The organism is Mycolicibacterium frederiksbergense, assembly GCF_012223425.1.
In the GTDB taxonomy this organism is placed as follows: domain Bacteria; phylum Actinomycetota; class Actinomycetes; order Mycobacteriales; family Mycobacteriaceae; genus Mycobacterium; species Mycobacterium frederiksbergense.
On the sequence record NZ_CP038799.1, the window covers coordinates 3,320,439 to 3,375,600 of the forward strand.

A 55,162-nucleotide genomic window follows, 5' to 3' on the forward strand; every position below is an offset into this window, starting at 1 on the left:
GTGAGAAAGCCGCCACCGTTCTCCTTGGCGAAAATCCCGGTGTATCCCCAGCCCTGACCGGCCACCGGTCCGGTCTGTTGAGGTACCGGGCCGACGTCGAGGATATCGACGACCAGCAGGTCGCCGGGCTGTGCGCCCTCGACCGCAAAGGGACCTGAGAGTTGGTGCACCATCGACAGATCGCAGTCGCGGATATCGTTGGCATCGTCGGTGTTGACGATGGTGCCGTCGAACCATTCCTTGGACTCGACACGGAAGCTGTCGCCGGATTTGACCGTCGCCACGGCCGGGATATCGGGATGCCATCGGTTGTGGCCCACCAGTGCCTGCTCGCGGAACGGTTTGCTCTGGTCGACGGGAAAGATCACTTCTGGCATGGGTGACTCCTCTGTATCGGGATATGTGCTGGCGCAGCGGGTTTACGGTGTGGGCAGCATGCGGTGACGCGGGTCCGCATAGCGGCGGGTGGACGGTTGCGCTGCGCCGGCTGTTGTGTGGACGACGCCGGGTGCCGACTGGGACTGCGCATGCAGATCGAGGATGCGCTCGCCGACCGGGTCGGATGTCAGCATCCCGCCCAGGGAGTACACCCGAGTGCTTCTGCCACAACATGTTTCGCACTCCACCGAGGTGGGGGCGCTACCCATGGCGAAGTGCAGGTCGAACGGACCGTCAGTGGCGCAGCGATAGCGATAACGTGGCATGGAATCCTCCACCGATCGTTCGAATGTTCCCATTTGGGAATAATGTCGAACCTACACCCGCGGGGCGCAACGTCAAGGGACAACGTGCCACGCGTTCGGGCAGCGAGCGATTGTTCACAGGGTTGTCACGTCTGCCGCCGATCGGCGTGTACACCTGGCGCGACGGATTTACAATGGCGCAACACGCACGTCCTAGATTGGCGTGGGGTCACTGTCCTTGAGGAAAACCATTGGGGTGATTGCTGACTCCGCGGTTCGAAGGAGTTCGGCACCATGCGACGACGCTCGCAAAGTGGTTCGGCGGCGGTCCTGCTGCGACACGGTGCGGTAGACGGCGCCGAGTTCGACCAGCGCATCGACGATGCGTGTCGCGGAGGTGGACGGCACTGCCAGTGCGTCGACGATATCCGACATCGAGCATCCCGGATTCTGGTGCACGACGTGCAGCGCGCGCCAGCGGTCCACGGTGAGGTCGGTACCGGCGAGCGCGCCGTCGATCCCGGCGGCGACGACGGCGGCACGCCTGAGCAACGTGAGTGCCTCGACGAGGTCGTCCATGACTTGCCTTCTGGATCGGGAATCCACAGCATGCCAGATGCCGCGGCCCGGACGGAACGACCTCGTTCGCACCGCAACGAGTTCCGGGTCGCCCTGGCCCTGCCGCGTCGCGGTCCGGCCGGGATCTTCGGGCTGGAATGCCGCGCGGCGGCAGAACTGGCCGCGGCGGAGATCGACGCCGCCGGTGGCGTCGCAGGACGTTCGGTGCAGTTTGTGCACGTGGACGCCGGCGGCGATCCGGCCGCGGTGGCCGGCAGCATCAGGGATCTGGTGGACGCCGGCTCGGTCGACGCCGTCACCGGGTGGCATCTGTCCAATGCCCGGCAGGCCATCGCCAAGGTGGTCGGCGGCCGGATTCCCTACGTGTACGCCGCGGCGTACGAGGGCGGCGAGCGCAGCGACGGCGTGCTGTGCAGCGGTGAGGTGCCCGGCGACCAGATCATCGCCTCCCTGCGCTGGCTGCGCACCGAACTGCGACTGCGCCGGTGGTTCATCGTCGGCAACGACTATGTGTGGCCGCGCGGCTCGGCGGCGGCCACCCGGGCCGGGCTGGAGGGCACTGACATCTCGATCCTGGGTGAGCGGTTCGTGCCGTTGGGTGTCGATGATCCCCAGGGCTGGGACCGGGTGCTGGCCGATATCGTGGCGGCCGATCCGGACGGGGTCGTCACCCTGCTGGTGGGGTCCGACGCCGTGCGTTTCAACAGGGCCTTCGCCGAGTCCGGCCTGGACGCAACGGTCACCCGATTCAGCCCGTTCACCGACGAAACCGTGGTGCTCGCCAGCGGAAGCCCCGCGACCAGGAACCTGTTCATCTCGGCGGGCTGGTTCGCCGGGTTGGCTTCGGCATCGGCCGCGGAATTCAGTGCCGGGTTCAGCCGGGCCTTCGACCTGGTCAACGGGACCGGCCCGATCGGTGAGTCGGCCGCACCGCAGCCCGGGACCATGGCCGAAACGACGTACTCCGGTCTGCATCTGCTCGCCGGGATCGCCACCACATCGGTGCCCACCGTCGAAGACGCCCGCCGCGCGTTCGACGGATGGGGCTGGGATTCGCCGCACGGGCCGGTCGACCTCGAACGGGGGGCGGCCCGTCACCCGGTGCACCTCGCGGTGGCGCGCGGCGTCGAACTCGACGTCATCGCCAGGGTCCACTGACCGGGAGGTCACACCCGACCGGCACGATGGGGCCATGGACACCAACCCGTCGCTCCGCTCGTCTGTGCCGGCCACTCGCACCGCGGCGCAGGCCATTCTCGAACAGCTCGCCGGGCCTTCTGCGGTTCTGCGCGACGACCAGTGGATCGCGATCGAGGCGCTCGTGGTGCAGCGCAGACGGGCGCTGGTGGTGCAGCGCACCGGCTGGGGCAAGTCCGCGGTGTACTTCATCGCCGCCAAGCTGTTGCGCGCCGAGGGCCGCGGCCCGACGGTCATCGTGTCCCCGCTGCTCGCGCTGATGCGCAACCAGGTGGCCGCGGCGGAGCGGGCCGGCGTCAAGGCCGCCACGATCAACTCCAGCAATGTCACCGAATGGGACACCGTGCACGAGCGGGTGAATGCCGGCGAGCTCGACGTCCTGCTCGTCAGCCCGGAACGCTTGAACAATCCCGACTTCCGGGACGCCGTGCTGCCTGCGCTGGCCGCCGACGCCGGCCTGGTGGTGGTCGACGAGGCACACTGCGTCTCCGACTGGGGCCACGATTTCCGGCCGGACTACCGGCGCATCCGCACGTTGATCGCCGAGTTGGGCTCCGATGTCCCGGTGCTGGCCACCACAGCCACGGCCAACGACCGGGTGGTCGCCGATGTCGCCGCGCAGCTGGGCGTCGGCGGTGGGGACACGCTGGTGCTACGCGGCGGGCTGGACCGGGAATCGTTGAGATTGTCGGTGGTGCAGGCGGGCGGGCCGGCTCAGCGCGCGGCATGGTTGGCAGCACATATTGATTCGTTGCCCGGCTCGGGCATCGTGTACACACTGACCGTCGCACAGGCCCACGATGTCGCGACCCTGTTGCGCGACCAGGGGCACGCCGTGGCCGCGTACACGGGCGCCACCGAAGCCGCCGAACGCGAGCAACTCGAGGCCGATCTGTTGAACAACAACGTCAAGGCGCTGATCGCCACCTCGGCGCTGGGGATGGGTTTCGACAAGCCCGATCTCGGCTTCGTCGTCCATCTGGGCGCCCCGTCCTCGCCGATCGCCTACTACCAGCAGGTGGGCCGCGCCGGTCGTTCGACCGCCAGCGCCGAAGTGATCCTGTTGCCCGGGCGTGAGGACGCCGATGTGTGGCGCTATTTCGCGTCGGTGGCCTTCCCGTCGGAAGCCATGGTGCGACACGTGATCGACGCGCTGGAACCGGACCGGGCGCTGTCCACTGCCGCGCTGGAACCATTGGTGGACCTCAACAGGTCCCGGCTGGAGATGGTGCTCAAGGTGCTCGACGTCGACGGTGCGGTGCGCCGGGTGAAGGGTGGTTGGATCGGCACCGGGCAACCCTGGGAGTACGACGAACCCCGCTACCGCCACCTCGATGAGGCACGCAAACGCGAACAGCAGGCGATGCTCGACTATCAGAGCACCGCGGATTGTCGGATGTCCTTCCTGCGCAAGCAACTCGACGATCCGGAACTCGGCCCACAGCCGTGCGGTCGGTGCGATAACTGCGCCGGGTCGTCCTTTCACGCCGATGTGGACGCCGCTGCCGCCGCGGCCACCCGCGAACAGCTGATGCGCCCCGGCGTCGAGATCACCCCACGCAAGCAGTGGCCCACCGGACTGGGCAAGCTCGGCATCGAGCAGTCCGGAAAGATCAACGATGGTCCCGCCGCCGGCCGCGTCATCGGCAGGCTCACCGACCTGGGCTGGGGTGCCCGGCTGCGCAAGCTGCTCGACGCCCCCGATGCGGAGGTGCCCGACGAGATGATCACCGCCGCCGTCGCCGTGCTCAAGTCGTGGAACTGGGCTCAGCGGCCGACCGCGGTGCTGGCGCTGGACTCGGTCAGTCACCCGGTGCTGATCGCCACCCTGGCAGCACGGCTGGCCGAGGTGGGGCGGCTGAATAACCTAGGTGTGCTGCAGTATTCGCCCGAACACCGGCCGGTGGCCGCCGCCAACTCCGCTTATCGGGTGGCCGCGCTGCACGGCGCGTGGATGCCGCCGCCCACGATCGACGGCGACATCGTGCTGTTGGTCGACGACGTCACCGACACGGGGTGGACGCTGACGATGGCGGCCCGGTCGGTGCGGGCGGCCGGCGCGGCCGACGTGCTGCCCTTCGCGCTGGCCTCCGTCAGCTGACTAACGGGCCGGGAAGGCGATGAAGATGTCGCCGAGCCACACTCCGAAACCGTTGTTGCCCGGGTTCCACACCACCGGCAGCGGGCCGCCGGGAACCGGGTAGCCCGCGGGCAGCAGATCCACCGGTGGGAGCCAGAACGGCGGCAGGCCGGCCCGGACAGGATCGCCCCAGTGCCCGGGAGGGACGCCGTAGAACGGCCCCGGTGCCTTCTTCACCTGCCCAGGCGGACCGAAGGGGTTCTGCCCGGGCGGATCGCCGGGCAGCCAGATGTCGTCGTTGCCCGGATCGGCGCCCGCGGCCCCGGCGGAGGCGAACGCTCCGAGGCTCAGTGCCACTGCTGTGGCCAGACCCGCTGCCACTGTCTTGATCTCCACGATGAACTCCTCAGATTCGGATTTCTCGAAGACCCCCAGACGCCGTCGAGGTTACCCGCCGCTCCGCCAACCGAAACCGGTCTACCAGTGCGCCTTGGAGCCACTCAGGGACCGGGTGACCGCATCCGCTGTCTTGACCAGGGCCGACGCCCGGTCGGTGATCTCGTCGTCGGTGATCGCGTGCCCGATCTGCATCGTGGCCACCATCACCTGGCGTTGATGATGGTCGTAGACCGGGGCGGCGATGACGCTGATGTCATGCCGGGCCTCAGGTCCGTCCTCGCCGCGCAGGTAGACCCGCTCGCCGATATCGGAGACCAATTCGCCCAGCAGGGCCCGCAATTCGTCGGGCAGGGTGTTCGACATGCCCGCCATCAAGGCGTACAGCCGCCGTCCGCCGGGGGTGAGTCGTTCCACCAGGTACCCCGCGGCGCGACACTCGGCGATCACCCGTTCGAAGCGGTCGGTATCGGTGCGCAGCGGAATCGTCGGTTCCTTGTGCAGCCAGTCGCGGACCGCGCGTTCGTCCCACAGCACGAACATCAGTCCCACCGGCGGAGCGAACGGATAGCTCTGTCCGACCCGCACGGTGGCCGGCGAGCCGGACGGTGCCACCAGTTCGAGCAGCGTGATCCGGTCGTCGACCACCCCGGACAGCGCGGCGGTGGCGCCGTAGGTCTGCGACAGCAGGCGCAGTTCATCGCGGGCAGACGGGCTGACCCGCAGCGATTCCTGCGCGAGATGGCCGAGGGTGATCAGCGCCGGCCCCAGGCGGTAGGTCTTGTCCCGGCCGGTCTCGCCCGCGTCGCGCACCAGATAGCCGGCCTCGGTGAGCGAGGTCAGGATGCCCAGGCAGGTCGGCTTGCTCAGTTCGACGCGCCGCGACAGCTCGGAGAGCCCGAAACGGTCATGCGGATGGCGGGCCAGAAACGCCAACACGGCGATCACCCGCTCGGTGGGCGGTGACGCCCGGCCGGGTGGTTCGGGGACCGACATGCTGCGCTCACCTCTGGACGTTGACTCGAATTAGAACGCGTTCTAGTCTCGGAACGGAAACTCTACCACTTCGGTCCAATATTGGACCGAGAGAAATGGAAGCCGATGTATTCACAGCCATTGGTGGAAGCCATCGCCGAGGCCGAGCGTCTGGTCGCCGAGGCGCCCTTCATCGAGTCCGAGGCCGACCTGCTGGAAGGTCTGCAATATCTCGCCGGCTGCATCGCGGCCTGCACACATGTCGCCTTCGACTACGACCGCGATCACCCCTTCCTGCACAGCGGAACCGGGCCCTTCACCAAGATGGGCCTGGACAATCCCGACACGATGTACTTCGGCACCCGGGTGCAGCCCGGCCATGAATATGTCGTCACCGGCCGGCGCGGGACCACCACCGATGTCAGCTTCCAGCTGATCGGCGGCGAGTACACCGATGAGGTGGTGCCCGACAGCGAGACCGCGTTCGACGACCGCAAGCTCGACATCGCCGTCGACGGCACCTTCGAGTGGCGATTCACCCCGGACAAGCCCGCGCAACTGGTGATCCGGGAGGTCTACAACGACTGGTCGGCCCAACGCGGCACCTTCGCGATCGCGCGGACCGACACCACGGGCACCGCGCCGGCGGCGCTGACCAAGGAACTCATCGAGAAGCGCTACACCGTCGCGGGAAAGCAGCTCATCCAGCGGGTGAAGACCTGGCTGCAGTTCCCCAAATGGTTCTACGACAACCTGCCGGTCAACACGCTGACCGCGCCGCGGCTGACCCCCGGCGGACTGGCCACCCAGTACTCCTCGGTCGGACACTTCGATCTCGCGCCGCAGCAGGCGATCGTCATCACGCTGCCGGTCACCGACGCGCCCTACATCGGCTTCCAGCTGGGCAGCCTCTGGTACATCTCGCTGGACTACATCAACCATCAGACCTCGCTGAACGGTACTCAGGCGCAGGCCGATCCGGACGGCAAGATCCGCATCGTGGTGTCCGATGCCAATCCCGGCGTGACGAACTGGTGCGAGACGCTCGGGCATACCAAGGGCTATCTGCAGTTCCGCTGGCAGCGGGTGTCGCGGGAGTTGACCGAGGCCGACGGGCCTACCCTGCAGGTCGTCGACGTGGCCGAGGTCCCCGATGTGCTGCCGTACTACGCATCGAACAAGATCTCGGATGAGGACTGGCGGCAGCGGATCGCCCTGCGCCAGAAGCTGATCGGCGAAAGAATGGTGGGTTGACCATGGCGGGTTTGTTGCAGGACAAGGTTGTCGTCATCAGTGGCGTGGGTCCGGCACTGGGCACCACGCTGGCCCGCCGATGCGCCGAGGAGGGCGCCGACCTCATCCTGGCCGCCCGCACCGTCGAGCGGCTCGAGGATGTCGCCGGTCAGGTCACCGCGCTGGGCCGGCGTGCCCTGGCGGTCGGCACCGACATCACCGACGAGGCGCAGGTCGCCAATCTGGTGTCCACCGCGATCGCAGAGTTCGGCAAGGTCGACGTGCTGATCAACAACGCGTTCCGGGTGCCGTCGATGAAACCGTTCGCCAAGACCAGTTTCGACCACATCCGCGACACGATCGAGCTCACCGTGCTCGGCGCGCTGCGGCTGATCCAGGGTTTCACCCCCGCACTCACCGAGGCGAAGGGTTCGGTGGTCAACGTCAACTCGATGGTGGTCCGGCACTCCGACCCCAAACAGGGTGCGTACAAGATGGCCAAGTCGGCGCTGCTGGCCATGTCGCAGTCGCTGGCCAGTGAACTCGGTGAGGCCGGTATCAGGGTGAACTCCGTGCTGCCCGGTTACATCTGGGGTGGCACCTTGAAGAGTTACTTCGAGCACCAGGCCGGCAAGTACGGCACCACGGTCGACGAGATCTACAAGGCGGCGGCCGCCAACAGCGATCTGAAAAAGCTACCGACCGAAGACGAGGTGGCCTCGGCCATCCTGTTCATGGCCAGCGACCTTTCCAGCGGTATCACCGGGCAGACGCTGGATGTCAACTGCGGGGAGTACCACTACTGATGAGCACATCTCGTACCAATGTCGGCACCGTCGAAGACCTGCACGCATCGGCCGTAAAGGCTTGCGGACTCGATGATTTCGGTGACGATAGTGACAACTACCGGGAGGCGTTGAGCGTGCTGCTCGAGGCCTATCAGCGCGACGCAGATCTGACCGAGCTCGGCAGCAAGATGCAGCGGTTCTTCGTGCGGAATGCCCTCGTCGCTCGACTTGTCTCCGAGGCGGCGTTCAAGCAGTACCCGCAGCACGCCGACGTGCCCATCGAGCGGCCCATCTTCGTGACCGGGCTGCCACGGACCGGCACGACCGTGATCCACCGTCTGCTCACCGCAGATCCGCGGCACCAGGGTCTGGAACTGTGGCTGGCCGAGTTCCCGCAGCCGCGCCCCCCGCGTGAAACCTGGTCGCAGAATCCGGTTTTCCAGCAGCTCGACGCGCAGTTCAGCAAGGCGCATGAGGAGAACCCGGATTACACCGGTCTGCATTACATGACCGCCGACGAGGTCGAGGAATGCTGGCAACTGTTGCGTCAGTCGCTGCATTCGGTGTCCTATGAGACGCTGGCGCACATCCCCACCTATTCGCGGTGGCTGGCGAAACAGGACTGGACCAAGTCGTATCAGCGCCACCGCCGCAATTTGCAGCTGATCGGGCTGAACGAACCCGAGAAGCGTTGGGTGCTCAAGAATCCCAGCCATCTTTTCGCGCTGGACGCGCTGTTCGCGACCTACCCGGATGCGTTGGTGGTGCAGTGTCACCGACCCGCGGAGACCATCATGGCCTCGATGTGCTCACTGGCCCAGCACACCACCGAGGGATGGTCGAACAGCTTCTCCGGCAAAGTGATCGGCGAAGACTCGCTGGAGACCTGGTCGCGTGGCCTTGAGCTGTTCGATACCGAACGGGCCAAGCACGATCCGGCCCAGTTCTGCGATGTCGACTACTTCGAGTTCATCAAGGACCCGGTCGGCGCCGTCGAGGGCATCTACCGTACTTTCGGCATCGACTTCACCGACGATGCGCGGCAGGCGATCTCGGACAGCCACGAGGAAAGCAAGAAGGGGCCGCGCGCGCCGAAGCACACCTACTCGTTGAGTGACTACGGGTTGACCGACGAGCAGGTCAGGGAGCGCTTCAAAGGACTGTAGCGAGTCAGCCGTCGCCGGGGGACGGAGCGCTGGAGATCTCTTCCAGGCAACCCTCGGCGATGGCGTGCCTGATGCTGTCGGTGAGCCGGTGACATGACTTGGCGCGTGCGGAATCACCACCGGCCGAACGGATCTCATCGAACACCGCACAGCGTTTGGCGGCCTGTCCGTTCCACTGCACCGTGGTGTGTTCGGGGCCAAGCTTTTTCACCTGAACGGTCGCGTGACAGAACCGGCAGTCCACCGAGGCCAGCCCCGAGGTCAGATACCGTTCTTTGTCGCGCGCGGTGGCCTCGTGCACCGCTGCGGCGCGCTGCGGATCGGAACCGAAATCCGGTGCCTTGGACCAATTTCCGGTACCGGGGCGAGGATCGGGATGTCCGTGGTCGTCATCGTCGTCATGCCCGGCCAGTAGCAGCATCGAGCGGGCCAGACGATCGACGTCGGGCGTCTGGGCCTGCTCGTTGCCGGCGGTCATCAGCTCGACTGCTCCGCCGATTCCTTCTGTTCTGCCTGCTTGAGGTTCTCCTGCTGCTGCAGATTCTCCTGAACCTCGACGGCCCACTTCTCGTTCGCGGCGGTGGTGTCGACCTCCATCTCGAACCGGTCGGTCATCTCCGGGGTGACATCGGCGACGTCGACATAGAACTGCTGGTACCAACGGCGCATCTGGTAGACGGCACCGTCCTCCTCGACCAGCAGCGGATTGTCGATGCGGGTCTTGTGCTTCCAGATCTCCACGTCCTGCAGGAAGCCCTTGGACACACCCTCGGTGAACACCCGGGCCAGCTTGTCGGTGGTCTTCTCGTCGAGCCCCTTGGGCTTTTCGACGATGACGCCCCACTGCAACATGAACGAGTTCTGGCTGACCGGGTAGTGGCAGTTGATCAGGATGGACTCGGCCTTGAAACCGCCGTAGTTGTTGTGCAGCCAGTTGATCATGAACGACGGTCCGAAGTACGAGGCCTCCGAATCCAGGTGTGCCTCACCGTAGGTGGTGCCCAGATCGCTGATATCCGCGCGCCCCACATTGTGCAGGTACTGGCTGGCGATGTGGCCTTCGAAGACGTTCTTGAAGTACGTCGGCAGCCCGTAGTGGATGTAGAAGAAGTGCGCCATATCGGTGACGTTGTCGATGATCTCGCGGCAGTTGGAGCCCTCGATGAGCATCGTGTTCCAGCGCCACTCGGTCCACTGGTCGTCGGCGGCCTCGGGGATCTCGGGGATGCGGACCTCGGGTTGCGGCGGGTTGCCCTCGGCGTCGTGCCAGACGAACAGCAGCCCGCCGCGCACGTCGGTCTCCCAGGAGCGGGTGCGGGCCAGTCGCGGTGTGCGCTTGGCGTAGGGCACCAGCTTGCACTTGCCGTCCCCGCCCCAGCGCCAGTCGTGGAACGGGCAGGCCACGGTGTCGCCCTTGATGGTGCCCTGGGCAAGGTTGCCGCCCATGTGGCGGCAGTAGCCGTCGAGCACCTTCAGGTTGCCCTCGGAGTCGGCGAACACCACCAGCATGGTGCCGAAGATCTCGACGCCGTGTGGCTCGCCGTCCAGGAAATCCTTCACCGGTCCTAGGCAGTGCCACCCGCGGGCGTAGCGGTCGGGCAAGTCGCCGGTGTCGATTTCACGAATGCCGGCAGTCTCGGTAGTCACGGTGGGCCTCCCGTATCTGGTCTCTCTAACTAGAACACGTTACAGTTTTGTGCCGCCTTTGCGCAACGTAACCACTGCTACCTGCAAGGACCACGCGGTATATGTAGACGATGCCGGTTTATTCGTTCGAAGGCCGTATACCCAGAATCGATCCGGAGGCATTCGTGGCGCCCACCGCGACCCTGATCGGCGATGTCACGGTCGAAGCGGGCGCCTCGGTCTGGTTCAACACGGTGCTGCGCGGGGACCTCGCACCGATCGTCATCCGCGCCGATGCCAATGTGCAGGACGGATCGGTGCTGCACGCGCCGCCGGGGATTCCGGTGGACGTGGGGCCGGGAGCCACCATCGGGCACGCCTGTGTGGTGCACGGCGCCCATATCGGTGCCGACGCCGTGATCGCGAACCACGCCACTGTCCTCGACGGGGTGATCATCGGCGCCCGCAGCCTGGTGGCCGCGCATGCGCTGGTGGTTCCCGGCACCAAGATCCCCGATGAAGTGGTGGTGGCCGGGGCGCCGGCCAAGATCCGCGGTCCGGTCGCGGGTACCGGCGCCGAGCGGTGGGTGAAGACCAGCTCCGAGATCTACCGCGAGCTGGCCCTGCGCTACCGCGCCGGGCTCAAGGAGCTGTGAGCGCTACTGCTCATTGTCGGCGAGGCCGACCCGCAGCGCGATCTGCTGCATCTTGCCGATGCTGGTGACGAACGGGTCGGTGGTGACGTCTCCGTCGGCACTCTGGAACTCGAGTCGGACCAGCGCGGGGCCCTCGGTGAACAGCAGCAGGGTGACCGCCTTGTCCTCATCCGGTCGGGTGCCCCGGATCACGACACCGCCCTGGCCGACACCCGTCGGCTGCGGATCGCCGGACACCTTCTTGGTGCTGACCGCCTGCTGCAGCGCGGCCGCAGCGGCCGCGTCGTCGGGGTAGATCAGCACGGTGTCGATGATGGCGCGGGTGTCCTCCTCGTTGACGAAGAAGGCGGTCGCACCGGGGTGCCCGTCCGGTGCGGGCTCCCGGGATCGCTGCACGAAGGTGTCATCGGCGTCGGTGAGATCGCCGGCCGTGAGCAGCAGATCGCGGTAGTCGGCGACCGCGGGCGCAGCGCTGGCCGAGGTGGTGGTGGAGCTGGCGGTGAACGCCGGCAGCGTCGGTGCCGGCGCGCTGGTGGCGCCACCCGGTTCGGTGGGCGCACAGGCGCTGACGGTGACGACGAGCAGGGCGGCGGCGGCAAAGTGTGATCGGGACAACATGTATGGGAAACTCAACAGCTCTTTTGGGTGTGCGGAATGAAATCGCCTACCACGGTACGCGACTCGGTCTGTCACACCGGCTGCGCGCTGGCTGCCGCCTTCTCCAACTCCCAGTACGCCCGCAGTGCCGCGATCTTGCCGTCGGCGTCCACCCGGTAGGTGAACACGCCCTCGGCGATCACTCGGTAGCCGCTCGAGACGATCACGATGTGTCCCGTGTTGGCTTCCTCGTCGCCGCACACGTAGGTCTTGTCGAAGTGGAACTCCAGCCGACTCGGTGCGATCGCCATGTCGAAGAACTTCGCGATCGCCTCCTTGCCGCGGTGCCCCTTGCCCTCCGGGTCGAAATGCGACGGGCCGATCGGGTCCTCGACGACCGCGTCCTCGGCGAACAGGTCGAGCCAGGCCTGCTTGTCGCGGGCGACGGCCGCTTCCCTCGACCGTCGGCCCGCCAGGGTCACCGGGGCGGTCATCAGGACTTGGCGGCCGGTTTGTCGCTGGAGACGACCCACATCGAGTAGTACTGTGCGCCACCGCCGTAGGCGTGGCCGAGGGCCTTGCGTGCGCCGGGGACCTGGTGGTCACCGGCCTTGCCCATCACCTGGATGGCCGACTCGGCGAAGCGGATCATGCCGGAGGCGCCGATCGGGTTCGAGGACAGCACGCCACCGGAGGCGTTGAACGGAATCCGCCCGCCGATCGCGGTCTCACCGGCCTCGGTGAGTTTCCAGCCCTCGCCCTCGGCGGCGAAACCGAGGCTCTCCAGCCACATCGGCTCATACCAGGAGAACGGGACGTAGACCTCGGCGGCGTCGATCTCGTCGATGGGTGAGGTGATCCCGGCGTCCCGCCACAGCGCGGCCGCGGCATCGCGGCTGGCCTGCGGGTTCACCTGATCGCGACCGGCGTAGGCCAGTGGTTCGGTGCGCAGCGCGGTGGCGTGGATCCAGGCGACCGGGTTCCCGTTGGCCAGATGCGCTTCCGCCGCTTCCTCGTTGCCGATCACCATGGCCGCCGCACCGTCGGACGACGGGCAGGTCTCGTCATAGCGGATCGGATCCCACAGCATGGGGGAGGCCATCACCTTCTCCAGGGTGATGTCCGGCTGGTGCAGATGGGCCAGCGGGTTCTTCGCGCCGTTGAGCCGGTCCTTGACCGCCACGATGGCGCCGATGTGATCGGGGGCGCCGGAGCGCCGGATGTACGCGCGGATGTGCGGAGCGAAGTACCCGCCCGCGCCGGCACCGACCGGTTTGGTGAACGGCACCGGAATGCTCAACGCCCACATGGCATTCGATTCCGACTGCTTCTCCCACGCCATCGTCAGCACGCGCTTGTACTTGCCCGACTGCACCAGGCTGGCCGCCACGATCGCGGTCGAGCCACCCACCGAACCGGCGGTGTGCACCCGGATCAGCGGCTTGTTCGTCGCACCGGTGGCATCGGCCATGAACAGCTCGGGCATCATCACGCCCTCGAAGAAGTCGGGCGCCTTACCGACGACCACGGCGTCGATATCGTCGAATGTCGACCCGGAGTCCGCCAGGGCCCGGTCGATCGCCTCGCGCACGAGGCCGTTCATCGACACGTCATGGCGCTTGGCGACGTACTTGGTCTGCCCGGTTCCCAGAACCGCGGCCAAGTTCTTTTGGGGTGAACCAGCCATTTCGCTACTTCCCTTCCAGCACGGCGACGAGATTTTGTTGCAGCGCAGGGCCGCTGGTGGCGTGCGCCAGTACGCGTTGGGCGGAGCCATCGAAGATGTGCTGTGCGGCGAAGCCGATGCGCTCCAGCCCGGCGGAGAACATCGGGTTGGCGGCCAGTGCGCCACCGGAGGGGTTGACCTTGGTCGATGCCCCCAGCCCGATCGCCTCGGTGAGGATCAGCTGCTGGTGGGTGAACGGCGCATAAATCTCGGCGACGTCGATCGAACCGGTGTCGCCTCCTGCGGCCGCCTTGGCCGACGCCGCCGTCGACGGTGAGGTCGTCAGATCGCGGGCACCCAGGATCGGCGTCTCGATGCGGTGCTCGATTCCGGTGATCCAGGCCGGGTTCTCCCGCAGTGCGCGGGCCCTGTCGCCGGCGGCCAGCACGATCGCGGACGCTCCATCGGTGATCGGCGCGATGTCATGGCGGCGCAGCGGGTCGGCGAAGTAAGGCCGGGACAGCAACTCGTCGATGCTGCCGGTGACCTCTTCCCGGTCGGTGCGGCCGGCGGCGGCATAGGAATCCAGTGCCACCTGAGCCATCTGCTCGGCGGTCCAGGTGCCGGCGTCCAGGCCGGCGCGGGCCTGCAGGCCGGCCATCGACACCGAGTCCGGCCACAGCGGCGCCACGGTGTACGGGTCGGTCTGCATGGCGAGCACGCGGCGCAGGGTGCCCGCCGAGGACTTGCCGAAGCCGTAGACCAGCGCGGTCTCGACCTGGCCGGTCAGCAACTTGATATAGGCCTCATACAGCGCCCAGGCGGCATCCATCTCGACATGCGATTCGTTGATCGGCGGGATTGCACCGATCGAGTCGATGGCCGAGATGAACGAGAAGGCGCGGCCGGCAAGATAATCCGAGGATCCCGAGCACCAGAAGCCGATATCGGTCTGCTTGAGGCCGAGTTCGGTGTAGAGCTGGTGGAAGCACGGCATCAGCATCTCGACGCCGTTGGTGGTGCCGTCGGTGCGGCGGACGTGGGGCGCGTGTGCGAAGCCCACCACTGCGATTTCAGTCATCAGTTCGGGCCCTTTACAGGTGGTGCTTGTAGGTGTCGTAGTCGGCGTCGGGTTCGCCGGTGGGCTTGAAGTAGTCGATGTTGTCGATGCCCAGGCCCCATTCCTCACGCGGCTTCCACACCGCCTGCACCCGCATGCCCATCCGCACATCGGCCGGGTCGATCTCGACGACCAGGTGCAGGAAGGGGATGTCGGCGCCGTCGAGCAACACATAGGCCGCCACATAGGGGGGCTTGATGCGCTGCCCGGGGAACGGGATGTTGATGATCGCGAAGGTGGTGACCGTGCCGACGTCGGGCAGCTCGAGGAACTCGTCGAGCGCCAAACCGGTTGCGGGATCGGCTTCCTTTGGCGGGAAGTAGACCTTGCCGGGCTTGCCGTCGCGCCCGCTCCTGGTGCGGCCGCCGAGTAGCTTGCCCTCCTCGAGCGCCTTCAGGAAGGTGGTCTCGGGCAGCGACGCGGTGTGCTGGATCTCGATGAAGCTGGGTGTCACCTGCACGGTGACCGGGTCGCGGTCATCGGGCTGTCCCTCGGGCTCGGCGTCCTCCCCGGGCACGAACCAGGCGATATCGGTGATCGCGCCGACCGGCTCGTCGACCCAGTGCGCGTGCACCCGGTCGCTGGTCTTGATGGAGCCCTCCGGGGCGTCCACCGCGTGCAGCAACGGGGTGTCCGCCCCGTCGAGTTTGATCAGTGCCCAGGCGAATGGCCGGTCCAGCGGCTGGCCCTCCAGTGGCGCGGGCTGCCAGGTCCAGGACAGCACGGTGCCGACGGCGCTGACGGGCACGACCTCGGTCAGGGCCTCGTAGGTCACCGGGTCATACTCAGCGGGTGGTACGTGCACCCGGCCATCCGAACCGCGCACGCCGACGATGCGTCGCATCCGCAGTGCGGTGAAGAACTGGGATAGGAGTGGTCCGACTGAACGGGTGTAGTCGAATGAGAGTTTCAACGGCGCCGAGAGGGGCCGCTCATGCTCGTCGATCTGCACCGGGCTGCTTTGGCCTGTGGTCACGGCATCGAGTAGAACAGGTTCTAAGAATGGTTTCAAGCCATCGTAGGAATGCCAGAGAGGCGAGGTAAATGAAACTGGGTTTGCAGCTCGGATACTGGGGCGCAAAGCCGCCGACCGACCACGCCGAACTCGTCGCCACGGCTGAGGCCGAGGGCTTCGACACCGTCTTCACCGCGGAGGCGTGGGGCTCGGATGCCTACACGCCGCTGGCCTGGTGGGGACGTGAGACCACGCGCATGCGGCTGGGCACCTCGGTCCTGCAGCTCTCGGCCCGCACGCCCACGGCGCTCGCCATGGCCGCGCTGACGCTCGATCATCTCTCCGGCGGGCGGCACATCGTCGGCCTCGGTGTCTCCGGGCCACAGGTGGTCGAGGGCTGGTACGGCGCGAAGTTCCCCAAGCCGCTGGCCCGCACCCGCGAATACATCGACATCCTGCGCCAGGTCTGGGCCCGCGAGGCGCCGGTGCGCAGCGACGGCCCGCACTATCCGCTGCCGCTGACCGGCGAGGGCACCACCGGACTGGGCAAGAACCTCAAGCCGATCACCCACCCGTTGCGCGCCGACATCCCGGTGATGCTGGGCGCCGAGGGTCCCAAGAACGTGGCGCTGGCCGCCGAGATCGCCGACGGCTGGCTGCCGATCTTCTACTCACCGCGCATCGCCGGCATGTACAACGAGTGGCTCGACGAGGGTTTCGCCCGCCCCGGCGCGCGCCGCACCCGCGAAACCTTCGAGATCTGCGCGACCGCGCAGGTCGTCGTCACCGACGACCGCCCGGCCATCATGGAGCTGATGAAGCCGCACCTGGCGCTCTATATGGGCGGCATGGGCGCCGAGGACACCAACTTCCATGCCGACGTGTACCGCCGGATGGGCTACGCCGAGGTCGTCGACGATGTGACGAAGCTGTTCCGTACCGATCGAAAGGACGAGGCTGCCAAGGTAATCCCCGACGAGCTCGTGGACGACTCGGCGATCGTCGGCAACCTCGACTACGTGAAGGAGCAGATCGTCGCGTGGGAGGCCGCCGGGGTGACGATGATGGTCGTCGGTGCCCGTTCCAGCGAGCAGATCAAGGATCTCGCCGCGCTGGTGTAGCTCGCCGACTAGACACTTCCTTGCAATGTGTCTACTGCGCGCTCTAGATTGGGGCGCGTGACCCACGCCACATCGCAATACGTGATCGCGGGTGAAACCGTGACGATGCCCGTGCAGATCCGCCGGGCCACCCAGCACATGGCCATGTTCTCCGTCGACGCCGATGCCGCGCAGCGGATGATCGACTACAGCGGACTGCAGGTGTGCCGGTACCGGCGCCGGCGCGCCATGGTGATCCTGATGTTGATGCACTACGTCGACGGGGACCTCGGCCCGTACCTGGAGTACGGCACCAACGTGATGGTGAACCCACCGGGATCCACGGCATCGGGTCTGCGCGGGCTGGGGCAGGCGGCGGCGTTCATCCACCACCTGCCGGTGGACGGTGCGTTCACCATGGAGGCGGGCCGCCATATATGGGGCTACCCGAAAGTCATGGCGGACTTCACTGTTCGATCGGGCCATAGCTTCGGCTTCGATGTCAGCGTCGGCGGCCGGCACGCGGTGAGCATGGAGTTCGGCACGGGGCTGGCGGTGCCCGCGGCGTTCACGTCGAAACCGCAGGTGCATCCGACCTACTCACATCTGGACGGCGTCACCCGCGAAACCGCGGGGGAGATGCGGCTTTCGGGTGTGCGCTACCGGCCCGGGGGCGTGTCCGTGCGCCTCGGCGGCCATCCGATCGGACGCGAACTCGCTGCGCTCGGATTGCCCAAACGCGCGCTGGTCTCGAGCTCGGCGGAGAACGTACAGATGACATTCGGCGATGCCAAGGAGATTGCATGACAGGGGTTCTGACGGGTCCGTCCACGAAAGCACGGCCTGATGTGGATCTGGCCGACGGCCGGTTCTACGCCGACGGCACCACCGCGCGCGAGGCCTACCGCTGGATGCGGGCCAACGAACCGGTGTTCCGTGACCGTAATGGGCAGGCCGCCGCGGCCAGTCATGCCGCGCTGCTCGATGCCGAGCGCAATCCCGAGCTGTTCTCCAGCGCCGGTGGGATCCGCCCCGACCAGCCCGGCATGCCGTACATGATCGACATGGACGACCCCGCACATCTGTTGCGGCGCAAGCTGGTCAACGCCGGGTTCACCCGCAAGCGGGTGATGGACAAGCTGCCCTCCATCGGCAACCTGTGCGACACCCTGATCGACGCGGTGTGTGAGAAGGGTGAATGCGATTTCGTCCGCGATATCGCCGCCCCGCTGCCGATGGCGGTGATCGGTGACATGCTCGGGGTGGCACCCCAGGAGCGGGACCTGCTGCTCAAGTGGTCCGACGACCTGGTGTGCGGGCTGAGCTCGCACGTCGATGAGGACACCATCAAGCTGCTGATGGACACCTTTGCCGCCTACACCGCGTTCACCATGGACGTGATCGGCAAGCGGCGCGCCGAACCGACCGACGACCTGTTCTCGATCCTGGTCAACTCCGAGGTCGAGGGCTCCCGGATGGAGGACGCCGAGATCGTCATGGAGACGCTGCTGATCCTCATCGGCGGTGACGAGACGACCCGGCACACGCTCTCCGGTGGCACCGAACAGATTCTGCGCCATCGTGATCAGTGGAATCAGCTCACCGCCGATGCCGAGAAGCTGCCGATGGCGATCGAGGAAATGCTGCGCTGGACCTCGCCGGTGAAGAACATGTGCCGCACCCTCACCGCGGACACCGAATTCCACGGCACCCAGTTGCGCAAGGACGAGAAGATCATGTTGATGTTCGAGGCCGCGAACTTCGACGAGGAGGTGTTCGGTGACCCGGAGAACTTCCGGATCGACCGAAACCCGAACAACCACCTCGCCTTCGGCTTCGGCACGCACTTCTGCATGGGGAACCAGCTGGCGCGCCTGGAGCTGAAGATCATGCTGACCAAGGTGTTGCAGCGGCTGCCGGACCTGCGGCTGGCCGACGAGAACAAGCTGGGGCTACGACCTGCGAACTTCGTCAGCGGGCTGGAGTCCATGCCGGTGGTGTTCACCCCGACGAAACCGGTTCGGGCTTAACAGTTCTCATCCGCGGCACCGGAGCATCCGAGCTCCGGTGACCCGTGGGCGTCGGCAGTGGCCGACGCGGCCCGCTGCAGCAGTCCGTACAACGCGGTCTGTTCCTCGCTGTCCATTTCCGCGAACAGTCGATGCTCCAGGCGGGCCAGCGCGTGCTCGACCTCGGCCAGTCGCTGTGCGCCCGCCGGCGTCAGCACGACGGTGTGGCGCCGGCGGTCCTGCGGTGACCGGCGACGCTCGATCAGCCCGGCCGATTCGAGTTCGTTGAGCAGTGCCACCACATTGGTCGGATCGATGCCGAGGCTCGCGGCGAGTGCGGTCTGGCTGTGTTCGCCGAAGTCGCGCAACAGGGTAAGTCCGATCACGTGGCGGGGGCGCAGATCGAACGCGGCGAGTTCGGACTCAGCGGCACCACGCAACCTGCGGGCGAGCAGGTCCAGTAACGGTCCCAGTAGCCGGTCGTGCACCGGACTGTCACTCATCCGGGCAAGAGTACGGGAATGAACCAATCGATCCCGTAGTATAGATAATTTGTACTTCACAAACTATATGTAAGGGATCAGCCATGCCGCACTTGCTTCACCTCGACTCGTCGGTCCAGGAGGACCGTTCGGTCAGCCGCCGTCTCACCGCACGCGCCGCAGATCGCTGGCGCGCCGCCCACCCGGCCGGAACGGCGACCTACCGTGACCTCTTCGCGGACCCGCTGCCCCACCTGGACCCGCGCACCTCGGCAACCCTGAGCGCGACACTGATCGACGAGGTCAAGGCGGCCGACACCGTCATCCTCGGCCTGCCGCTCTACAACTTCGGCCCGCCGAGCACCGTCAAGGCGTGGGTCGATCACATCGTCGCGGTCGGCCTCTCGGTCGACGAGAACACCGGTGCCGGCCTGCTCGGCGACACCGACCTGGTGGCCATCGAAACCCGCGGCGGCGGTTACGGGCCCGGCACCCCGCGCGAGGGCTGGGATCACGCGCAGTCCTGGCTGACCCACGGCGTGTCCCTCACGGGTTTGCAGCCCCGTTTCGTCGTCGTCGAACTCACCATGGCCGAGACGAATCCTGCGATGGCCGATCTGCGCGGGCCGGCCGCGCAGAGCCTGGCGGACGGGCAGGAACAGATCGACCGGCTCTGGGAGCCGCGGTAGGGCGCGCGGGTGTCGTACCTTGGACCCGATGCGCATCGCGGTGGTGGAGGACGACGACGGCCTCGGCGAGGCGTTGGTCGATGCGCTGGCCGGAGTGGGCCACTCACCGGTGCGGATGCGCCGCGGCTCCGACCTGCTGCTCGGTCACCGCGATGTCGACCTGGTCCTGCTCGACCTCGGTCTGCCCGATGACGATGGGCTGACCATCCTGCGCCGGTTACGGGGAGTCAGCCAGATCCCGGTGGTGGTGTTGACCGCCCGTGACGACGAACGCTCCGTGGTGCGGGCGCTGCGCACAGGTGCCGACGACTACGTGGTGAAGCCCGCACGCCTGGGTGAACTGCGGGCCCGAATCGAGGTGGCCGCCCGCCGCAGGGGCACGTCCACGGCAACGTCGGAACCCGACGTGGTCGAGGCCGGCGATATCGTCGTCGACCTGAGTGCCCGGCGGGTCGAGATCTGCGGTGCCGAGATCGCGCTTGCGCCCAAGGAATTCGAGGTCCTGGCGTATCTCGTGGTCCGCCGCGGCGAAGCGGTCAGCCGGCAGGAGCTGATGGACGCGATCTGGGGTGACGCCTTCGTGGCGATCTCGAGAAGTCTCGACGTCCACATGACATCACTTCGGGCCAAGCTGGGCAGACCGGACGCGATCGCGACCATCCGCGGGTACGGCTACCGGTGGAGTTCGTGACATGTGGCGGCGCGTCCTGCTGGTCCTCGTCGTCTACTCGACCATCGTCGTCGTCGGGCTGGCGGTGCCGCTGGCGGTGACGCTGGGGCGCGAACGGATGCAACGCTTGAATGAGAACCGGATGGCCGCGGCCTCTTATTTCTCTGATCTCGCTGCGCGCGAGCATGATTCGCGCGATCTCGAATTGCAGCAGGTGGTAGATCGCTACCACAGCCTCTACGGCGAGCCGGTGGTCATCGTCGGTAGGGACGGCGCACCCCGCGCCGCGGTCGGTGTGGACGACATCTCCGGTGAGATCGCCGACGCAGTCTCCGAAGCGTTGCGCAATCAGCGCAGCCGCGTCCCTGACACCGTGACGCCCTGGTCGCCGCGCCGGCTGCTGGTGGCAGTCCCGGTCGGTACCGGCACGCAGGTCGACGGCGCCGTGGTGCTGGCCGCCTCGACGGCCGCCGCCCGCGAAGAGGTCATGCGCGTGTGGGCGCTGGTCGCCGCAGGTGCGGTGGCGTTGCTGTGCATCGCGTCGGCCATCGCCGTTGCGCTGTCGCGCTGGACAGTGCGGCCGGTGACCGATCTGGCCGACCGGGCGGCGTCGCTGCGCCGCCGGGTGCGCGACCGGACAGCGGCCGATCCCGGCGCCGGCGTCGACGAACCGCCCCCGGGTCGCTACGCAGGCCCCTACGAGGTGCGCCAACTCGCGGCCGCCTTCGACGCGATGGCCCGCGACGTCGATGCGGCCGCCGACGCGCAACGCCGGCTGGTCGCCGACTCTGCCCACGCCCTGCGCAACCCGCTCGCCGCGCTACGCATGCGGCTCGACATGCTGGGCATGGGGCTTCCCCAATCATCGGTGGCCGCGCACGAGAAGGCGATCGTGGAGGTCGACCGTCTGACGAGCATCGTCACCGACCTGCTCGCCCTGGCCACGGCCGAGAGCCGTCCCGACGCCGACGATGCACCGGTCGCCACCGATGTCGGCGCCGCGATCATCGAACGCGTCGAGTTCTGGTCGGCCGCGCTGGCCGAGGCCGGCGTCACCGTCGTCGCCGATGTCCCCGCCGGCCTCGGCGCGGCCATCCCTGCGCGTGACCTCACCGGGATCCTGGACATCGCGCTGAGCAACACGGCCAAGTACAGCGGTGCGGGCACGCGCGCCGAGGTCGTCGCCCGCCGCGACGGCGATGAGGTGATCCTCTGGGTGCAGGACGACGGCCGCGGCGTATCCGCGCAGGATCTCCCGCTGGTGACGTCCCGTTTCTTCCGGGCCGCCAACACTGTCGGTCAGGGCACCGGTCTCGGTCTGGCCATCGCCCGCGCCCGCACCGAACGCGCCGGTGGATCGTTGCGCGTCAGCGCGGTGCCGACCGGGGGCTTACGTGTCGAGGCGCGATTACCCGGCGTCGGCCGCGCGCAGGATTCGTCCTAAGGGAGTGTTAGGACTGCCGTCGACGCCTTCCGAAGTGGCTGTGACAGCCTTCACAGTGGGGGGCGACGACGACGTCGGCGACGCGGTAGCCCGCCCCGGTGCGTCGCGGATCAGGAGGGAACAGCAATGACCAGTTCGGCCACCCGAGAGCCGACCGGCGGCGGCACCGGATCGGCGGCGCCGTCGTCAGCGGCGGCCACCCGCCGGGCGATCTTCAACACGCTGCGCGGCTCGTCCGGCAACCTCGTCGAGTGGTACGACGTCTACGTCTACACGGTGTTCGCGTCGTACTTCGAGAACCAGTTCTTCGACTCCGCGGACAAGAACTCGACGCTCTACGTCTACGCGATCTTCGCGGTGACGTTCGTGATGCGCCCGGTCGGTTCGTGGTTCTTCGGCCGCTTCGCCGACCGGCGGGGCCGGCGCACGGCACTGACGTTCAGCGTCTCGCTGATGGCAGCGTGCTCGCTGGTGATCGCGTTGACCCCGGGCCGGGAGAGCATCGGCGTGTGGGCAGCCGTGATCCTGGTGCTGTGCCGGCTGGTTCAGGGCTTCGCCACCGGCGGTGAATACGGGACCTCCGCGACCTACATGTCCGAGGCGGCCACCCGGGAGCGGCGCGGCTTCTTCTCGTCCTTCCAGTACGTCACGCTCGTCGGCGGGCACGTGCTCGCGCAGCTGACGCTGCTGATCATGCAGACGTTCCTGGACCGCGAGCAGATTGCGGAATTCGGTTGGCGCATCGCGTTCTTCATCGGTGGGGTGGCTGCTGTGGTGGTCTTCTGGTTGCGCCGCAGCATGGACGAGTCGCTCACCACCGAACAGCTCGACGCCGTGCGACGCGGCGAGGACCACGGTTCGGGGTCGATCCGCGAGCTGGTGACCCGGCACGGGCGGGCGCTGTTGACCTGTTTCCTGGTCACCATCGGCGGCACCATCGCGTTCTACACCTACAGCGTCAACGCGCCGGCGATCGTCAAGTCGGCCTATGAGGACCATGGCATGACGGCGACGTGGATCAACCTGGTCGGTCTGACGTTTCTGATGGTCATCCAGCCGATCGGCGGGATGATCAGCGACAAGGTGGGCCGCAAGCCCGTGCTGGTGTTCTTCGGCGTCGGCGCGCTGGTCTACACCTACGTGCTGATCACCTATCTGCCCCGCACCACGTCGGTGGCAGCCTCCCTCACGCTCGTGTGCGTCGGGTACGTCATCCTGACCGGGTACACCTCGATCAATGCGATCGTGAAAGCCGAGCTGTTCCCGTCGCACATTCGCGCGCTGGGCGTGGGTCTGGGTTACGCGCTGGCCAACTCCGCGTTCGGCGGCACCGCGCCGCTGATCTACCAGGCGGCCAAGGAAGGTGGCCACGTCCCGTGGTTCATCGGCTACGTCACGGTGGTGGTCGCGGTGTCGCTCGTGGTCTACGTGTTCGTGCTGAAGAACAAGTCCGAGACACCGCTGGACCGTGAACAGGGTCGCGCGTTCGTCTGACGTTCTACGCTGAGGTGACTGTGTCGTCTGCGTCGTCGGGGCCCCCGGTGCTGGACCGTCGGTCTGCGCTGCGGGGCATCGCGACGCTGGCGGCCGGCCTGGCGGTTTCGTCGTGCGGTAGCGGTGACCGCCCGCCGGTACGGCTGGCGGCCGGCGAGCCCGGCGGCTTCTTCTGGGAGTTTTCGGGCCTGCTGGCCGCGGCGGCAGACCGCGCCGGGGCGGCCCGGCTGGAGCCATTGCGCACCGGCGGCTCCGCGGAAAACCTGGAGATGCTCCGCTCGGGACGGGCCGACCTGGCGATGAGCCTCAGTGACACTGCGCAGGACCACCCTGCGGCGGCCGACCTCACAGCGGTCGGCCGCGTGTACGAGAACTACTTTCAGGTGGCCGTGCGTCACGATTCCACCGTCACATCGCCGACGGAGCTGGCGGGCCGCGTCGTGAGTGTCGGGGCTCCGGGGTCGGGGGCGACCACCTTGTCCGAGCGGGTGCTCGCTGCCGCCGGCCTGCCGGGCCGGGATGCCGTGCGCCGCGTGCGGCAACCGATGCGTGATGCCGCGGCGGCTCTGGGCGCCGGCACGGTGGATGCGGTCATGTGGGCGGGGGGATTACCCACACCCGCCCTCGCGGAGGCCGCCGTCGACCTCCGACTGCTGGACCTGGCGGCCGCGGTCGATGCGTTGCGGCGGACGTACGGAACGATCTATGAACCGGTGTCGGTGCCCGCGAACGTCTATGGGCGCCACCCCGCGGTGATCACCTTGGGCGTGGCCAACCTGCTCCTGGCCAGCCGGGACCTCGCTGATCCGGTGGTCGCGGCCATGGTGGACCTACTCCTGGACGACCCGTCCGCGCTGGTACCGGCGCAGGCGATCGGAAGCCAGTTCCTCGATGCGCAATCGTTGATCCAGACCGGCACCATCGCGCTTCACCCCGGCGCTGCCGCCGAGTACCGCCGCCGCCACGGCTGAGCGGCCACGATCGCGGCCGGCCGCGGCTATTTCATCTGGAAGTTGGGTGGCCGCTTCTCGGCGAACGCCCGTGGGCCTTCCTTGGCGTCATCGCTGAGGAACACCGGGATGCCGTTGGCGGTATCGGGTTTGAAGGCGTCGAGTTCGTGCATGCCCTCGGTCTCGCGGATGGTCTTGAGGATCGCCTGCACGGCCAGCGGTCCGTTGTTGTTGATGATCTCGGCGATCTCGAGGGCCTTGTCCAGCGCGGTGCCGTCGGGCACCACGTGACCGATCAACCCGTACTCCAGGGCCTGGGCCGCGGTGATGTGGCGGCCGGTCAACAGCATGTCGCAGGCGATGGTGTACGGAATCTGGCGCACCAGGCGCACTGCGGAGCCGCCCATCGGGTACAGGCTCCACTTGGCCTCGGAGATGCCGAACTTCGCGCTCTCGCCGGCGACCCGGATATCGGTGCCCTGCAGGATTTCGGTACCGCCGGCAATGGCGGGCCCCTCCACCGCGGCGATCAACGGCTTGGTCAGACGACGGCCCTTCAGCAGACCGTCGATGCGTGACGGGTCGTAACTACCGTCCTTGAAGGAGTCGCCCGGCGGCTTCTTGGTGGCGCCCTTGAGGTCCATGCCCGCGCAGAAGTAGCCGCCGGCACCGGTCAGGATGCAGGTGCGGATCTCCGGATCGCTGTCCACCCGATCCCAGGCCTCGACCATTATCGAGAGCATCTCGGTGGACAGCGCGTTGCGCGCCTCGGGCCGGTTGAGCGTCACGATGAGGGTGTGTCCGCGCTGCTCGATGAGGGCGTCGGGGGTTCCGTTTGGTTCGCTCATGGGCGTCCGCCTCCTTGCGTTCGTGACCCGGACTTGTCTCGAAATGTAACACGTTCTAGTTTAGTGCCATGGCCCTGAACATCGCCGATCTCGCCGAGCATGCCATCGACGCCGTGCCGGACCGCGTCGCCCTGATATGTGGTGACGAACAACTGACCTACGCCCAGTTGGAGGACAAGGCCAATCGCCTGGCCCACTACCTCCAGGACCAGGGTGTCAAGAAGGACGACAAGGTCGGCCTGTACTGCCGCAACCGGATCGAGATCGTGATCGGGATGCTCGGCATCGTCAAGGCCGGGGCAATCCTGGTCAACGTCAACTTCCGCTATGTCGAAGGCGAACTCAAGTACCTCTTCGACAACTCCGACATGGTCGCGCTCATCCACGAGCGCCGCTATGCGGACCGGGTCGCCAACGTGCTGCCCGAAACACCGAACGTCAAGACCGTGCTGGTCGTCGAGGACGGGTCCGACGACGACTACCAGCGCTACGGCGGCGTCGACTTCGAGGCCGCGCTGGCTCAGGGCTCACCGGAACGCGATTTCGGCCCGCGCAGCGAGGACGACATCTACCTGCTCTACACCGGCGGCACCACCGGCTTCCCCAAGGGCGTGATGTGGCGCCACGAGGACATCTACCGGGTCTTGTTCGGTGGCACCGACTTCGCCACCGGGGAGCCCATCGCCGACGAGTACGACCTGTCCAAGCAGGCCGCTGCCAACGCGCCGATGATCCGGCTGCCCATCCCGCCGATGATCCACGGCGCCACCCAGTCGGCCACCTGGATGGCGCTGTTCTCCGGTCAGACCGTGGTGCTGACACCGGAGTTCGACGCCGATCAGGTGTGGCGTCTGATCCACGACCACAAGGTCAATCTGCTCTTCTTCACCGGCGACGCGATGGCGCGCCCGCTGCTCGACGCCCTGCTCGCGCACCAAGACGAGGGCAACACGTACGACCTGTCGTCGCTGTTCCTGCTGGCCAGCACCGCGGCGCTGTTCTCCACCAGCCTGAAGGAGAAGTTCCTCGAGCTGCTGCCCAACCGGGTCATCACCGACTCCATCGGATCGTCGGAGACCGGTTTCGGCGGGACCAGCATCGTGGCCAAGGGGCAGTCGCACACCGGCGGTCCGCGGGTCACCATCGACAAGAACACCAAGGTGCTCGACGAGGACGGCAATGAGGTCGTGCCGGGTTCGGGTGTACGCGGCATCATCGCCAAGTGCGGTCACATCCCGGTCGGCTACTTCAAGGACGAGAAAAAGACCGCCGAGACGTTCCGCACGTACAACGGTGTGCGGTATGCGATTCCGGGCGACTACGCCGAGGTCGAGGCCGACGGCAGCGTGACGATGCTGGGCCGCGGTTCGGTGTCCATCAACAGTGGCGGCGAGAAGATCTACCCCGAAGAGGTCGAGGCCGCGCTCAAGGGTCATCCCGATGTGTTCGACGCGCTCGTCGTCGGCGTGCCCGACGAACGATTCGGCCAGCACGTCGCGGCCGTCGTGCAGGCGCGCGAGGGGACCCGGCCGACGCTGGCCGACCTGGATGCGTTCGTGCGTAGCGAGATCGCGGGATACAAAGTGCCGCGCAGCCTTTGGTTGGTCGACGAGGTGAAGCGGTCACCCGCGGGCAAGCCGGACTACCGGTGGGCCAAGGACACCACCGAGGAACGCCCGGCCGACGAAGTTCATTCCAAGCATGGACAGGCCAGCCAGGCAGGAGCCACATCATGAGAACTGAACTGTGCGAACGCTTCGGGATCGAATACCCGATCTTCGTCTTCACCCCGTCGGAGAAGGTGGCCGCCGCGGTGAGCAAGGCCGGCGGTCTCGGCGTGCTGGGCTGCGTGCGGTTCAACGATGCCGACGATCTGGAGAACGTCCTGCAGTGGATGGACGCCAATACCGACGGCAAGCCCTACGGCGTCGATATCGTGATGCCGGCCAAGGTGCCCACCGAGGGCACCAGCGTGGACATCAACAAGCTGATCCCGGAGACCCATCGCGATTTCGTGGCCAAGACGCTCGCCGATCTCGGCGTGCCCCCGCTGCCCGAGGATGAGGAGCGCTCCGAGGGCGTGCTGGGCTGGCTGCATTCGGTGGCCCGCAGCCACGTCGATGTGGCCCTCAAGCATCCGATCAAGCTGATCGCCAACGCACTCGGCTCCCCGCCCAAGGACGTCATCGACCAGGCTCATGCCGCCGGCGTGCCGGTGGCCGCACTGGCCGGTAGCGCCAAACACGCTCTGCGCCATGCCGAGAACGGCGTGGACATCGTCGTCGCCCAGGGTCATGAGGCCGGTGGGCACACCGGTGAGATCGGGTCGATGGTGCTGTGGCCCGAGATTGTCGACGCGCTCGACGGCAAGGCCCCGGTGCTCGCGGCCGGCGGTATCGGCACCGGGCGCCAGGTGGCCGCGGCGCTGGCGCTGGGGGCGCAGGGTGTCTGGATGGGGTCGGCGTTCCTGACCTCGGCCGAGTACGACCTCGGCGTGCGGCAGGCCTCCGGGGTCTCGACCATCCAGCAGGCCATGCTCGATGCCACCTCCAGCGATACCGTGCGCCGAAAGATCTACACCGGCAAGCCGGCCCGGCTGCTCAAGAGCCGCTGGACCGACGCCTGGGATGCCGACAACGCACCCGACCCGCTGCCGATGCCGCTGCAGAACATCCTCGTCAGCGAGGCCCATCAGCGGATGAACGAATCGTCGGATCCGACCGCCGTCGCGATGCCGGTCGGTCAGATCGTGGGCCGGATGAACGAGATCCGCCCCGTCGCCGACATCATCGGTGAACTGGTCAGCGGATTCGAGGAGGCCACCAAGCGCCTCGACGGGATCGCCGAAAGCTAGCGCCCGGGCAGCTTCTGCACCAGCTGGATCATCGGGTTCAGCGCCTTCTGCCACAGCGTCTGCGAGATCCCCAGCGGGGCATCGAGGTTGATCACCCGCGCGGTGGAGACGGTCTGGGATTCGGTGTACTTGAGTATTCCGTCCGCGCCATGCCTGCGGCCGACGCCGGAGGCCTTCATCCCGCCCATCGGGGCGGCGGTGCTGCCGAACGCCAGGGCGTACCCCTCGTCGACGTTGACGGTGCCGGCCTGCAGCCGCGCGGCGATCGCCTCGCCCTCGGCCTTGCTGCCCGCCCAGACACTGGCATTCAGCCCGTATTCGGTGTCGTTGGCCCGCTCGATGGCCTCCTCGACATCGGCCACCGGATAGATCGAGACCAGCGGACCGAAGGTCTCGTTGCGCCCGCATTCCATCTCGTCGGTCACCTCGGTCAATACGGTGGGCTCGTAGAACAGCGGGCCGAGGTCGGGCCGGGCATTACCGCCAGCAATCACTTTGGCGCCCTTTACCTTTGCGTCATCGACATGGTTCGACATGGTCTTGACCTGGTCCTCGGACATCAGGCTGCCCATATCGCCGGTGAAGTCGTAGGCCGTGGACAGCCGCATGTTCCGGACCCGGTCACCGAACTTGGCGGTGAATTCGTCGGCGACCTCGCGTTCGACGTAGATGCGTTCGATGGAGATGCAGAGCTGTCCGGCGTTGGAGAAACAGGCCCGGGTGGCGGCCTTGGCGGCCACGTCGATGTTCGCGTCCTTGGTGACGATCATCGGGTTCTTGCCGCCCAGTTCGGCGGAGAAACCGATGAGGCGACGTCCGCACTGTTCGGCCAGGGTGCGGCCGGTGGCCGTGGAACCGGTGAACATCAGGTAATCACAGTGCTCCACGATGGCGGTGCCCACCACCGAGCCCGGCCCGGGTACCACCGCGAACACCTCGCGGGGAACGCCTGCCGCATAGAGTAATTCGGCATTGGCCAACGTGCAGTACGGGGTTTGGCTGTCGGGCTTGACCACCACCGCGTTGCCGGCCAGCAGGGCCGGTATGGAGTCCGAGATCGACAGCGCCATCGGATAGTTCCACGGCGAGATGACACCGATGACACCCTTGGGCCAGTGGTTGACGACGGTCTTGACCAGCCCGGGCAGCAGGCCCTGAACGCGTTTGGGGGACAGGAGCCTGTTCGCCTCACGCGCGTAGTAGCGCGCGTTGAGCATGATGTCGAGGATCTCCTCCTGGGCGGCTGCCCGCGCCTTGCCGGTCTCGGCCTGCGCCACGTCCATCAGGAAGTCGCGGTGCTCGATGACCAGGGTGCGGAACCGCTCCATGATGGCGGCGCGCTCGCGGGCCGGGCGTGCGGCCCAGCCAACCTGTGCCGCCCGGGCCTTCGCGAACGCGGCGGAGACATCCTCGGTGGTGCCGACCGGAATGGTGGTGAGCTCCCTGCCGGTGAAGACCTCGTAGATATGCCGGGATGGGCGGGCGTCGATGTCCTCGATGGCGCACAACGCCCGGAGGCGGGCGAAGTCGGCGGCGGACGGAGCGGGCATGGCAAACTCTCCCTACTGGTGAGTAACTTGCTGGTGGCGCCCAACATACCTGGTACCGGCGGTTCCGGCCAAGGCCGATGCGGTTGAATCTGTGGCATGACGGGACGGCCACGGGACGCCTCCATCGACGAGCGCGTGCTGGCCGTGACGCGGGAACTGCTGGTCGAGGTCGGTTGGGACGATCTGAGCGTGCGGTTAGTGGCCGCCCGCGCCGGGGTCGGGCGGGCCAGCCTGAATCGGCGCTGGTCCTCCAAGGCCGAACTGGTGTTGCACGCGATTCTCGGCGAGACCCCCGACATGTCGCCGTTCTCGGGTACCGACCTGGCGGGGTGGATCGAATGGGTGGTGCGCGGCAGCCACCTGTTGTTCGGTCGCCCCGATGTCAGGGAGGCCGTGCCCGGTCTGTTGCTGGCGCTGCGCGAGGACGATGAGATGCGCAGCGCGCTCTGGGACGGGTTCAGCGGGCCGGCGATCGAGCTCTTCGCCGCGCAGGGCTACGGCGCCGAGGTGGATGCGCGCGCGGCGCTGGCGATGGCCGCGGGGGCGGCGTTGTTCGTCACCACCGTCGCCGTCGACGATGACGCGCCGGTGCTACAGGACCGGCTGGTGCAGATGCTGTGCACCGCCCTGGGCGCCCTACCGCCGGAATGAGTCGATGATCGCGCGCTGTGGTGAACGCCAGCCCGCCAGGCCGAGATCGGTGAGCGTGCGCTCATCGTCGGTCGGGGTCGCCGCGGTCAGCAGCGTCGCCGCCTCGTGGCTGAGGCCGTCACCGAGCGGCACGACCCGGCTGCATTGATCGGCGATCCAGCCGATGCCTCGAAAAAGTCTGGGGGAAAGCGGTATTCGCCGAATACGGTGGCCCGATCCCCGCTCGAGCGCGTCGACCATCGTGTCGAACGTCAGCATGACCCCACCGCACACATAGCGCCGGGGTCCGCGCCCGGGGAGCATCAGCGCGGCGTGCACGTCGGCGACATCGCGCACGTCGATCATCTGCATCCCCCCGGGCATGCGTGGTGCGGCGCCGGCGCGCACCATCGGGCCCCAGCCGCGTTCGGTCACCCCGGCAGCGGTCCAGAAGGCGGGGCCGACGACGCTGGACGGGTAGGTGACGACCACCGGTGCGCCGCGCTCCTGCAGGCGTCGCGCGATCCGGTCGGCATACGCCTTGGTCTGTGCGTACGGGCTGCGCCCCGCAGCGGTGGGCGTGTCGGCGGTGATCACGCCATCCGGTGGTGGGAAGAGTGCGCTGTAGCTGCTCACCGAGACAACCGGATCCAGCCCGGCCTCCACGGCACGGGTCAGCAGCGCCTCGGTGGCGTGGGCGTTGATGTCCCACATCAGGGCTTCGCGCCGGCGGTCGGTGCCGACCACCCCGGCGGCGTGGATGACGGCGTCGCACCTCTCCAACAGGGCTGCGACGGTGCCGGCCGCCCGGATGTCGCCGTCCAGGACGTGCACGTCGCCGAGCGCGGCGAGGCGTGGGATCACCGGGTCTCCGCCGCAACCCGGGGCGACGAGCAGCCGGATCTGATGCCCGGCCTCGAGCAGACGGCGGACGGTGTGGGCGCCCAGATAGCCGGTGCCCCCGGTGATCGCGATGCGCAATGTGATCCTCCTGCTATATTTCGATGCCAATGGTATCGAAAACATTCGCGCCGGGCGCCCTGGGTCCGCTGTCGCTGAAGAACAGGTTCATCAAAGCCGCGACCTTCGAGGGTGTGATGGCCCGTGGCCAGGTCAGCGACGCACTGATCGAGTTCCACGCCGATGTGGCGCGCGGAGGTGCGGCGATGACCACCGTTGCCTATCTGGCGATCTCACCGGGAGGCCGGGTGCACCGCGACACCATCGTGCTGGATGCCGCCCAGGTGCCGGCGCTGCGTCGACTGACCGACGTGGTGCACGCCGAAGGTGCTTTGGCATGTGCTCAGATCGGGCACGCCGGGCTGGTCGCCAATACGCTGTCCAACCGCACCCCGTCGCTGGCGCCGAGCGCCCGCTTCAGCGCTCCCGCGATGGGCCGGGTCAAGGCCGCCACCGCCGCCCAGCTCGACGCCGTGGTCGAGGAGTTCGGTGCCGCGGCCCGCCATGCGGTCGAGGCCGGGTTCGATGCCGTCGAGATCCACATGGGTCACGGCTATCTCCTCAGTTCGTTCTTGAGCCCGAACCTCAATCGCCGCACCGACGAATTCGGCGGGGACACTTCCCGGCGCGCCGAACTGGCCCGTCGGGTGGCCGAGCGGGTCCGCGCCTGTGCGGGCGAATCCGTGGCCGTGACAGCCAAATTCAACATGGACGACGGTGTGCGCGGGGGCCTCTGGCTCGGCGACAGCGTGCCGACCGCCCGGCTTCTGCAGTCCGACGGACACCTCGACGCGCTGCAACTCACCGGGGGCAGTTCGCTGCTCAACCCGATGTACTACTTCCGCGGACCGGTACCCATGGCCGAGTTCATCGCCTCCCAACCGGCGCCGGTCGGGCTCGGGCTACGGGTCATCGGCAGGCGACTGTTCCGCGAGTACCCGTTCGAGGAGGCCTTCTTCCTGCCGCTGGCCCGCCAGTTCCGCGAGGCACTCGACATGCCGCTGATCCTGTTGGGCGGTATCAACGAGCTGGACACCGTGCACGGTGCCCTGGCGGAGGGCTTCGGCTTCGTGGCGATGGCCCGTGCGCTGCTGCGGGATCCCGGACTGGTCAACCGGTTCCGGGACGAGACCGCGACCGCCGGCCTGTGCGTGCACTGCATGAAATGCATGCCGACGGTCTATAGCGGAACCCGCTGCGTCATCCGATAATCACCGGATGGCCGAACGGATCGTTGTGGTGCGGTGGACCCCCGCGCTGGCCGCGGGCATCCTGGCGGTGACCGCCACGTTGTGGATGGTCCCGCTGGCCTATCTGCTCGGCGGGTCCTATCGGGGGACGGACCTCGCGCTGCGCTGGGCAGGGGTGGCGGTACTGGCCGTGCCGTTCCTCTGGGTGGCCTGGCGGGTCCCGAAGACGGTGCGCGGCATGGGCCTGACGGTGGATGCCGCCGGTATCCACCCCTTCGACGGCGGCACGACGGACACCATCGGATGGCATGAGATCGCCGCTGTCGGATTCGGATCGTACGCGGGAACCTACCGTGGTCTGCAGACCACAACGATTGCGGGACTGGAGATCTACCTGACCGATGCGACCGACGCCGCACGGCATCCGCGGCTACGCGGTGACTGGCAGGAGATCCCCGCCCCCGCACCCGGTCTGTCGGCGGGCTGCTTCCGCTACACGGTGTCCCCGTACAGCGATGCCGGCGCCCGCGTGGAAGCTGCGGTGCGCCGGCATCGTCCACAGTTGTGGCTCGGGCCGTTCCTGCATGGGCCGGACTAGGGCGTGATGACGGTCTCGGAGTCGATGATATCGGTTGCCGTGCCCACGATATCGGCCTGATCCTCGGTGCCGTCTGCGTTGAGTTGCAGGACGTAGAGCCCGTCGGCGCCCGGGATCACGACCGTCTTCTGCGCCACGATCTTGGTCAGACCGTCCTGGATCCAGGTGCCACCGAGCTGGTAGGCCGGATACTCACCGAGGGTGCTGACCGCACCCTCGTTCCAGCCCTCGTAGTCCGGCAGGTTCTGCAACTCGCCACCGGCAAGATCGATGATCCGCTGCGGATCGACATTTCCGGTCAGCTTGGAGACGATCGCGACGATGCTCGGCGTGTACTCGGCGGCCTCGGGTCCGGTGTAGACGATTGCGCCATAGGCCCATTCGGGCGTATCGGAACCGGCATCCTCCCACCCGTCGGGGAAGGGCAGGTCGATGGTCGGCGACCCCGGATCGCCACGCTGGACCGGGGTCTCCTGGATGCCGTTCTCCTGGATGTAGCTGGCGATCGTTTCGTTCGGCCCGGATCCCTCGGTGACCTCGTCGCGCGGGGCGACCTTGGGCTTCGTTGTCTCCGGTGCGGATTCGCTCGTCGATTCCTCCGAGGATTCCGCGGCGCTGGCCTTGGCGGACCCCTCGGTGGTCTTGGTGTCCGATCCGCAACCGGACAGGATCAAGCCCAATGTGGTGGCTATTGCGGCAACACCGGCAACTGCAGATGTCTTCATCATGAACCCCTCGTCGTGAAAGTCTTATTCATGGCAAACACTTGCCATGATCATTCGTCCGGAAGCGTAGCCCAGAAATTGCCTCTACATGGTAGGTAGAAGTACTCAAAAATGCGCCCGGACAGGTATCGGCGGCGACAGCAAATTCGGCCGGGATGTTCTTACCCGGGCCCGAGCACGTACTGGCCGGACTCCGGGTGCCGGTACCAGCCACCGGCGGCGTGCGTCCCGCCGTCGACATGAATCGTCTGGCCGGTCACGTAACCGGACAGATCCGAGGCCAGGAACACCGCGGCACCGGCCATCTCATCGACGTGACCGCCACGCCCCATCGGGACCATCCGCTCCGCATCCCGCAGACGTTGCGGCCCGGTCATCGCGGCGAGCCCCTCGGTCACGGTGAAATCCGGGGCCAGACCGTTGACCCGGATGCCGTGTTCGGCCAGTTCGAGCGCGGCGGTCCTGGTGTAGTTGATGACACCGGCCTTCGCCGCGGCATACGCCGCGTAACCGGGTGCGGCGCGGACCCCTTCGATCGAGGTGATGTTGATGATGCTGCCGCCGTCGGCCGCCTCGACCATGACCCGGGCGACCCGCTGGGTGCACAGGAGAACACTCCCGAGATTGGCCCGGTACAACGCATCCCAACCGTTCTCGGACGTCTCCAGCAGCGGTGAGCTGAAGGTGCCGCCCGCGTTGTTGACCAGGATCTGCGGCGGCCCGAGTTGCTCGACGGTGCGAGCCAGCGCCGCATCCACCTGTGCGGAATCCCGGACATCGGTCACCAGGGCCAGCCCGCCGGTCTCGGTCGCCACCGCGGCGGCGCTGGTCGCGTCGCGTTCCCAGATCGCCACCGTGGCGCCGAAGGCGGCCAGGCCGGCGGCGATGCCCCGGCCGATGCCGGCGCCGCCACCGGTGACGATCGCGACCCGTCCTTGAAGTGATACTGCGGATGGGGTGATCGGCATGCCCGGACCATATCCCGCTCAGTGTGAAGACGATGGCGGGTGAACGCCAAATTGTCGCGATCTAGTTCACGTTCGCTCCGATCGGATACACCGGATCGGCGCAGTCGGTTGCCTGCGCGGACAGTTCGCGTTTGAGCACCTTGAAGGTCTCGGTGCGGGGCAATTCGGTGGCCACCCGGACGAACGACGGCCACTGCTTCGGACCGAGATCGGGCTGCTCGTCCAGGAAGCCGCGGAACGCCTCGGCGTCGAAGGTCGCTCCGCGCGCGAGCACCACCGCGGCCATCACCCGGTCACCGACCGCCGGGTCCGGGATCGGGTACACGGCGACCTCGACGATGTCGATATGGCGCAACAGGATCCGCTCGATGGGGGCGGTGCCCAGGTTCTCGCCGTCCACCCGCATCCAATCGCCGAGCCGTCCGGCGAAGTAGATGTAGCCGGCTTCGTCGCGGTAGGCCAGGTCCCCGGTGTGATAGATACCGTCGGCCATCCGGTCGGCCTCGGCGTCGGGGGAGTTGTAGTAGCCACGAAACCAGCCGGCACCGGTCGGGTTCACCAACTCGCCGACCACGCCGGGAGCGCACGGCTGCCCGGTCTCGACGTCGAGGATCGCCACCTCGTCGGTCAGCGGTCCCAGCGAACCGTCCGGGGTGTCGGGGGTGCGCGCGATCGCCACCCCGCCCTCGGTGGAACCGAATCCGTCGATCACCCGGACGCCGAAACGGGCGGCGAAACGGGGCAGATCGCGGGGTGCCCCCTCGTTGCCGTACAGGAACTTCAGCGGATTGTCGGCATCGTCGGGATGTTCGGGGGTGGCCAGGATGTAGGACAGCGGCTTGCCGACATAGTTGGCGTAGGTGGCGCCGTAACGGCGTACGTCCGGAATGAACTGTGATGCGGAGAATTTACGGCGCAGCGCAATCGAGGCCCCGGCGGCCACCGCCACCGACCAGCCGGCCATGATCGCGTTGGAGTGGAACAGCGGCATGGACAGATAGCAGGTGTCCTCAGGCCCCAGCCCGAACCGTTCGGCCAGCATCCGTCCGGGGAAGGCGACCTTGTCATGGGTCACCCGCACCGCCTTGGGCTCACCGCTGGTCCCGGAGGTGAAGATCAGCATGAACAGGTCATCACCGGCAAGGTCGGCGAAAGCCACCGGTTCGCCGGCGTACCCGGCGAGCTCGGCTGCCCACGAGGGAGATTCGACGTCGATGAAGTCGACCCCGGCCGGCACCACGCTCGGATCGTCGGTGAGGACCAGCTGGCAGTCGGCCCGGGCGATATCGGAGGCCAGCGCCGCGCCGCGACGGGTCGGATTCAGCCCCACCGGGACCAGGCCCCGCAGGCCGGCCGCCACCAACAGTGTCGAGAAGAACGAGGTGTTGCCGAGCAGTGCGCCGATATGCGGGGGCCGGGAAGGGTCCAGCCGGGCGCCCAGCGCCGCCGCCAGCTGGGCGCCGGAGGCGATGTGATCTCGCCAGCTGCTGAACGAATCACCTTCGTAGACACCACGATCAGTGACGTCGATCAGTGGCGCCAGCAGTTCGGTGACGGTGGGACCGAGGGTTCCGGTCACCGGCTAGACGGGGGTGTCGGCCAGCTCACGGCCGATCCGCAGCAGCTGGCCGGTCGCCCCGCCGACCGCGAACTCGGTCTGCTTGGCGGCCAGGAAGTACCGGTGAATGGGGTGATCCATGTCGATCCCGACCCCACCGTGCACGTGCACGGCGGTGTGGGCGACGCGGTGGCCGGCATCGGCCGCCCAGAACGCGGCGCCGGCCACGTCGATATCGGCGGGCAGGTCCTCGGACAGCCGCCAGGCCGCCTGGGTGAGCGTCGAGCGCAATGCCTTGACGTCGATATAGCCGTCGGCCAGCCGTGCCGACACCGCCTGGAAGCTGCCGATCGGACGATCGAACTGCTCACGTTCGCGGGCGTACACCGCGGTGAGTTCCAGGGCGCGTTCCAGCACACCCAGCTGGAACGCGCTGCGGCCCAGCGCTGCCCGGACCGTCAGCCAGGCGAGCACCTCGCCGTCTCCGATGACGCGATCGGCGTCGACGCTCGTGCCGCCGAGCTCAAGGTGGCCGACCGCGCCGTGGCCGGTGGTGTCCAGCGTGCTCAGCGTGACGGCGGGATCATCGGCGGTCACCAGGAAGACCTTGGTACCCGCCTCGGTCTCGGCGGGAACCAGGTAGGCATCGGCCACCGGGCCGTAGGCCACCTGGGTCCGTGACCCGGTCAGCCGGAACCCGGCACCCTCAGGGCCTTCCACGGATGCAGCCTGGACCGGGCCCTGGCCCATCTCGCCGTCCAGCGCCACCGTGACGATCTTGCTGCCGTTGACGGCGGGCACCGCCCACTCCTGCTGTAGCGCTTCGGACGCGAACCGCTCCAGCGCGCCGGCGGCGAGCACCGCCGATTCCAGGTAGGGGACCGCGGACAGTTGCCGCCCCAGTGCGGTCAGCACGGCCGCCTGCTCGAGGACGCCGAATCCGCCGCCGCCCAAGGACTCCGGGGCGGCGGTGGACAGGATGTCGGCCTCGATCAGCTTGGCCCACAGGTCGCGGTCGAAGCGATCGTCGAGCCCGTCGAGCACGCGCTGGTGCTCGGGGGTGACCACCGATTCGGTGATGGTGCGCACCAGGCCGCCGAGATCGACGGAGGCTTCGGTAGGGGTGAAGTCCATGTCTGTTCCTTAACGGTTCACTCGGGGCAGGCCGAGTGCGACCATGCCGATGATGTCGCGCTGGATCTCGTTGGTACCGCCGCCGAAGGTCAGGATCAGGCAGGAGCGGTGCATGCGCTCGACCCGCCCGCGCAGCAGCGCACCCGGCGATCCGGTCCGCAGCGTCGCCGAGGTTCCGAGCACCTCCATCAGCAGGCGGTAGGCCTCGGTGGCGAGTTCGGTCCCGAACACCTTGGCCGCGGACGCATCGGCCGGGGACGGGGCGGCATCGCTGGACGCCAGCTCCCAGTTGATGAGCTTGAGCACCTCGGCCTTGGCGTGCACCCGGGCCAGGTTGAGCTGGACCCACTCGGAGTCGATCAGCCGCTTGCCGTGCACATCCTTGGTGTTCTGCGCCCATTCGCGAACACCGTTGAGCGCGACGAAGATCGGCTGCGCCGACACCAGAGCGACCCGCTCGTGGTTGAGCTGGTTGGTGACCAGCTTCCAGCCGGCGTTCTCCTCGCCGACCAGGGCGCTGGTCGGCACCCGGACATCCTGGTAATAGGTGGCGCTGGTGTCGACCCCGGACATGGTGTGCACCGGGGTCCAGGAGAAGCCCTCGGCGGTGGTCGGCACGATCAGCATCGAGATGCCGCGGTGCTTCTTGGCTTCCGGGTTCGTGCGCACCGCCAGCCACACGTAATCGGCGTAGGCGATCAGGCTGGTCCACATCTTCTGGCCATTGATGACGTATTCGTCGCCGCTGCGCACGGCGGTGGTGCGCAGCGAGGCAAGGTCGGTGCCCGCGCCCGGCTCGGAGTAGCCGATGGAGAAATGCAACTTGCCGGCCGCGATCTTGGGCAGGAAGAACTGCTTCTGTTCCTCGGTGCCGAAATGCATGATGGTCGGCGCGACCGAGTTGATGGTCAGGAACGGCACCGGCACATTGGCGATCGAGGCCTCGTCGTTGAAGATCAGGCCGTCCATCGGCGGGCGCGCCTGGCCGCCGTACTCCTTGGGCCAGGACAGTGTCAGCCAGCCGTCCTTGCCCATCTGCTCGACGGTTTCGCGGTAGACATTGCCGCGGCCCATCTCGCCATCGCTGGCGCCCAGTGCCTCGGCCCGCTCCGGAGTCATCAGTTTCTGGAAGTACGACCGCAGTTCGCGGCGCAACTCCTCCTGCTCGGCGGTATAACCGATCCGCATGGGGACGTCCTCACTGTTCGGGGTTGGTTGCCGGTGCACCGGCGGGCACATGGTGGTACCCGTCCATCTGTCTCGTTGTAACACGTTCTAGTCTTGCGGTCCAGGGCGGTATTGTCGGACAGCACAGGGACAGCCCGCCCTGACCCGGAGTGCGAGGAGGTTGTCATGCACGTAGAAGTCGATCGTGACCGCTGCGAAGGCAATGCGGTGTGTCTCGGTATCGCCCCCGACCTGTTTGATCTCGATGACGATGACTACGCGGTGGTGAAGGCCGACCCGGTGCCCGCCGACCAGGAGGACCTGGCTGAGCAGTCCATCGCAGAATGCCCACGGGCAGCCCTGATCCGAAAAGACTAAAGAGACTAGAGGTATTCGTACAGTGGCTCCAGACACCGCAACGAACGAAAATCCGATCGATCTGTCCGGCAAGGTCGCCGTCGTCACCGGCGCGGCCGCAGGCCTCGGCCGCGCCGAGGCGATCGGGCTGGCCCGAGCCGGCGCGACCGTGGTGGTCAACGACATGGCCGGCGCGCTCGACGCATCCGATGTGCTCGCCGAGATCGAGGCCGCCGGGTCCAAGGGCGTGGCGGTGGCCGGCGATATCAGCGCCCGCAGCACCGCGGACGAACTGGTGGAGACCGCGGATCGGCTGGGGGGCCTGGGCATCGTGGTCAACAACGCCGGCATCACCCGGGACCGCATGCTGTTCAACATGTCCGACGATGACTGGGATGCGGTGATCGCCGTGCATCTGCGTGGGCATTTCCTGCTGACCCGCAATGCCGCGACCTACTGGAAGGCCAAGGCCAAGGAGTCGGCCGAGGGTCAGGTGTACGGCCGGATCATCAACACGTCCTCGGAGGCCGGTATCGCCGGGCCGGTCGGGCAGGCCAACTACGGTGCGGCCAAGGCCGGTATCACCGCATTGACGCTGTCGGCGGCGCGCGGCCTGAGCCGCTACGGCGTGCGCGCCAATGCGATCGCGCCGCGCGCACGCACGGCGATGACCGCCGACGTGTTCGGCGACGCGCCCGAACTCGGCGAGGGTCAGGTCGACGCGCTGTCACCCGAACATGTCGTCACCTTGGTGAGCTACCTGGCGTCCCCGGCGTCGGACCGGGTCAACGGTCAGCTGTTCATCGTGTACGGCCCGACGGTGACCCTGGTTGCCGCGCCGGTGGCCGCGCAGCGTTTCGACGCGGGCGGCGACGCCTGGGACCCGGCGGCACTCAGCGCAACGCTGGGGGACTTCTTTGCTGAGAGGGATCCGGAAATAGGATTCTCCGCTACTGCGCTGATGGGTTCTTGACTTCGGAGAATTGCATATCCGCGCGGTTCGGAGCCGATAGAACACGTTCTAGAATGACCTCGATCACACCGGCTGTGACCAGCAAAAACGGGAGATTTCCACGAAGATTGCGGTTCTTTGACACTGTGAACGTGTTCTAGTTACTATGAGCCCGCTCACTAAGCGCAGCGTGCACACCGAGGGTGGAAAGACCGCCAGAGCGGACAGATTCCGGCTATTGTCGGGTTCTTCGCCAGTGCGGGACGCCAACCCCGTTCGAGAATGGAGTCGAGGTTGATCGAACAGCTTGCGGCTCCGGCGCGGGCCGTGGGTGGGTTCGTGGAAATGGCCATCGACACCTTCGTCAAGATGTTTAAAAGGCCGTTCCAGTTCCGCGAATTTCTCGATCAGACGTGGATGATCGCGCGGGTGTCGTTGGTGCCGACGCTCCTGGTGTCCATTCCGTTCACGGTGCTGGTCGCCTTCACCCTCAACATCCTCCTTCGCGAGATCGGCGCGGCTGACCTTTCCGGGTCGGGTACTGCATTCGGGACCGTGACACAGCTTGGTCCGATAACGACTGTGCTCGTTGTCGCGGGCGCAGGGGCGACCGCGATATGCGCCGACCTCGGCGCGCGGACCATCCGCGAGGAGATCGACGCAATGCGCGTGCTGGGCATCGACCCGATCCATCGCTTGGTGGTGCCCCGCGTGCTGGCATCGACAGTCGTGGCGATGTTGCTCAACGGCTTTGTCATCCTGATCGGTCTGAGCGGGGGATATGTATTTTCCGTGCTCCTCCAGGGAGTCAACCCAGGGGCTTTCATCAGTGGCCTGACCATTCTCACCGGTTTGGGCGAGCTGATCATCTCGGAAGTCAAGGCTGTGCTGTTCGGTCTGATGGCGGGACTCGTGGGTTGTTACCGCGGGCTCACCGTGAAAGGCGGGCCCAAGGGCGTTGGAGAAGCCGTCAACGAAACCGTCATCTATGCCTTCATCTGTCTCTTCGTGATCAATGTGCTGATGACTGCCATCGGCGTCCGGGTTCTCGACTGATGAGTCAGCTGGGAAGCTACGACGTCACCCTGCGCCTGCGGCGGGTGCTGGGACGGATACCCCGTGCCGTCGACTCATTCGGCGAGCAGGCGCTGTTCTACGGCGAATCGATCCGATACATCCCGAACGCGTTACGGCGGTATCGCAGAGAAACGTTTCGGCTGATCGCAGAGATGACACTGGGCACCGGTGCGCTCATCCTCATCGGCGGTACAGTCGGCGTGGCGGCGTTTCTCACTTTGGCTTCGGGCGGCGTCATCGCCGTGCAGGGTTACCAGTCTTTGGGCAACATCGGCATCGAAGCGCTCACCGGATTCCTGAGTGCTTACCTGAATGTGCGCATAGTGGCGCCGATCATCGCGGGCATCGCACTCGCCGCCACCATCGGCGCCGGCACCACTGCCCAGCTGGGGGCGATGCGCATCGCCGAGGAGATCGACGCTGTCGAATCGATGGCCGTGCATTCGGTGTCCTACATGGTGTCAACCCGGATCGTCGCTGGGCTGGTGGCAATCATCCCGCTGTATTCTCTTGCCACGTTGGCGGCGTTCTTCTCTGCGCGCACCATCACCGTCTACGTCAACGGACAATCTGCTGGTCTCTACGATCACTACTTCAATACGTTCCTGATACCGACCGACCTCTTGTGGTCGTTCGCGCAGGCGATCGTGATGGCGATCTCGGTCATGCTGGTCCACACCTACCACGGATACAACGCGTCGGGCGGTCCGGTAGGAGTGGGCGTCGCGGTGGGCAAGGCGGTTCGGACGTCGCTGATCGTTGTCGTCGCCATCACATTGCTCATTTCCCTTGGCGTGTATGGCGCCACCGGTAACTTCAACCTGGCTGGCTAGAAAGGAGAGCGCAGTGCCGAGAACCGCCGCGATCAGAATCGCCGCAGCAGTACTGTCGTCGATAATTGCCGCGTTCTCGCTGCTCACCTATCTCGCCTACACCGCTGCTTTCACCCGGACCGACACCGTGACGGTGACCTCGTCGCGAGCTGGCCTGGTCATGGACAGAGATGCCAAGGTCAAGTACCGCGGCATTCAAATCGGCAAGGTGGAGGACATCGCATACTCCGGTGACCGGGCGAAGCTGACGCTTGCCATCAACCGCGACGAGATGCGCTATGTTCCCTCCAACGCGCCGGTGCGCATCGCGAGCACGACGGTGTTCGGTGCGAAGTCGGTGGAATTCCTTGCGCCGGAACAACCGTCCGATACCCCGCTGCGACCAGGAGCCAGCGTCCAGGCCGACGCGGTGCAGTTGGAAGCCAATACGCTGTTCCAGAACCTGATCGATGTGTTGAACAAGGTCAACCCGACGCACCTCAACGCGACCATGTCGGCCCTAGCGGAGGGCTTGCGCGGGCATGGTGACGATTTCGGGGCCACCGCAGCTGGACTCAATCAGCTACTTGCGCAGTTGAATCCGAAGTTGCCGATGTTCGAGTCCGTCGTCTCACAGCTAGCGACAGTGACCGACATCTACGGCGATGCCGGACCCGGCCTGGTGACTGTGATCGACAATGTGCCGGCGATCAGCGATACGGTGGTAGGCGAGCAGGAGAATTTGAACGCGACACTGCTCGCGGCGATCGGTTTGGCCAACGAGGGGGCCACCACGCTGGAGCCGGGGGCTGACGATTACATCGCCGCCATTCAGCGGCTGAGAGCGCCGCTCGCGGTGCTGGGCGAATATTCGCCGGTGCTCGGCTGCATCGTGCAGGGTGTGGCGATTGGAGCCCAGCGCGGGGCGGATATCGTCGGTGGCAAGAAACCTGGTGCGATGGTCAGTTCCAGCTTCGTGCTGGGCGTGCCGTCGTACACCTATCCGGAGAGCCTGCCGATCGTGAATGCGTCGGGCGGGCCCAACTGCCGTGGCCTTCCGCACCTTCCCACCAAGCAGTACGGCGGCTCATTCTTCAAGTCGCCGTTCCTGGTCACCGACAACGCGCTCATTCCCTACGAGCCGTTCACGGAGGTTCAGGTCGACGCCCCGTCGACGTTCCAGTTCCTGTTCAACGGTGCCTTCGCAGAACGCGATGACTTCTGATGGGGCAACGGGCATTGCCGGTCAAGGTCGGCATCTTCGTTGTGGTGATGCTCATCGTGGCCGCCGGCTTGGTGGTGGTCTTCGGCGAGTTCCGGTTCGCCGCGAGCAACCGTTATCACGCCACATTCAGTGACGCGTCGCGCTTGGACGGCGGTACCGACGTCCGGATCGCCGGCGTGCCGGTGGGAACTGTCGACGCCGTGACGTTAAACGCCGACAACACCGTCGATGTGGCGTTCAGCCTGGACAAGAAATATCAGTTGTACACGTCGACGCGGGCCGTGATCCGCTATGAAAACCTGGTCGGCGACCGCTTCATGGAAATCACAACCGGTCCCGGCGAGCTGAGGAAGTTGCCCGTGGGTGGGATGATCGGCATGGAGCAGACCCAGCCGGCTTTGGATCTCGACGCGCTGCTCGGTGGTCTGCGCCCGGTGGTCAAGGGGCTGAACGGGGAGCAGATCAATCAGATAAGCGGCGCCATCCTCGAGTTGCTGCAGGGCGAGGGTGGTGCCCTGTCTCGGTTGCTCTCGGAGTCCGGGACGTTCAGTCAGACACTGGGCGATCGCTACCAGGTGATCTCCGAGGTGATCAACAACCTCAACGAGGTGCTGGGAACCATCGACGCGAAAAGTGCCGAGTTCGATTCCAGCGTGGACGAATTGCAGCAGCTCGTCAGCGGGCTTGCGGCGGGTCGTGACCCGATCGCGGGGGCGATACCGCCGCTGGCCTCAACGGCGACAGATCTGACGGAGATGCTGGCTGATTCGCGACGACCGCTGCAGGGCGTCCTCGAGAACCTCCGCCCGCTGGCGACTGAGTTCGACAATCGCAAGGCCGAGGTCAACCAGGTCATCGAACCGCTGGCAGAGAACTACCTGCGGCTCAACTCACTCGGAGCCTACGGCTCCTACTTCAACTACTACATATGCGCTACGACGCTCAAATTCAACGGGCCGGCGGGCAGCGACATCTACCTGCCGATCGGTGGCGTGCCCGACCTTTCTAAAGGCAGGTGCTCTGACAATGGATAAAACGTTACGGGCGGGCTTCTTCGGCATCGTGGTAGTGGTGTGCGTCTTGTTCGTCGCGTTCGGCTACAGCTCTCTGCCGTTTTATCCGCAGGGGAAATCGTATGAGGCCTTCTTCGCCGATGCCAGCGGTATCTCGCCGGGTAATGACGTCAACATCTCCGGTATTACCGTCGGCAGTGTGACCGATGTCGGGCTCGCCGGCGATGCCGCGCGTGTGACGTTCACCGTGAACCGGAAGCACAGATTGGGTGATCAGACGCTGGTGTCGATCCGGACGGATACAGTTCTGGGGGCGAGATCACTGGGTATCGTGCCGCAGGGCGGTGGATCAGTGACCTCTATTCCCCTGAGCCGCACCACAGTTCCGTATACCTTGAATTCGGCCCTGCAGGATCTCGGTCAGAATTCCGCTGCGCTCGACAAAGACCAGCTGACTCAGGCATTGACGGTACTGACGAATTCATTTCGCGACGCGACGCCCGAACTGCGCCGCACGCTCGATGGGGTGGCCACGCTGTCGAGCAGTATCAACGCCAACGACGAAGCGCTGGGTCAGCTATTGGCACGTGCGAAATCGGTGATCGGGATGCTCGCGGACAGGGCAGGCCAGGTGAACACACTTGTCACCGACGGCAACCAACTGTTCGCCGCGCTCGACGAGCGGCGGATCGCACTCAGTACGCTGATCGCGGGTATCGATGATGTCTCCGAGCAGCTTTCGGGATTTGTTGCCGATAATCGCCGGGAATTCGGCCCGGCGTTGAAGAAGTTGAATGCGGTGTTGGACAATCTGCTCGAACGTCGTGAGCACATCAGTGAGGCGTTGAAGCGGCTACCGCCATATGCCACTGCGCTCGGCGAGTCGGTCGGATCCGCTTCGGGTTTCATGGTCAACCTGCCCAATGCGATACCGAACAACACTCAGACTGCTCTTCTGCTGGACGCTTACTTCCAACCGGGCAAGATCCCGGACAGCCTGGCTGACTTGTTGCGTGGATTCATCAACGAGCGATTGATCATAAGGCCTAAGACACCATGAGACGATGGATGCGTTTTGGCGTCATAGGCGCGCTGCTGGTCGGTCTGATCGGTGGGACGTATGTGGTTTGGCCACGAGTCTCCAACTACACCGTGGTCGGATACTTCAGTTCGGCGGCGGGCTTGTATCCGGGCGACGAAGTGCGCATCGTCGGTGTGCCGGTGGGTTTGATCGAATCGATCTCACCGCAGGCCGATGCCGTGAAAATCACCATGCGGATCCAGCATGACGTCAAGCTGCCCGCCGACGCCCGTGCAGTGATGCTGGCGCCTAACCTCGTGTCTGCAAGGTTCATTCAGATCACGCCCGCCTATCGACAAGGCCCGGCGATGACAGATGGCGACACCATCGAGTTGGGTCGCACGGCCGTGCCAGTGGAGTGGGACGATGTCAAGACCGAGCTGACCAGGCTGAGTCAAACTCTCGGACCGTCTGCCGGCCAGGTCCAGGGGCCACTCACCCAGTTCGTGAATCAGGCCGCCGACACCTTCGACGGCAACGGCGATTCCTTCCGGCAAGCTTTGCGGGAGCTGTCACAGACTGCCGGGCGACTGGGCGACTCCAGCACCGACCTGTTCGACACTGTGAAAAATCTTCACATTCTGGTCGACGCCCTGTCCAGGAGCAATGAGCAAATCGTTCAGTTCAGCGGGCACCTGGCGTCGGTGTCACAGGTCTTGGCCGACAGCTCCGTGGGGTTGGACGACACGGTGGGCAGTCTCAACCAAGCTCTGTCCGACGTTCGGGGTTTTCTCGGCGAGCACAACGAGACGCTGATCGGCAGCGTCAACAGGTTGACCGACCTGACCAGCATCCTCACGACCCAGACCGACGACGTCGAGCAGATCTTGCATGTCTTGCCGAACGCGATGGCAAACTTCTACAACATTTACAACCCCGCCCAGGGCACAGCCAACGGGCTGTTGGGCCTACCCGAGTTCGCCAACCCCGTGCAGTTCATTTGCGGAGGTTTCGAAGCCGCAGGGATGCCCGACTACGACAAACGGAACGAGATCTGTCGTCAGCGGATGGCTCCGGTGCTCAAACGCCTGGCGGTGAACTATCCGCCGATCATGGCCCACGGCGTCAATACGATCACCGCGTACAAGGGCCAGGTTATTTACGACACTCCTGCGACTGAGGCGAAGGCACAGACCTACATCCCGCACCTGGAATGGATACCTGCTGAGGGACGGTTCCCGCCTCGTGCGGGCAATGAGGGCGATCCCAGTGCGTTGCTTCTGCCGCAGAATCCTGCTCCCGGTCCGCCGCCTCCTGCACAGCCGTTCACACTCGGCCCTGTGATTCCGCCGGCTGGTCCACCACCGGGTCCTGCGCCGGCCGCTGCGCCTGCGCCCGGTCCGCTTCCCGCCGAGGCGGCCGTCCCGGGTCTGCAGCCAGGCCTTCCACAACAGCCAGGAGGTGGGTCATGACACGCGTGTCCTCGCGAGTCAGGGCTGGTCGAGCCGCCCGCCGCACCCTGGTCTTGGGCTCCGGCGTGGTTCTGCTTGCGGGCTGCCAGTTCGGCGGATTGAACTCGATGAACATGCCGGGCACCGCGGGTCATGGCAAAGGTGCGTTCGCTATCACTGTGGAAGTGCCCGATGTGGCCACGCTGCCGCAGAACTCACCGGTGATGGTCGACGACGTCACCGTCGGAAGCGTGTCGGGCATCGAGGCCGTCCAAAAACCGGACGGAACGTTCTATGCGGCAGTCGAACTCTCCCTGGATTCCAATGTCACATTGCCGGCCAACACGACCGTGAAGGTTGCACAGACGTCACTGCTGGGATCGCAGCACATCGAACTGGCCCCGCCGCTTGCCGAACCGCCTGTTGGCGAGCTGCGGGACGGTGCCCAGATTCCGCTGAGCCAAGGTAGCCGCTATCCCACGACAGAGGAAGTGCTATCCGCTCTCGGGGTGGTCGTTAACAAGGGCAATCTCGGTGCGCTGCAGGACATCACGCACGAGCTCTACGCCGGAGTGGCCGGTCGTGAGGGACAGTTCGCCGGGCTGATCCCGCGGCTCGCCGACCTGGCCACATCCTTGAATCGACAGACAGAAGACATCATCGCAACCGCCGAGGGCTTGAACCGCTTCGCTGGAATCCTTGCGCGCAACAAAGACAGTTTGGGCCGCACGCTGGACACGTTGCCGGCAGCGCTACGTGTGCTCAACGAAAATCGAGCCCAGATCGTGGATGCTTTTGCCGCGCTGCAAAGGCTGGGCACCGTCTCGGCGCGGGTCTTGGCCGAAACCAAGGACGATTTCGCCGAGGACCTCATCGACGTGTATGCGGTCATCAAACCGCTCAACGACAACCGCTCGGATTTCGTGTCCAGCCTCGATAGCCTGGCTACTTTCCCGTTCCCGGGTAAGAATCTGCACCGAGTCGCCCGCGGCGACTACTTCAACGTGTTTGCGACATTCGATCTCACGATCCGACGACTCGGCGAGACCATCTTCACGACGTCGTTCTTCGATCCGAATATGAAGCGCATTGCCGAAGTCGTGAATCCGCCGGAATTCTTGACTGGAGAGATGGCGAATCTGTCGGGGCAGGCAGCTGATCCGTTCAAGATCCCGGCGGGAACCGCGTCGGGTCAGGAGGTGCCGCCGGAATAATGTTCACTCGAACAACGCAAATCCAGTTGTGGGTCTTCGCGGTCGTGACCGTCTTCTCGGTCGGCGCAATCGCTCTGCTATACATCCGTGTTCCTGACCGGCTCGGCCTGGGTACTTATGACGTCACCGCAAATTTCGTTGCCGGCGGCGGACTTTACGAGAATGCGAACGTCACCTTCCGCGGCGTACAAGCCGGGCGCGTCGAGTGGGTGCGTTTGACCGACGACGGCGTGACCGCGCAGATGCGGATCAACAGCGACGTCAAAATCCCGGCGAACTCCACGGCAACCGTCAAGAGCGTCTCCGCGATCGGAGAACAGTACGTGGATTTCGTTCCCACCGCCGATCCCTCGCCGACGACGCTCCAGAACGGTGCCGTCATCCCGGAGGAGAGAACCGCGATTCCACAGGAGGTCGCTGAGCTGCTGCGCGAGGCAGACCGGCTGGTGAGCAGTGTCGACAGCGCCCGGCTCGAAGACCTCCTGAGGGAAGCGTTCAAAGCCTTCAACGGCTCCGGCCCCGAACTGGCGCGGTTGCTCCAGTCGGTGCGGGTACTGGTCGACAAGGCCAACGAGAGCTGGCCGCAGACCTCCTCGCTGATAGACCAAGCTGGTCCGTTCCTGGAAGCGCAGATTCGAAGCGGCGAGGACATCCGGTCGTTGGCCGACGGATTGGCGCGCTTCACCAGCGAAGTAAAAGACGCGGATCCGCAACTTCGGACACTGCTCCAGATCACCCCGGACGCGGCTGCGGTAGCCAGCGACACCTTCTCAGGCATTCGCCCGTCGTTCCCGGTGCTGGCGGCCAACCTGGCCAACTTCGGCCGAGTCGGCGTCATCTACCGCAAGTCGATCGAACAGGCGCTTGTCATTTTTCCTGCCCTGCAGGCCTCGCTGCTCACAATCGGCGGACAGCTTCCCGCTGACGAGGGGGGTAAGCAGGATTTCAAGATCTCGATCAACGATCCGCCGCCGTGCAATACGGGATTCCTCCCTCCGACCGAGATTCGCACGCCCGGTGACACGACATTGCGCGATTTGCCCACGGACATGTACTGCAAAGTTGCACAGAACGATCCGATGGTGGTGCGTGGCGCGAGAAATTACCCGTGTCAGGAATACCCCGGCAAGCGTGCTCCGACGATCCAGCTGTGTCGGGACCCGCGCGGCTACGTCCCGGTCGGCAACAGCCCATGGCGTGGACCGCCGGTGCCGATCGACACACCTGCGGACGCGCGAAATATACTGCCGCCAAATAAGTTTCCCTACATACCGCCGGAGAATGATCCGGACCCGGGATATCCTGTCCCGCCCGGGCTGGTGCCACCCGGGGTTCAACCCGGTCCAGGACCTGCGCCGCACCAACCATGGCCGTATATCCCTCCGCCAAACGATGGCCCACCGCCACCCCCACTGACGGCATGGATCCCGCCGGCTCCGTACCCGGATGCGTGGCCTCCGCCCGCGGTGCCGCCGGGTTGGGCCACCAACCCGCCGGCCGACGTGTTCGCAGGGCCCTACGATCCGCCGCCGCCGGCATCCGCGCCGCCACCTGCGCCACCGAACGTGCCACAGGCCAGCGCGGCCGCGTACGGAATGTATGACCAGCACACCGGTGTCTTCGTCGACCCGGCCGGCGGCACCGGGGTCTACGCGCCTGGTGTTACCGACATGCGGCCGCAGGAGAACTGGGTGGACTTGATGCTTTATCCGGAGATGACCTGATGGCACCCACGGGAAAATCTGTCCGCCGCCGCGCCTCCCGCCCCGCCGGGCCAACCAGCGGTGTGCCGGATCAGGCCGTCGTGCGCATTGCGACGGCTGATCCGGCCGTGGCTGAACCTGCTCCGAAAACGCGTGAGGTGCGGCGTCTGCCAGGGCGTCGACCGAACCACCGCATGGTCGCTATCGTCGCATCGGTGTTCGGGTTCGTCATGGTCGTCGGTCTGAGCACCGCGGTGGCGGTGCTCGGTCTGCAGCGACAAGACGCGGAAGCCCTGCAAACCCGTGACCAGCGGTTCGTCGACACTGCCACGCAGACCGTGGTGAACATGTTCAGTTTCAAGCAGGACACCATTGACGAGAGTGTCGACCGCTTCTACGAAAGCACCAGTGGGCCGTTGCGGGACATGTTCAGTCAGGCCAACAACGTCGAGAACCTCAAGGCGATCTTCCGTGACACCGGTGGCAGTTCGGAGACGGTGATCAACGGAGCGGCGATCGAGAGCATCGACGACATCAGCAATACCGCAGCGGTGTTGGTGTCGGCGCGGGTTACCGCTAGCGACATCAACGGCAACAACAGGCCCTCTCAGCCTTACCGGCTGCGGATCATCGTGATGGAGGGTGATGACGGGCGGATGACGGCCCACGACCTCAACTACCCCAACGGTGGGAACTGATGCGGTGGATCGTTAGCGGCATCGTGGGTCTGGTTGCCGTTGCCTTGGTGAGCCTGGGAGCAATCGCAGGCGGCCTGTATTGGCAGCGGGTGGAGACGCTCGGTGAACAGGCCGCGCGCGAGGAACTCGGACCGCTTGCGCAACAGCAGATTCCGATGGTCTTCACCTACGACTACAAGACTGTGGAGGGCAACCTCACCGATGCGTACAGGCTGCTTACGCCCGCCTACCGCAAAGAGTTCGAGGACCGAGCCAGATCCGACATTATTCCTCAGGCTCGACAGCGTGAACTGGTGAGCCAAGCCAATGTGGTCGGCGTCGGGGTGATGGAGGCGCAGCGCAATTCGGCAGCGGTGATGGTCTACATCAACCGAACGGTCTCGGAGAAAGAGAACCGCGACCAGCCGATCTATGACGGCAGCCGCCTGCGCGTCGACTACCAGAAGATCGACGGCAAGTGGTTGATCAGCTACATCACTCCGATTTAGCGGTGGCCAGGGCGTCCAGGAACGACCTCGCCCAGCGGTCGACGTCATGGGCGAGCACCTGGCGGCGCAGCGCGCGCATCCGGCGCTTGCCGTCTTCGACGGTCTGATTCAGCGCCTGCTCGATGGCATCGCGGACACCGTCGGTGTGGTGCGGGTTGCACAGGTAGGCCTGGCGCAGTTCGGCCGCGGCGCCGGTGAATTCGGAAAGCACCAGCGCCCCGCCCAGATCGCTGCGGCAGGCCACGTACTCCTTGGCGACCAGGTTCATACCGTCGCGCAGCGGGGTCACCAGCATCACGTCGGCCGCCACGAAGAACGCGATCAGCTCATCCCGGGGCAGCGGCCGGTGGATGTAGTGCACCACCGCATGGCCGACCTCGCCGTACTCGCCGTTGATATGGCCGACCTGACGCTCGATGCCCTCGCGCATCTCGATATAGCTCTCGACGCGTTCCCGGCTGGGTGTGGCCAGCTGGATCAGCACGGTGTCGCTGCGGTCGGCGCGGTTCTGTTCCAGCAGTTCGGAGAACGCCGTGAGGCGGACGTCGATGCCCTTGGTGTAGTCCAGCCGGTCGACCCCGAGCAGGATCTTGCGCGGGTTGCCCAGCTCGGCGCGGATCTGGCGGGCCCGCTGCCGGACGGCCTTGTCCCGGGCCTTGCGGTCCAGATCGGCGGAGTCGATGGAGATGGGGAACGCGCCGACCTTGACGGTGCGGAACCCGATCTGGACCTCGCCGAAACGGGACCGCACGCCGATCGAGGCGCGCGAGGTGTTGGCGCCGATCAGCCGCCGCGCCAGGATCAGGAAGTTCTGGGCGCCGCCGGCCAGGTGGAAACCGACCAGATCGGCACCGAGCAGGCCCTCGATGATCTCGGTGCGCCAGGGCATCTGCATGAACAGCTCGACCGGGGGAAACGGGATGTGCAGGAAGAATCCGATGGTCAGGTCGGGACGCAGCATGCGCAGCATCTTCGGCACCAGCTGCAGCTGGTAGTCCTGGATCCAGATGGTGGCGCCCGGGGCCGCGGCCCGCGAGGTGGCCTCGGCGAACCGCCGGTTCACCTCGACGTAGCGTTCCCACCATTGCCGGTGGTAGGTCGGTTTGACGATGACGTCGTGGTACAGCGGCCAGAGCGTGGCGTTGGAGAAACCCTCGTAGTACAACGCGACGTCATCGGCGGACAACCGCACCGGATAGAGCTGCAGGTCGTCGGCGACGATGGGTTCCTCGTCGCCGTCGGCGACACCGGGCCAGCCGATCCAGGCGCCGCGTTGCTTGCGCAGGATCGGTTCCAGCGCGGTGACCAGGCCACCGGGGCTGCGCTTCCAGGTGGTGGTGCCATCGGGCAGTACCACCTGATCGATCGGCAGCCGATTGGCGACCACGACGAAGTCGGCTTGACCCCCTGACGGGGCGGAGTCGTCGGTATCGACTCCCATCGACACCTAGGCCTCGAGCTTTGCCGGTCCGATACCGAGCATGGCGAGGAAGGTGCGACATTCGTCGGCGTCGGTGGCGTAGGCGGCCACCACGCGGCGAGCCATGCTGGCGGTGTCGTCGGCCACGGGCTCGACGTCGCCGATCTCGGCGCTATCTGTTTTGGCGGGCATCACATAATTCTAGGCGAAGTCCCGGCCATCGCCGTCGGCACCCGTGTAAATGTGTAGCTGTGCAAATTACTTTGGCAGGACAGACGGTCCTGGTGACCGGCGGTGGAAGCGGTATCGGCAAGGGTGTGGCGGCGGAGGTGGTCGCCAGCGGCGGCAACGCCATGCTGGTCGGGCGCAACGCCGACAAGCTGTCGGCGGCGGTGGACGAGATCACCGCGGGGCCCGGGGATGGCGAGGTGCGCTTCGAACCCGCCGATGTCACCAACGAGGACGAGGTGGCCCGCGCGGTCGACGCGGCGACGGCGTGGACGGGCCGGCTGAACGGAGTGGTGCACTGTGCGGGCGGCACCGAGACCATCGGCCCGCTGACGCAGGTCGATTCCGAGGGCTGGCGCCGCGCGGTCGACCTGAATGTCAACGGCAGCATGTACGTGCTCAAGCATTCGGCGCGCGAACTGGTGCGCGGCGGCGGTGGGTCCTTCATCGGGATCTCGTCGATCGCCGCGAGCAACACCCACCGCTGGTTCGGTGCCTACGGGGTCACCAAGGCCGCGCTGGATCACCTGATGATGCTGGCCGCCGACGAACTCGGGCCGTCCTGGGTGCGGGTGAACTCCATCCGGCCGGGCCTGATCGCCACCGATATGGTCGCCCCGATCCTGTCCATGCCGGAACTCAGCGGTGACTATGCGGCCCAGACCCCGCTGCCGCGCCACGGCGAGGTGGAAGACATCGCGAATGCCGCGGTGTTCCTGCTCAGCGATGCCTCGGGCTGGATCACCGGTCAGGTGATCAATATCGACGGCGGTCACGGTCTGCGGCGCGGACCCGATCTGTCGGCGATGCTGGAGCCGGTCTTCGGTGCGGACGGGCTGCGCGGGGTCGTCGAGCGCTAGCCGGACTACTTCTGCAGCTTCTCTGCGCAGTACGCCTGCGCGGCGATACCGGCGAAGGTGGTGATCTCGTCGTTGGACAGGTCGGCGTTGTCCTTGATGTAGTACAGCGCCTTCTCGATGCCCTTGTCGCCGCCGTTGCCCAGCTTGCGGCACATCGACTGGGCCATGTCGATCGCCTTGGAGTCGGTGCCGACCTGCACACCGTGCTCGGTGAGTGCCGCCAGGAACTGCTGATCGGTCTCGGTCGGTTCGTCGGCCGCGGCCGGTGCCGCGAGCGCGGTGGCGGCGCCGACGGCCACGATGACCGCGCCCATGACGCTCTTGAAACTCATCGGTTCTCCTGTCCCGTCACCAACGCACAGTACGCACACGCACACTGTGGTGAATATCGGCAGGTGAAGCGGCTGCGTTACGGAGTGGCACCCTCGTCGATGTGCTCGGCGGCGCGTTTCACCGCGTTGACGATGCCCTGATAGCCGGTGCACCGACAGAAGTTGCCGGACAGGCCCTCCCGGATCTCGGCATCGGTGGGGGACGGATTGTCGGCCAGCAGCGCGGTGATGGAGGTGACGAAACCGGGCGTGCAGAAGCCGCACTGCAGACCGTGGCATTCCCGCATGGCGGCCTGTACCGGTGAGAGCTCACCGTCGGGGGATGCGATGCCCTCCACGGTGGTCACCTCCCGGCCGTCGGCCTGCACGGCCAGCACCAGGCAGGACCGTACGGCCTGGCCGTCCAGCAACACCGTGCAGGCGCCGCAGGCGCCGTGCTCACAGCCAAGGTGGGTGCCGGTCAGCCCGCAGTTCTCCCGGAGGTGATCGGCCAGCGTCACGCGCGGTTCGACGGTGTCGCGGTACTGGCGACCGTTCACCGACACCGCGACGGGTAGTTCATGCATCGAGTGCCTCCGTGGTTGCGTCGGTCCAGGCTCGGGCGACCATCGCCGCTCCCACCCGGGTGCGGTAGGACGCCGACCCTTGCAGATCGGCCGGGATGTCTTCGAGTTCGGACAACGCCAGCCGCCCGAATTCCGCCGCGGTGATGTCGGAGACGGCCCTGCCGGTGATCGCCCGCTCGGCCGGGGTGCCCCGTTCGGGCGTGGAACCCAGCCCGAGCAGGCCCACCGCGCAACGCTTCACCCGGTTCTCGGCGTCGAGTTCGACGGCCACCGTCGCACCCGCGATCGCGAAGTCGCCGTGCCTGCGCGCGAACTCGTGCACGGCAAAACCGGTTCGTCCGGACCAGACCGGGAATCGCACCGCGCGCAGCAGTTCGTCGGCGGCCAGCGAGTTCTCCCACAGGCCGGTGAAGAAGTCGGCTGCCGCGATCTGACGGTCACCGCGTGACGACGCCGCATCGATGGTGGCGTCCAGCGTCAGCGCCACCGCGGCGAACTCGGCCGCCGGGTCGGCATGGGCGATCGCGCCACCGAGTGTGCCCCGGTTGCGGATCTGGAAGTGCCCGATGTGTGGGGTGGCCAGTGACAGCAGCGGCACCGAATCGGCCACCTCGTCGTCCATGCCCACCAGCGCATGCGCGGTGCCCGCCCCGATGACCACCTGGTCGTCGATCAGATCGATGCCCTGCAGTTCGGGTATCCGGGAGATGTCGACCAGGTTCTCGAAATGCGTCAGGCGCATCGCCAGCAGGGGAATCAGGCTCTGTCCGCCCGCGAGTACCTTGGCCTCGTCGCCGAACTCGGCGAGCACGTCCGCTGCCTCCTTCACCGACTCGGCCCGGTGATAGGCGAACGGTGCGGGTTTCATGCGAGCAACCGCGTCAGCAAGGCCTGCAGTTCGGCAGACGCCGTGGGCGCTGCGGTCCGCTTGCGCCGGCCCACCAGGAATCCGATGGCGCCGGCGGCCGCGGCGGCGGCCAGGGCGGGCCCGTAGCGCTTGGCGACCGG

General features: G+C 66.4%; 59 protein-coding genes (2 of these 59 only partly in view). 32 read left to right on the forward strand and 27 right to left on the reverse strand.

What is annotated here, in order from left to right:
- From fmdA to EXE63_RS19010, 3 genes are all read right to left on the reverse strand, one after another.
- Window positions 1-377, reverse strand: the beginning of a protein-coding gene (gene fmdA, locus EXE63_RS19000) for a formamidase (protein WP_168143198.1). It extends 868 nt beyond the left edge of the window; the window shows 377 of its 1,245 coding nt (coding positions 1-377); the start codon lies at window positions 375-377; the stop codon falls past the left edge of the window.
- A 42-nt stretch (window positions 378-419) separates the two neighbouring features.
- Window positions 420-737: an FmdB family zinc ribbon protein gene (locus tag EXE63_RS19005; protein WP_168143199.1), complete on the reverse strand. Its 318-nt coding sequence runs from the start codon at window positions 735-737 to the stop codon at window positions 420-422.
- Between the two features lie 159 nt (window positions 738-896).
- Window positions 897-1,262, reverse strand: a complete 366-nt coding sequence (locus EXE63_RS19010; RefSeq protein ID WP_168143200.1) for a MarR family winged helix-turn-helix transcriptional regulator — start codon at window positions 1,260-1,262, stop codon at window positions 897-899.
- 30 nt (window positions 1,263-1,292) lie between these two features.
- Between EXE63_RS19010 and EXE63_RS19015 the strand changes: the two genes are divergently transcribed.
- Complete coding sequence (locus EXE63_RS19015) at window positions 1,293-2,420, forward strand: substrate-binding domain-containing protein (RefSeq protein ID WP_168143201.1); 1,128 nt, start codon at window positions 1,293-1,295, stop codon at window positions 2,418-2,420.
- A gap of 34 nt (window positions 2,421-2,454) precedes the next feature.
- On the forward strand, window positions 2,455-4,560 hold the full coding sequence (locus EXE63_RS19020; RefSeq protein WP_168143202.1) for a RecQ family ATP-dependent DNA helicase: 2,106 nt from the start codon (window positions 2,455-2,457) through the stop codon (window positions 4,558-4,560).
- On the opposite strand, the gene EXE63_RS19025 is transcribed toward EXE63_RS19020, so the two are convergent.
- Complete coding sequence (locus EXE63_RS19025; RefSeq protein WP_168143203.1) at window positions 4,561-4,935, reverse strand: hypothetical protein; 375 nt, start codon at window positions 4,933-4,935, stop codon at window positions 4,561-4,563.
- Window positions 4,936-5,016: 81 nt separating this feature from the next.
- Complete coding sequence (locus EXE63_RS19030; protein ID WP_168143204.1) at window positions 5,017-5,931, reverse strand: IclR family transcriptional regulator; 915 nt, start codon at window positions 5,929-5,931, stop codon at window positions 5,017-5,019.
- 105 nt (window positions 5,932-6,036) lie between these two features.
- Here EXE63_RS19030 and EXE63_RS19035 point away from each other — a divergent pair, with 105 nt between their 5' ends.
- The 3 genes from EXE63_RS19035 to EXE63_RS19045 are packed head-to-tail and all read left to right on the forward strand — an operon-like array spanning window position 6,037 to window position 9,097.
- Window positions 6,037-7,164, forward strand: coding sequence for a hypothetical protein (locus tag EXE63_RS19035; RefSeq protein ID WP_168143205.1), 1,128 nt, complete (start codon window positions 6,037-6,039; stop codon window positions 7,162-7,164).
- A gap of 2 nt (window positions 7,165-7,166) precedes the next feature.
- Window positions 7,167-7,949 carry an SDR family oxidoreductase gene (locus tag EXE63_RS19040; protein WP_168143206.1) on the forward strand — a complete coding sequence of 261 codons (783 nt, stop codon included), beginning with the start codon at window positions 7,167-7,169 and terminating at the stop codon, window positions 7,947-7,949.
- Complete coding sequence (locus EXE63_RS19045; protein ID WP_168143207.1) at window positions 7,949-9,097, forward strand: sulfotransferase family protein; 1,149 nt, start codon at window positions 7,949-7,951, stop codon at window positions 9,095-9,097. The genes EXE63_RS19040 and EXE63_RS19045 overlap by 1 nt, the downstream gene beginning before the upstream one ends.
- Before the next feature lie 4 nt (window positions 9,098-9,101).
- Here EXE63_RS19045 and EXE63_RS19050 read toward each other — a convergent pair whose 3' ends face one another.
- Window positions 9,102-9,575 carry a hypothetical protein gene (locus EXE63_RS19050; protein WP_168143208.1) on the reverse strand — a complete coding sequence of 158 codons (474 nt, stop codon included), beginning with the start codon at window positions 9,573-9,575 and terminating at the stop codon, window positions 9,102-9,104.
- A complete protein-coding gene (locus tag EXE63_RS19055) occupies window positions 9,575-10,744 on the reverse strand; it encodes a 3-ketosteroid-9-alpha-monooxygenase, oxygenase component (RefSeq protein ID WP_168143209.1) in 1,170 nt (389 codons plus the stop codon). The genes EXE63_RS19050 and EXE63_RS19055 overlap by 1 nt, the downstream gene beginning before the upstream one ends.
- Window positions 10,745-10,854: 110 nt before the next feature.
- Between EXE63_RS19055 and EXE63_RS19060 the strand changes: the two genes are divergently transcribed.
- The gene (locus EXE63_RS19060; protein WP_168143210.1) at window positions 10,855-11,379 is read left to right on the forward strand and encodes a gamma carbonic anhydrase family protein; all 525 of its coding nucleotides are present in this window, start codon (window positions 10,855-10,857) and stop codon (window positions 11,377-11,379) included.
- A gap of 3 nt (window positions 11,380-11,382) precedes the next feature.
- Here EXE63_RS19060 and EXE63_RS19065 read toward each other — a convergent pair whose 3' ends face one another.
- From EXE63_RS19065 to EXE63_RS19085, 5 genes are all read right to left on the reverse strand, one after another.
- Window positions 11,383-11,997, reverse strand: coding sequence for a hypothetical protein (locus EXE63_RS19065; RefSeq protein WP_209999755.1), 615 nt, complete (start codon window positions 11,995-11,997; stop codon window positions 11,383-11,385).
- Between the two features lie 71 nt (window positions 11,998-12,068).
- Window positions 12,069-12,470 (reverse strand): nuclear transport factor 2 family protein, encoded by a 402-nt coding sequence (locus tag EXE63_RS19070; protein WP_168143211.1) that lies wholly within the window; start codon window positions 12,468-12,470, stop codon window positions 12,069-12,071.
- Entirely contained in the window at window positions 12,470-13,663 is a 1,194-nt protein-coding gene (locus EXE63_RS19075; RefSeq protein ID WP_168143212.1) for a thiolase family protein, read from the reverse strand. Before EXE63_RS19075 ends, EXE63_RS19070 begins: the two co-directional genes overlap by 1 nt.
- 4 nt (window positions 13,664-13,667) lie before the next feature.
- A complete protein-coding gene (locus EXE63_RS19080; protein ID WP_168143213.1) occupies window positions 13,668-14,723 on the reverse strand; it encodes a thiolase family protein in 1,056 nt (351 codons plus the stop codon).
- Window positions 14,724-14,736: 13 nt separating this feature from the next.
- Window positions 14,737-15,738: a Zn-ribbon domain-containing OB-fold protein gene (locus tag EXE63_RS19085; protein WP_168143214.1), complete on the reverse strand. Its 1,002-nt coding sequence runs from the start codon at window positions 15,736-15,738 to the stop codon at window positions 14,737-14,739.
- A 68-nt stretch (window positions 15,739-15,806) separates the two neighbouring features.
- Between EXE63_RS19085 and EXE63_RS19090 the strand changes: the two genes are divergently transcribed.
- The 3 genes from EXE63_RS19090 (at window position 15,807) to EXE63_RS19100 (ending at window position 18,847) form a co-directional block, all read left to right on the forward strand.
- Window positions 15,807-16,838: an LLM class F420-dependent oxidoreductase gene (locus EXE63_RS19090; protein WP_168143215.1), complete on the forward strand. Its 1,032-nt coding sequence runs from the start codon at window positions 15,807-15,809 to the stop codon at window positions 16,836-16,838.
- Between the two features lie 105 nt (window positions 16,839-16,943).
- Window positions 16,944-17,624: an acetoacetate decarboxylase family protein gene (locus tag EXE63_RS19095; RefSeq protein ID WP_168145656.1), complete on the forward strand. Its 681-nt coding sequence runs from the start codon at window positions 16,944-16,946 to the stop codon at window positions 17,622-17,624.
- On the forward strand, window positions 17,621-18,847 hold the full coding sequence (locus tag EXE63_RS19100) for a cytochrome P450 (protein ID WP_168143216.1): 1,227 nt from the start codon (window positions 17,621-17,623) through the stop codon (window positions 18,845-18,847). The genes EXE63_RS19095 and EXE63_RS19100 overlap by 4 nt, the downstream gene beginning before the upstream one ends.
- Here EXE63_RS19100 and EXE63_RS19105 read toward each other — a convergent pair.
- Window positions 18,844-19,329 carry a MarR family winged helix-turn-helix transcriptional regulator gene (locus tag EXE63_RS19105; protein ID WP_168143217.1) on the reverse strand — a complete coding sequence of 162 codons (486 nt, stop codon included), beginning with the start codon at window positions 19,327-19,329 and terminating at the stop codon, window positions 18,844-18,846. The two genes, EXE63_RS19100 and EXE63_RS19105, sit on opposite strands and share 4 nt — an antisense overlap.
- 83 nt (window positions 19,330-19,412) lie before the next feature.
- Here EXE63_RS19105 and EXE63_RS19110 point away from each other — a divergent pair, with 83 nt between their 5' ends.
- The 5 genes from EXE63_RS19110 to EXE63_RS19130 all read left to right on the forward strand — a co-directional run bounded on the left by EXE63_RS19110 (window position 19,413) and on the right by EXE63_RS19130 (window position 24,576).
- Entirely contained in the window at window positions 19,413-19,997 is a 585-nt protein-coding gene (locus EXE63_RS19110) for an FMN-dependent NADH-azoreductase (RefSeq protein ID WP_168143218.1), read from the forward strand.
- 28 nt (window positions 19,998-20,025) lie between these two features.
- The gene (locus EXE63_RS19115; protein ID WP_168143219.1) at window positions 20,026-20,688 is read left to right on the forward strand and encodes a response regulator transcription factor; all 663 of its coding nucleotides are present in this window, start codon (window positions 20,026-20,028) and stop codon (window positions 20,686-20,688) included.
- A gap of 1 nt (window position 20,689) precedes the next feature.
- On the forward strand, window positions 20,690-22,111 hold the full coding sequence (locus EXE63_RS19120; protein ID WP_168143220.1) for a sensor histidine kinase: 1,422 nt from the start codon (window positions 20,690-20,692) through the stop codon (window positions 22,109-22,111).
- A 126-nt stretch (window positions 22,112-22,237) separates the two neighbouring features.
- On the forward strand, window positions 22,238-23,605 hold the full coding sequence (locus EXE63_RS19125) for an MFS transporter (protein ID WP_168143221.1): 1,368 nt from the start codon (window positions 22,238-22,240) through the stop codon (window positions 23,603-23,605).
- 47 nt (window positions 23,606-23,652) lie between these two features.
- Entirely contained in the window at window positions 23,653-24,576 is a 924-nt protein-coding gene (locus tag EXE63_RS19130; protein ID WP_168145657.1) for a TAXI family TRAP transporter solute-binding subunit, read from the forward strand.
- 26 nt (window positions 24,577-24,602) lie between these two features.
- Here EXE63_RS19130 and EXE63_RS19135 read toward each other — a convergent pair whose 3' ends face one another.
- Complete coding sequence (locus EXE63_RS19135) at window positions 24,603-25,403, reverse strand: crotonase/enoyl-CoA hydratase family protein (protein WP_168143222.1); 801 nt, start codon at window positions 25,401-25,403, stop codon at window positions 24,603-24,605.
- 68 nt (window positions 25,404-25,471) lie between these two features.
- Between EXE63_RS19135 and EXE63_RS19140 the strand changes: the two genes are divergently transcribed.
- Together EXE63_RS19140 and EXE63_RS19145 are read left to right on the forward strand one after the other, a co-directional pair.
- Complete coding sequence (locus EXE63_RS19140) at window positions 25,472-27,139, forward strand: medium/long-chain-fatty-acid--CoA/3-oxocholest-4-en-26-oate--CoA ligase (RefSeq protein WP_168143223.1); 1,668 nt, start codon at window positions 25,472-25,474, stop codon at window positions 27,137-27,139.
- Window positions 27,136-28,257, forward strand: coding sequence for an NAD(P)H-dependent flavin oxidoreductase (locus EXE63_RS19145; RefSeq protein WP_168143224.1), 1,122 nt, complete (start codon window positions 27,136-27,138; stop codon window positions 28,255-28,257). Before EXE63_RS19140 ends, EXE63_RS19145 begins: the two co-directional genes overlap by 4 nt.
- Here the strand turns inward: EXE63_RS19145 and EXE63_RS19150 are convergent.
- Complete coding sequence (locus tag EXE63_RS19150) at window positions 28,254-29,807, reverse strand: succinic semialdehyde dehydrogenase (RefSeq protein ID WP_168143225.1); 1,554 nt, start codon at window positions 29,805-29,807, stop codon at window positions 28,254-28,256. The genes EXE63_RS19145 and EXE63_RS19150 overlap by 4 nt on opposite strands.
- A gap of 96 nt (window positions 29,808-29,903) precedes the next feature.
- On the opposite strand from EXE63_RS19150, the gene EXE63_RS19155 reads away from it, so the two are divergent.
- Entirely contained in the window at window positions 29,904-30,458 is a 555-nt protein-coding gene (locus EXE63_RS19155; protein WP_168143226.1) for a helix-turn-helix domain-containing protein, read from the forward strand.
- On the opposite strand, the gene EXE63_RS19160 is transcribed toward EXE63_RS19155, so the two are convergent.
- Window positions 30,444-31,418, reverse strand: coding sequence for an NAD-dependent epimerase/dehydratase family protein (locus EXE63_RS19160; RefSeq protein ID WP_168143227.1), 975 nt, complete (start codon window positions 31,416-31,418; stop codon window positions 30,444-30,446). The genes EXE63_RS19155 and EXE63_RS19160 overlap by 15 nt on opposite strands.
- Window positions 31,419-31,447: 29 nt before the next feature.
- Between EXE63_RS19160 and EXE63_RS19165 the strand changes: the two genes are divergently transcribed.
- Window positions 31,448-32,608, forward strand: coding sequence for an NADH:flavin oxidoreductase (locus EXE63_RS19165; protein ID WP_168143228.1), 1,161 nt, complete (start codon window positions 31,448-31,450; stop codon window positions 32,606-32,608).
- 7 nt (window positions 32,609-32,615) lie between these two features.
- A complete protein-coding gene (locus EXE63_RS19170) occupies window positions 32,616-33,185 on the forward strand; it encodes a hypothetical protein (RefSeq protein ID WP_168143229.1) in 570 nt (189 codons plus the stop codon).
- On the opposite strand, the gene lpqN is transcribed toward EXE63_RS19170, so the two are convergent.
- The 5 genes from lpqN to EXE63_RS19195 all read right to left on the reverse strand — a co-directional run bounded on the left by lpqN (window position 33,182) and on the right by EXE63_RS19195 (window position 38,758).
- Window positions 33,182-33,910, reverse strand: a complete 729-nt coding sequence (gene lpqN / locus EXE63_RS19175) for an envelope biogenesis lipoprotein LpqN (RefSeq protein ID WP_168143230.1) — start codon at window positions 33,908-33,910, stop codon at window positions 33,182-33,184. The two genes, EXE63_RS19170 and lpqN, sit on opposite strands and share 4 nt — an antisense overlap.
- Before the next feature lie 161 nt (window positions 33,911-34,071).
- Window positions 34,072-34,878, reverse strand: coding sequence for an SDR family NAD(P)-dependent oxidoreductase (locus EXE63_RS19180; RefSeq protein ID WP_168143231.1), 807 nt, complete (start codon window positions 34,876-34,878; stop codon window positions 34,072-34,074).
- Between the two features lie 61 nt (window positions 34,879-34,939).
- Window positions 34,940-36,457, reverse strand: coding sequence for a long-chain-fatty-acid--CoA ligase FadD17 (gene fadD17 / locus EXE63_RS19185; protein ID WP_168143232.1), 1,518 nt, complete (start codon window positions 36,455-36,457; stop codon window positions 34,940-34,942).
- Window positions 36,458-36,460: 3 nt separating this feature from the next.
- Window positions 36,461-37,570: an acyl-CoA dehydrogenase family protein gene (locus tag EXE63_RS19190; RefSeq protein ID WP_168143233.1), complete on the reverse strand. Its 1,110-nt coding sequence runs from the start codon at window positions 37,568-37,570 to the stop codon at window positions 36,461-36,463.
- A gap of 9 nt (window positions 37,571-37,579) precedes the next feature.
- Window positions 37,580-38,758: an acyl-CoA dehydrogenase family protein gene (locus tag EXE63_RS19195; RefSeq protein ID WP_168143234.1), complete on the reverse strand. Its 1,179-nt coding sequence runs from the start codon at window positions 38,756-38,758 to the stop codon at window positions 37,580-37,582.
- Between the two features lie 165 nt (window positions 38,759-38,923).
- Here EXE63_RS19195 and EXE63_RS19200 point away from each other — a divergent pair, with 165 nt between their 5' ends.
- The 12 genes from EXE63_RS19200 to EXE63_RS19255 all read left to right on the forward strand — a co-directional run bounded on the left by EXE63_RS19200 (window position 38,924) and on the right by EXE63_RS19255 (window position 50,748).
- Window positions 38,924-39,115: a ferredoxin gene (locus tag EXE63_RS19200; protein WP_083059533.1), complete on the forward strand. Its 192-nt coding sequence runs from the start codon at window positions 38,924-38,926 to the stop codon at window positions 39,113-39,115.
- A 22-nt stretch (window positions 39,116-39,137) separates the two neighbouring features.
- Window positions 39,138-40,067, forward strand: a complete 930-nt coding sequence (locus EXE63_RS19205; RefSeq protein WP_209999758.1) for a 3-oxoacyl-ACP reductase — start codon at window positions 39,138-39,140, stop codon at window positions 40,065-40,067.
- A gap of 273 nt (window positions 40,068-40,340) precedes the next feature.
- Window positions 40,341-41,102 (forward strand): MlaE family ABC transporter permease, encoded by a 762-nt coding sequence (locus EXE63_RS19210; RefSeq protein ID WP_168143235.1) that lies wholly within the window; start codon window positions 40,341-40,343, stop codon window positions 41,100-41,102.
- Window positions 41,102-41,956, forward strand: coding sequence for an MlaE family ABC transporter permease (locus EXE63_RS19215; RefSeq protein WP_168143236.1), 855 nt, complete (start codon window positions 41,102-41,104; stop codon window positions 41,954-41,956). Before EXE63_RS19210 ends, EXE63_RS19215 begins: the two co-directional genes overlap by 1 nt.
- A 13-nt stretch (window positions 41,957-41,969) precedes the next feature.
- Window positions 41,970-43,160: an MCE family protein gene (locus EXE63_RS19220; RefSeq protein ID WP_168143237.1), complete on the forward strand. Its 1,191-nt coding sequence runs from the start codon at window positions 41,970-41,972 to the stop codon at window positions 43,158-43,160.
- Entirely contained in the window at window positions 43,160-44,194 is a 1,035-nt protein-coding gene (locus EXE63_RS19225) for an MCE family protein (RefSeq protein ID WP_168143238.1), read from the forward strand. The genes EXE63_RS19220 and EXE63_RS19225 overlap by 1 nt, the downstream gene beginning before the upstream one ends.
- Window positions 44,187-45,233, forward strand: coding sequence for an MCE family protein (locus EXE63_RS19230; protein ID WP_168143239.1), 1,047 nt, complete (start codon window positions 44,187-44,189; stop codon window positions 45,231-45,233). The genes EXE63_RS19225 and EXE63_RS19230 overlap by 8 nt, the downstream gene beginning before the upstream one ends.
- Window positions 45,230-46,666 (forward strand): MCE family protein, encoded by a 1,437-nt coding sequence (locus EXE63_RS19235; RefSeq protein WP_168143240.1) that lies wholly within the window; start codon window positions 45,230-45,232, stop codon window positions 46,664-46,666. Before EXE63_RS19230 ends, EXE63_RS19235 begins: the two co-directional genes overlap by 4 nt.
- Window positions 46,663-47,859 carry an MCE family protein gene (locus EXE63_RS19240; protein WP_168143241.1) on the forward strand — a complete coding sequence of 399 codons (1,197 nt, stop codon included), beginning with the start codon at window positions 46,663-46,665 and terminating at the stop codon, window positions 47,857-47,859. The genes EXE63_RS19235 and EXE63_RS19240 overlap by 4 nt, the downstream gene beginning before the upstream one ends.
- Window positions 47,859-49,583 carry an MCE family protein gene (locus EXE63_RS19245; RefSeq protein ID WP_168143242.1) on the forward strand — a complete coding sequence of 575 codons (1,725 nt, stop codon included), beginning with the start codon at window positions 47,859-47,861 and terminating at the stop codon, window positions 49,581-49,583. Before EXE63_RS19240 ends, EXE63_RS19245 begins: the two co-directional genes overlap by 1 nt.
- Window positions 49,583-50,260: an Rv1363c family protein gene (locus tag EXE63_RS19250; protein WP_168143243.1), complete on the forward strand. Its 678-nt coding sequence runs from the start codon at window positions 49,583-49,585 to the stop codon at window positions 50,258-50,260. Before EXE63_RS19245 ends, EXE63_RS19250 begins: the two co-directional genes overlap by 1 nt.
- Window positions 50,260-50,748, forward strand: coding sequence for a nuclear transport factor 2 family protein (locus EXE63_RS19255; RefSeq protein ID WP_168143244.1), 489 nt, complete (start codon window positions 50,260-50,262; stop codon window positions 50,746-50,748). Before EXE63_RS19250 ends, EXE63_RS19255 begins: the two co-directional genes overlap by 1 nt.
- Here EXE63_RS19255 and EXE63_RS19260 read toward each other — a convergent pair.
- Both EXE63_RS19260 and EXE63_RS19265 read right to left on the reverse strand, forming a co-directional pair.
- Window positions 50,735-52,189, reverse strand: a complete 1,455-nt coding sequence (locus EXE63_RS19260) for an alpha,alpha-trehalose-phosphate synthase (UDP-forming) (RefSeq protein WP_168143245.1) — start codon at window positions 52,187-52,189, stop codon at window positions 50,735-50,737. The genes EXE63_RS19255 and EXE63_RS19260 overlap by 14 nt on opposite strands.
- 6 nt (window positions 52,190-52,195) lie before the next feature.
- Window positions 52,196-52,360: a hypothetical protein gene (locus tag EXE63_RS19265; protein ID WP_105361631.1), complete on the reverse strand. Its 165-nt coding sequence runs from the start codon at window positions 52,358-52,360 to the stop codon at window positions 52,196-52,198.
- 59 nt (window positions 52,361-52,419) lie between these two features.
- On the opposite strand from EXE63_RS19265, the gene EXE63_RS19270 reads away from it, so the two are divergent.
- Complete coding sequence (locus EXE63_RS19270) at window positions 52,420-53,256, forward strand: SDR family oxidoreductase (protein WP_067992856.1); 837 nt, start codon at window positions 52,420-52,422, stop codon at window positions 53,254-53,256.
- A gap of 5 nt (window positions 53,257-53,261) precedes the next feature.
- On the opposite strand, the gene EXE63_RS19275 is transcribed toward EXE63_RS19270, so the two are convergent.
- The 4 genes from EXE63_RS19275 to EXE63_RS19290 form a co-directional block, all read right to left on the reverse strand.
- Entirely contained in the window at window positions 53,262-53,588 is a 327-nt protein-coding gene (locus EXE63_RS19275; protein WP_082902037.1) for a DUF732 domain-containing protein, read from the reverse strand.
- 77 nt (window positions 53,589-53,665) lie between these two features.
- On the reverse strand, window positions 53,666-54,154 hold the full coding sequence (locus EXE63_RS19280; protein ID WP_067992862.1) for a (2Fe-2S)-binding protein: 489 nt from the start codon (window positions 54,152-54,154) through the stop codon (window positions 53,666-53,668).
- Complete coding sequence (locus tag EXE63_RS19285; RefSeq protein ID WP_067992864.1) at window positions 54,147-55,022, reverse strand: FAD binding domain-containing protein; 876 nt, start codon at window positions 55,020-55,022, stop codon at window positions 54,147-54,149. The genes EXE63_RS19280 and EXE63_RS19285 overlap by 8 nt, the downstream gene beginning before the upstream one ends.
- Window positions 55,019-55,162, reverse strand: the 3' portion of a protein-coding gene (locus EXE63_RS19290; protein ID WP_067992865.1) for an SRPBCC family protein. 537 nt of this gene lie beyond the right edge of the window; the window shows 144 of its 681 coding nt (coding positions 538-681); its start codon lies beyond the right edge, outside the window — the gene reads right to left on this strand; it ends in the stop codon at window positions 55,019-55,021. The genes EXE63_RS19285 and EXE63_RS19290 overlap by 4 nt, the downstream gene beginning before the upstream one ends.

Bases quoted from the DNA above. Each gene is read 5' to 3' on its own strand.
- EXE63_RS19110 (WP_168143218.1), top strand. From the start codon at position 19,413: ATGCCGCACTTGCTTCACCTCGACTCGTCGGTCCAGGAGGACCGTTCG.
- EXE63_RS19230 (WP_168143239.1), top strand. From the start codon at position 44,187: ATGGATAAAACGTTACGGGCGGGCTTCTTCGGCATCGTGGTAGTGGTG.
- EXE63_RS19280 (WP_067992862.1), bottom strand. From the start codon at position 54,154: ATGCATGAACTACCCGTCGCGGTGTCGGTGAACGGTCGCCAGTACCGC.
- EXE63_RS19015 (WP_168143201.1), top strand. From the start codon at position 1,293: ATGCCAGATGCCGCGGCCCGGACGGAACGACCTCGTTCGCACCGCAAC.
- EXE63_RS19275 (WP_082902037.1), bottom strand. From the start codon at position 53,588: ATGAGTTTCAAGAGCGTCATGGGCGCGGTCATCGTGGCCGTCGGCGCC.
- EXE63_RS19265 (WP_105361631.1), bottom strand. From the start codon at position 52,360: ATGCCCGCCAAAACAGATAGCGCCGAGATCGGCGACGTCGAGCCCGTG.
- EXE63_RS19250 (WP_168143243.1), top strand. From the start codon at position 49,583: ATGGCACCCACGGGAAAATCTGTCCGCCGCCGCGCCTCCCGCCCCGCC.
- EXE63_RS19235 (WP_168143240.1), top strand. From the start codon at position 45,230: ATGAGACGATGGATGCGTTTTGGCGTCATAGGCGCGCTGCTGGTCGGT.
- EXE63_RS19075 (WP_168143212.1), bottom strand. From the start codon at position 13,663: ATGGCTGGTTCACCCCAAAAGAACTTGGCCGCGGTTCTGGGAACCGGG.
- EXE63_RS19095 (WP_168145656.1), top strand. From the start codon at position 16,944: ATGCCCGTGCAGATCCGCCGGGCCACCCAGCACATGGCCATGTTCTCC.
- EXE63_RS19140 (WP_168143223.1), top strand. From the start codon at position 25,472: ATGGCCCTGAACATCGCCGATCTCGCCGAGCATGCCATCGACGCCGTG.
- EXE63_RS19200 (WP_083059533.1), top strand. From the start codon at position 38,924: ATGCACGTAGAAGTCGATCGTGACCGCTGCGAAGGCAATGCGGTGTGT.
- EXE63_RS19180 (WP_168143231.1), bottom strand. From the start codon at position 34,878: ATGCCGATCACCCCATCCGCAGTATCACTTCAAGGACGGGTCGCGATC.
- EXE63_RS19050 (WP_168143208.1), bottom strand. From the start codon at position 9,575: ATGACCGCCGGCAACGAGCAGGCCCAGACGCCCGACGTCGATCGTCTG.
- EXE63_RS19245 (WP_168143242.1), top strand. From the start codon at position 47,859: ATGTTCACTCGAACAACGCAAATCCAGTTGTGGGTCTTCGCGGTCGTG.
- EXE63_RS19225 (WP_168143238.1), top strand. From the start codon at position 43,160: ATGGGGCAACGGGCATTGCCGGTCAAGGTCGGCATCTTCGTTGTGGTG.
- EXE63_RS19135 (WP_168143222.1), bottom strand. From the start codon at position 25,403: ATGAGCGAACCAAACGGAACCCCCGACGCCCTCATCGAGCAGCGCGGA.
- EXE63_RS19165 (WP_168143228.1), top strand. From the start codon at position 31,448: ATGGTATCGAAAACATTCGCGCCGGGCGCCCTGGGTCCGCTGTCGCTG.
- EXE63_RS19040 (WP_168143206.1), top strand. From the start codon at position 7,167: ATGGCGGGTTTGTTGCAGGACAAGGTTGTCGTCATCAGTGGCGTGGGT.
- EXE63_RS19150 (WP_168143225.1), bottom strand. From the start codon at position 29,807: ATGCCCGCTCCGTCCGCCGCCGACTTCGCCCGCCTCCGGGCGTTGTGC.
- EXE63_RS19170 (WP_168143229.1), top strand. From the start codon at position 32,616: ATGGCCGAACGGATCGTTGTGGTGCGGTGGACCCCCGCGCTGGCCGCG.
- EXE63_RS19255 (WP_168143244.1), top strand. From the start codon at position 50,260: ATGCGGTGGATCGTTAGCGGCATCGTGGGTCTGGTTGCCGTTGCCTTG.
- EXE63_RS19060 (WP_168143210.1), top strand. From the start codon at position 10,855: ATGCCGGTTTATTCGTTCGAAGGCCGTATACCCAGAATCGATCCGGAG.
- EXE63_RS19105 (WP_168143217.1), bottom strand. From the start codon at position 19,329: ATGAGTGACAGTCCGGTGCACGACCGGCTACTGGGACCGTTACTGGAC.
- EXE63_RS19035 (WP_168143205.1), top strand. From the start codon at position 6,037: ATGTATTCACAGCCATTGGTGGAAGCCATCGCCGAGGCCGAGCGTCTG.
- EXE63_RS19120 (WP_168143220.1), top strand. From the start codon at position 20,690: ATGTGGCGGCGCGTCCTGCTGGTCCTCGTCGTCTACTCGACCATCGTC.
- EXE63_RS19065 (WP_209999755.1), bottom strand. From the start codon at position 11,997: ATGTTGTCCCGATCACACTTTGCCGCCGCCGCCCTGCTCGTCGTCACC.
- EXE63_RS19260 (WP_168143245.1), bottom strand. From the start codon at position 52,189: ATGGGAGTCGATACCGACGACTCCGCCCCGTCAGGGGGTCAAGCCGAC.
- EXE63_RS19045 (WP_168143207.1), top strand. From the start codon at position 7,949: ATGAGCACATCTCGTACCAATGTCGGCACCGTCGAAGACCTGCACGCA.
- EXE63_RS19240 (WP_168143241.1), top strand. From the start codon at position 46,663: ATGACACGCGTGTCCTCGCGAGTCAGGGCTGGTCGAGCCGCCCGCCGC.
- EXE63_RS19115 (WP_168143219.1), top strand. From the start codon at position 20,026: ATGCGCATCGCGGTGGTGGAGGACGACGACGGCCTCGGCGAGGCGTTG.
- EXE63_RS19100 (WP_168143216.1), top strand. From the start codon at position 17,621: ATGACAGGGGTTCTGACGGGTCCGTCCACGAAAGCACGGCCTGATGTG.
- lpqN (WP_168143230.1), bottom strand. From the start codon at position 33,910: ATGAAGACATCTGCAGTTGCCGGTGTTGCCGCAATAGCCACCACATTG.
- EXE63_RS19005 (WP_168143199.1), bottom strand. From the start codon at position 737: ATGGGAACATTCGAACGATCGGTGGAGGATTCCATGCCACGTTATCGC.
- EXE63_RS19125 (WP_168143221.1), top strand. From the start codon at position 22,238: ATGACCAGTTCGGCCACCCGAGAGCCGACCGGCGGCGGCACCGGATCG.
- EXE63_RS19155 (WP_168143226.1), top strand. From the start codon at position 29,904: ATGACGGGACGGCCACGGGACGCCTCCATCGACGAGCGCGTGCTGGCC.
- EXE63_RS19285 (WP_067992864.1), bottom strand. From the start codon at position 55,022: ATGAAACCCGCACCGTTCGCCTATCACCGGGCCGAGTCGGTGAAGGAG.
- EXE63_RS19070 (WP_168143211.1), bottom strand. From the start codon at position 12,470: ATGACCGCCCCGGTGACCCTGGCGGGCCGACGGTCGAGGGAAGCGGCC.
- EXE63_RS19190 (WP_168143233.1), bottom strand. From the start codon at position 37,570: ATGGACTTCACCCCTACCGAAGCCTCCGTCGATCTCGGCGGCCTGGTG.
- EXE63_RS19145 (WP_168143224.1), top strand. From the start codon at position 27,136: ATGAGAACTGAACTGTGCGAACGCTTCGGGATCGAATACCCGATCTTC.
- EXE63_RS19020 (WP_168143202.1), top strand. From the start codon at position 2,455: ATGGACACCAACCCGTCGCTCCGCTCGTCTGTGCCGGCCACTCGCACC.
- EXE63_RS19090 (WP_168143215.1), top strand. From the start codon at position 15,807: ATGAAACTGGGTTTGCAGCTCGGATACTGGGGCGCAAAGCCGCCGACC.
- EXE63_RS19010 (WP_168143200.1), bottom strand. From the start codon at position 1,262: ATGGACGACCTCGTCGAGGCACTCACGTTGCTCAGGCGTGCCGCCGTC.
- EXE63_RS19215 (WP_168143236.1), top strand. From the start codon at position 41,102: ATGAGTCAGCTGGGAAGCTACGACGTCACCCTGCGCCTGCGGCGGGTG.
- EXE63_RS19030 (WP_168143204.1), bottom strand. From the start codon at position 5,931: ATGTCGGTCCCCGAACCACCCGGCCGGGCGTCACCGCCCACCGAGCGG.
- EXE63_RS19195 (WP_168143234.1), bottom strand. From the start codon at position 38,758: ATGCGGATCGGTTATACCGCCGAGCAGGAGGAGTTGCGCCGCGAACTG.
- EXE63_RS19080 (WP_168143213.1), bottom strand. From the start codon at position 14,723: ATGACTGAAATCGCAGTGGTGGGCTTCGCACACGCGCCCCACGTCCGC.